This is a genomic window from Streptomyces sp. NPDC005752, from assembly GCF_040630715.1.
GTDB lineage: Bacteria > Actinomycetota > Actinomycetes > Streptomycetales > Streptomycetaceae > Streptomyces.
In genome coordinates this window covers 57,610-115,280 of record NZ_JBEXYB010000023.1, presented here as the reverse complement: position 1 = coordinate 115,280, position 57,671 = coordinate 57,610, and the positions used below count along the sequence as shown (strand labels likewise).

General features: G+C 71.6%; 46 protein-coding genes and 1 pseudogene (1 of these 47 running past the window's edge). 19 read left to right on the top strand and 28 right to left on the bottom strand.

The window, feature by feature from the left end; translation table 11 throughout:
• The 6 genes from ABZ441_RS20515 to ABZ441_RS20490 form a co-directional block, all read right to left on the bottom strand.
• Nucleotides 1–502, bottom strand: partial view of a Zn-dependent alcohol dehydrogenase gene (locus tag ABZ441_RS20515; protein WP_358975925.1) — the start only. 578 nt of this gene lie to the left of the window's left edge; the window shows 502 of its 1,080 coding nt (coding positions 1–502); it begins with the start codon at nucleotides 500–502; the stop codon falls past the left edge of the window.
• Nucleotides 503–533: 31 nt separating this feature from the next.
• Nucleotides 534–1,928 carry an aldehyde dehydrogenase family protein gene (locus ABZ441_RS20510; RefSeq protein WP_358975922.1) on the bottom strand — a complete coding sequence of 465 codons (1,395 nt, stop codon included), beginning with the start codon at nucleotides 1,926–1,928 and terminating at the stop codon, nucleotides 534–536.
• 230 nt (nucleotides 1,929–2,158) lie between these two features.
• Nucleotides 2,159–3,412 carry an MFS transporter gene (locus ABZ441_RS20505; protein ID WP_358975919.1) on the bottom strand — a complete coding sequence of 418 codons (1,254 nt, stop codon included), beginning with the start codon at nucleotides 3,410–3,412 and terminating at the stop codon, nucleotides 2,159–2,161.
• A complete protein-coding gene (locus ABZ441_RS20500; protein ID WP_358975916.1) occupies nucleotides 3,412–4,815 on the bottom strand; it encodes a CitMHS family transporter in 1,404 nt (467 codons plus the stop codon). Before ABZ441_RS20500 ends, ABZ441_RS20505 begins: the two co-directional genes overlap by 1 nt.
• Nucleotides 4,816–4,936: 121 nt before the next feature.
• Entirely contained in the window at nucleotides 4,937–7,117 is a 2,181-nt protein-coding gene (locus ABZ441_RS20495) for a molybdopterin oxidoreductase family protein (protein WP_358975913.1), read from the bottom strand.
• A 159-nt stretch (nucleotides 7,118–7,276) separates the two neighbouring features.
• Entirely contained in the window at nucleotides 7,277–7,906 is a 630-nt protein-coding gene (locus ABZ441_RS20490) for a TetR/AcrR family transcriptional regulator (protein ID WP_358975910.1), read from the bottom strand.
• 109 nt (nucleotides 7,907–8,015) lie between these two features.
• Between ABZ441_RS20490 and hmgA the strand changes: the two genes are divergently transcribed.
• From hmgA to ABZ441_RS20475, 3 genes are all read left to right on the top strand, one after another.
• Nucleotides 8,016–9,335 carry a homogentisate 1,2-dioxygenase gene (gene hmgA / locus ABZ441_RS20485; protein WP_358975907.1) on the top strand — a complete coding sequence of 440 codons (1,320 nt, stop codon included), beginning with the start codon at nucleotides 8,016–8,018 and terminating at the stop codon, nucleotides 9,333–9,335.
• Between the two features lie 58 nt (nucleotides 9,336–9,393).
• On the top strand, nucleotides 9,394–10,170 hold the full coding sequence (locus ABZ441_RS20480; protein ID WP_358975903.1) for a GntR family transcriptional regulator: 777 nt from the start codon (nucleotides 9,394–9,396) through the stop codon (nucleotides 10,168–10,170).
• Nucleotides 10,171–10,300: 130 nt separating this feature from the next.
• Complete coding sequence (locus ABZ441_RS20475) at nucleotides 10,301–11,539, top strand: type ISP restriction/modification enzyme (RefSeq protein ID WP_358975901.1); 1,239 nt, start codon at nucleotides 10,301–10,303, stop codon at nucleotides 11,537–11,539.
• Between the two features lie 232 nt (nucleotides 11,540–11,771).
• Here the strand turns inward: ABZ441_RS20475 and ABZ441_RS20470 are convergent, their stop codons facing one another.
• Entirely contained in the window at nucleotides 11,772–12,035 is a 264-nt protein-coding gene (locus ABZ441_RS20470) for a hypothetical protein (RefSeq protein WP_205023092.1), read from the bottom strand.
• 207 nt (nucleotides 12,036–12,242) lie between these two features.
• Between ABZ441_RS20470 and ABZ441_RS20465 the strand changes: the two genes are divergently transcribed.
• A complete protein-coding gene (locus ABZ441_RS20465) occupies nucleotides 12,243–13,412 on the top strand; it encodes a protein kinase (RefSeq protein ID WP_358975899.1) in 1,170 nt (389 codons plus the stop codon).
• 23 nt (nucleotides 13,413–13,435) lie between these two features.
• Here the strand turns inward: ABZ441_RS20465 and ABZ441_RS20460 are convergent, their stop codons facing one another.
• Nucleotides 13,436–14,245, bottom strand: coding sequence for an SGNH/GDSL hydrolase family protein (locus ABZ441_RS20460; protein ID WP_358975896.1), 810 nt, complete (start codon nucleotides 14,243–14,245; stop codon nucleotides 13,436–13,438).
• A gap of 370 nt (nucleotides 14,246–14,615) precedes the next feature.
• Here ABZ441_RS20460 and ABZ441_RS20455 point away from each other — a divergent pair, with 370 nt between their 5' ends.
• Entirely contained in the window at nucleotides 14,616–15,710 is a 1,095-nt protein-coding gene (locus ABZ441_RS20455; protein ID WP_358975893.1) for a DUF5925 domain-containing protein, read from the top strand.
• A 20-nt stretch (nucleotides 15,711–15,730) separates the two neighbouring features.
• Here the strand turns inward: ABZ441_RS20455 and ABZ441_RS20450 are convergent, their stop codons facing one another.
• Complete coding sequence (locus tag ABZ441_RS20450) at nucleotides 15,731–16,105, bottom strand: GntR family transcriptional regulator (RefSeq protein WP_358975891.1); 375 nt, start codon at nucleotides 16,103–16,105, stop codon at nucleotides 15,731–15,733.
• 142 nt (nucleotides 16,106–16,247) lie between these two features.
• Here ABZ441_RS20450 and ABZ441_RS20445 point away from each other — a divergent pair.
• Together ABZ441_RS20445 and ABZ441_RS20440 are read left to right on the top strand one after the other, a co-directional pair.
• A pseudogene (locus ABZ441_RS20445) lies at nucleotides 16,248–16,409 on the top strand (GNAT family N-acetyltransferase); the annotation flags it as partial.
• Nucleotides 16,390–16,887: a DUF402 domain-containing protein gene (locus tag ABZ441_RS20440; RefSeq protein WP_358975889.1), complete on the top strand. Its 498-nt coding sequence runs from the start codon at nucleotides 16,390–16,392 to the stop codon at nucleotides 16,885–16,887. The pseudogene ABZ441_RS20445 and the gene ABZ441_RS20440, both read left to right, overlap by 20 nt.
• A gap of 87 nt (nucleotides 16,888–16,974) precedes the next feature.
• On the opposite strand, the gene ABZ441_RS20435 is transcribed toward ABZ441_RS20440, so the two are convergent.
• From ABZ441_RS20435 to ABZ441_RS20420, 4 genes are read right to left on the bottom strand one after another with little or no spacing between them, the layout of a single operon-like run.
• Nucleotides 16,975–18,486, bottom strand: coding sequence for a trifunctional class I SAM-dependent methyltransferase/NUDIX hydrolase/VOC family protein (locus tag ABZ441_RS20435; protein WP_358975886.1), 1,512 nt, complete (start codon nucleotides 18,484–18,486; stop codon nucleotides 16,975–16,977).
• A 33-nt stretch (nucleotides 18,487–18,519) separates the two neighbouring features.
• On the bottom strand, nucleotides 18,520–20,007 hold the full coding sequence (locus ABZ441_RS20430; RefSeq protein ID WP_358975883.1) for a tripartite tricarboxylate transporter permease: 1,488 nt from the start codon (nucleotides 20,005–20,007) through the stop codon (nucleotides 18,520–18,522).
• 3 nt (nucleotides 20,008–20,010) lie between these two features.
• Entirely contained in the window at nucleotides 20,011–20,541 is a 531-nt protein-coding gene (locus ABZ441_RS20425; protein ID WP_358975880.1) for a tripartite tricarboxylate transporter TctB family protein, read from the bottom strand.
• Nucleotides 20,538–21,521: a tripartite tricarboxylate transporter substrate binding protein gene (locus ABZ441_RS20420; RefSeq protein WP_358975877.1), complete on the bottom strand. Its 984-nt coding sequence runs from the start codon at nucleotides 21,519–21,521 to the stop codon at nucleotides 20,538–20,540. The genes ABZ441_RS20425 and ABZ441_RS20420 overlap by 4 nt, the downstream gene beginning before the upstream one ends.
• Nucleotides 21,522–21,663: 142 nt before the next feature.
• Between ABZ441_RS20420 and ABZ441_RS20415 the strand changes: the two genes are divergently transcribed.
• Both ABZ441_RS20415 and ABZ441_RS20410 read left to right on the top strand, forming a co-directional pair.
• A complete protein-coding gene (locus tag ABZ441_RS20415; protein ID WP_358975874.1) occupies nucleotides 21,664–22,362 on the top strand; it encodes a response regulator in 699 nt (232 codons plus the stop codon).
• 126 nt (nucleotides 22,363–22,488) lie between these two features.
• The gene (locus ABZ441_RS20410; protein ID WP_358975871.1) at nucleotides 22,489–24,063 is read left to right on the top strand and encodes an alkaline phosphatase D family protein; all 1,575 of its coding nucleotides are present in this window, start codon (nucleotides 22,489–22,491) and stop codon (nucleotides 24,061–24,063) included.
• A gap of 94 nt (nucleotides 24,064–24,157) precedes the next feature.
• On the opposite strand, the gene ABZ441_RS20405 is transcribed toward ABZ441_RS20410, so the two are convergent.
• The 3 genes from ABZ441_RS20405 to ABZ441_RS20395 form a co-directional block, all read right to left on the bottom strand.
• Entirely contained in the window at nucleotides 24,158–25,048 is an 891-nt protein-coding gene (locus ABZ441_RS20405; RefSeq protein ID WP_358975868.1) for an alpha/beta fold hydrolase, read from the bottom strand.
• A 228-nt stretch (nucleotides 25,049–25,276) separates the two neighbouring features.
• Nucleotides 25,277–26,275, bottom strand: a complete 999-nt coding sequence (locus ABZ441_RS20400) for a hypothetical protein (protein ID WP_358975865.1) — start codon at nucleotides 26,273–26,275, stop codon at nucleotides 25,277–25,279.
• On the bottom strand, nucleotides 26,272–29,736 hold the full coding sequence (locus ABZ441_RS20395; RefSeq protein WP_358975862.1) for a DNA polymerase III subunit alpha: 3,465 nt from the start codon (nucleotides 29,734–29,736) through the stop codon (nucleotides 26,272–26,274). The genes ABZ441_RS20400 and ABZ441_RS20395 overlap by 4 nt, the downstream gene beginning before the upstream one ends.
• 153 nt (nucleotides 29,737–29,889) lie before the next feature.
• Here ABZ441_RS20395 and ABZ441_RS20390 point away from each other — a divergent pair, with 153 nt between their 5' ends.
• The gene (locus tag ABZ441_RS20390) at nucleotides 29,890–30,954 is read left to right on the top strand and encodes a DUF3533 domain-containing protein (protein ID WP_358975859.1); all 1,065 of its coding nucleotides are present in this window, start codon (nucleotides 29,890–29,892) and stop codon (nucleotides 30,952–30,954) included.
• 9 nt (nucleotides 30,955–30,963) lie between these two features.
• Here the strand turns inward: ABZ441_RS20390 and ABZ441_RS20385 are convergent, their stop codons facing one another.
• Nucleotides 30,964–32,139 (bottom strand): macrolide family glycosyltransferase, encoded by a 1,176-nt coding sequence (locus ABZ441_RS20385; protein ID WP_358975856.1) that lies wholly within the window; start codon nucleotides 32,137–32,139, stop codon nucleotides 30,964–30,966.
• A gap of 375 nt (nucleotides 32,140–32,514) precedes the next feature.
• On the opposite strand from ABZ441_RS20385, the gene ABZ441_RS20380 reads away from it, so the two are divergent.
• Entirely contained in the window at nucleotides 32,515–33,012 is a 498-nt protein-coding gene (locus ABZ441_RS20380) for a phospholipase (RefSeq protein WP_358975853.1), read from the top strand.
• A gap of 195 nt (nucleotides 33,013–33,207) precedes the next feature.
• Here the strand turns inward: ABZ441_RS20380 and ABZ441_RS20375 are convergent, their stop codons facing one another.
• On the bottom strand, nucleotides 33,208–33,816 hold the full coding sequence (locus ABZ441_RS20375; protein ID WP_358975850.1) for a hypothetical protein: 609 nt from the start codon (nucleotides 33,814–33,816) through the stop codon (nucleotides 33,208–33,210).
• A 236-nt stretch (nucleotides 33,817–34,052) separates the two neighbouring features.
• Between ABZ441_RS20375 and ABZ441_RS20370 the strand changes: the two genes are divergently transcribed.
• From ABZ441_RS20370 to ABZ441_RS20345, 6 genes are all read left to right on the top strand, one after another.
• Nucleotides 34,053–34,601, top strand: coding sequence for a YciI family protein (locus ABZ441_RS20370; RefSeq protein ID WP_358975847.1), 549 nt, complete (start codon nucleotides 34,053–34,055; stop codon nucleotides 34,599–34,601).
• A 58-nt stretch (nucleotides 34,602–34,659) separates the two neighbouring features.
• Nucleotides 34,660–35,811, top strand: coding sequence for a GDSL-type esterase/lipase family protein (locus ABZ441_RS20365; RefSeq protein WP_358975845.1), 1,152 nt, complete (start codon nucleotides 34,660–34,662; stop codon nucleotides 35,809–35,811).
• Nucleotides 35,812–35,914: 103 nt separating this feature from the next.
• Entirely contained in the window at nucleotides 35,915–36,451 is a 537-nt protein-coding gene (locus ABZ441_RS20360; protein WP_358975842.1) for a VOC family protein, read from the top strand.
• Nucleotides 36,444–37,073: a MerR family transcriptional regulator gene (locus ABZ441_RS20355; protein ID WP_358975839.1), complete on the top strand. Its 630-nt coding sequence runs from the start codon at nucleotides 36,444–36,446 to the stop codon at nucleotides 37,071–37,073. Before ABZ441_RS20360 ends, ABZ441_RS20355 begins: the two co-directional genes overlap by 8 nt.
• 94 nt (nucleotides 37,074–37,167) lie before the next feature.
• Entirely contained in the window at nucleotides 37,168–38,619 is a 1,452-nt protein-coding gene (locus ABZ441_RS20350) for a protein kinase (protein WP_358975836.1), read from the top strand.
• Between the two features lie 245 nt (nucleotides 38,620–38,864).
• Nucleotides 38,865–40,859: an N-6 DNA methylase gene (locus ABZ441_RS20345; protein ID WP_358975833.1), complete on the top strand. Its 1,995-nt coding sequence runs from the start codon at nucleotides 38,865–38,867 to the stop codon at nucleotides 40,857–40,859.
• 107 nt (nucleotides 40,860–40,966) lie between these two features.
• On the opposite strand, the gene ABZ441_RS20340 is transcribed toward ABZ441_RS20345, so the two are convergent.
• Nucleotides 40,967–42,052 carry a S1 family peptidase gene (locus ABZ441_RS20340; RefSeq protein ID WP_358975830.1) on the bottom strand — a complete coding sequence of 362 codons (1,086 nt, stop codon included), beginning with the start codon at nucleotides 42,050–42,052 and terminating at the stop codon, nucleotides 40,967–40,969.
• A 437-nt stretch (nucleotides 42,053–42,489) separates the two neighbouring features.
• Here ABZ441_RS20340 and ABZ441_RS20335 point away from each other — a divergent pair, with 437 nt between their 5' ends.
• Nucleotides 42,490–43,374 (top strand): alpha/beta hydrolase, encoded by an 885-nt coding sequence (locus ABZ441_RS20335; protein ID WP_358975827.1) that lies wholly within the window; start codon nucleotides 42,490–42,492, stop codon nucleotides 43,372–43,374.
• A 60-nt stretch (nucleotides 43,375–43,434) separates the two neighbouring features.
• Here the strand turns inward: ABZ441_RS20335 and fxsT are convergent, their stop codons facing one another.
• From fxsT to fxsA, 4 genes are all read right to left on the bottom strand, one after another.
• Entirely contained in the window at nucleotides 43,435–47,361 is a 3,927-nt protein-coding gene (gene fxsT / locus ABZ441_RS20330) for an FxSxx-COOH system tetratricopeptide repeat protein (RefSeq protein ID WP_358975824.1), read from the bottom strand.
• Nucleotides 47,358–48,659 carry an FxsC protein gene (fsxC, locus tag ABZ441_RS20325; protein WP_358975821.1) on the bottom strand — a complete coding sequence of 434 codons (1,302 nt, stop codon included), beginning with the start codon at nucleotides 48,657–48,659 and terminating at the stop codon, nucleotides 47,358–47,360. Before fsxC ends, fxsT begins: the two co-directional genes overlap by 4 nt.
• Before the next feature lie 150 nt (nucleotides 48,660–48,809).
• A complete protein-coding gene (gene fxsB, locus ABZ441_RS20320; RefSeq protein ID WP_358975819.1) occupies nucleotides 48,810–51,092 on the bottom strand; it encodes a radical SAM/SPASM protein FxsB, inactivated metallohydrolase extension form in 2,283 nt (760 codons plus the stop codon).
• 111 nt (nucleotides 51,093–51,203) lie between these two features.
• Nucleotides 51,204–51,368, bottom strand: coding sequence for an FxSxx-COOH cyclophane-containing RiPP peptide (fxsA, locus tag ABZ441_RS20315; protein ID WP_358975816.1), 165 nt, complete (start codon nucleotides 51,366–51,368; stop codon nucleotides 51,204–51,206).
• 211 nt (nucleotides 51,369–51,579) lie between these two features.
• On the opposite strand from fxsA, the gene ABZ441_RS20310 reads away from it, so the two are divergent.
• Entirely contained in the window at nucleotides 51,580–52,509 is a 930-nt protein-coding gene (locus ABZ441_RS20310) for a DUF4231 domain-containing protein (protein WP_358975814.1), read from the top strand.
• Nucleotides 52,510–52,521: 12 nt separating this feature from the next.
• Here the strand turns inward: ABZ441_RS20310 and ABZ441_RS20305 are convergent, their stop codons facing one another.
• The 5 genes from ABZ441_RS20305 to ABZ441_RS20285 form a co-directional block, all read right to left on the bottom strand.
• Nucleotides 52,522–53,001 (bottom strand): hypothetical protein, encoded by a 480-nt coding sequence (locus ABZ441_RS20305; protein ID WP_358975812.1) that lies wholly within the window; start codon nucleotides 52,999–53,001, stop codon nucleotides 52,522–52,524.
• Nucleotides 53,002–53,185: 184 nt separating this feature from the next.
• Nucleotides 53,186–54,088 (bottom strand): S1 family peptidase, encoded by a 903-nt coding sequence (locus ABZ441_RS20300; RefSeq protein WP_358975811.1) that lies wholly within the window; start codon nucleotides 54,086–54,088, stop codon nucleotides 53,186–53,188.
• A gap of 266 nt (nucleotides 54,089–54,354) precedes the next feature.
• On the bottom strand, nucleotides 54,355–55,161 hold the full coding sequence (locus ABZ441_RS20295) for a DUF1684 domain-containing protein (RefSeq protein WP_358975808.1): 807 nt from the start codon (nucleotides 55,159–55,161) through the stop codon (nucleotides 54,355–54,357).
• A 4-nt stretch (nucleotides 55,162–55,165) separates the two neighbouring features.
• Entirely contained in the window at nucleotides 55,166–56,455 is a 1,290-nt protein-coding gene (locus ABZ441_RS20290; protein ID WP_358975806.1) for an NtaA/DmoA family FMN-dependent monooxygenase, read from the bottom strand.
• Nucleotides 56,452–57,528 carry an LLM class flavin-dependent oxidoreductase gene (locus tag ABZ441_RS20285; RefSeq protein WP_358976007.1) on the bottom strand — a complete coding sequence of 359 codons (1,077 nt, stop codon included), beginning with the start codon at nucleotides 57,526–57,528 and terminating at the stop codon, nucleotides 56,452–56,454. Before ABZ441_RS20285 ends, ABZ441_RS20290 begins: the two co-directional genes overlap by 4 nt.
• Nucleotides 57,529–57,671 lie beyond the last annotated feature (143 nt).

Here is a 57,671-nt window from a genome sequence, read left to right as displayed (position 1 = left end):
CGTACCCGGTCAGGACCGCGCAGCCGAGCAGGGCGGCGTCGTCGAGCGGGATGCCGGACGGGGCGGGCAGCACGCAGTTCGCGGCGACGACGGTCTCCTGGGCGAAGGCGGCGACGTTGAGGCCGGGGTGGAGCTCGGTGCCGTCGGCGGTACGGGCGTGGACGTTCGCCGCGCCCTTCAGCGCGTCGGCGCACAGCCAGACCTCGCCGATCCCGCAGTGGAAGCACGCTCCGCAGGACGGCGCCCAGTTGAGGACGACCGCGTCACCCGAGGCGACGTGGGTGACGCCGTCGCCGACGGCGAGCACCGTGCCGGCGCCCTCGTGGCCGAGGACGGCCGGGACGGGCAGCCGCATGGTGCCGTCGGACAGGGACAGGTCGGAGTGGCAGACACCGGCGGCGGCGAGGCTGATGCTCACCTGGCCGGGGCCGGGCTCGGGAAGTTCGATGTCGGTGATCTCCAGGGGAGCTCCGACGGCGGGCAGTACGGCGGCGCGGACCACGAACAGACTCCTCGGTGGATCGTCGGGCGGATCAGAACTGGAGGGACTTGGTCTGGAGGTACTCGGAGAGGCCGTGCGGGCCGAGTTCGCGGCCCACCCCCGACTGCTTGTAACCACCGAAGGGTGCCAGGGGGTTGAAGCGTCCGCCGTTGATGTCGACCTGCCCGGTGTCCATGCGGCGGGCGAAGGCCACGGCCTCCTCGTCGTCCGCACCCCAGACGGCGCCGGCCAGCCCGTACACGGTGTCGTTGGCGAGGCGCAGGGCGTCGTCCACGTCCTCGTACTTCAGGATGGAGAGGACCGGGCCGAAGATCTCCTCCTGCGCGATGGTCATGTCCGGGGTGACGTCCGCGAAGACGGTGGGGCTGACGTAGTAGCCCCGGTCCTTCGGGGCCTCGGGGCCTCCCGCGACGAGGCGGGCACCCTCCTCGACGCCCTTCTCGATGTAACCCCGCACCCGCGCCTGCTGCTTGGCGTTGACGACGGGGCCGACGCGTTCCCCGGGGACGTACTTGGCGACGGCCGTGGCCGCGAGGCTCACGGCCTCCTCGTACCGCTCGGCGTCGACCAGCATCCGGGTCCAGGCGCTGCACGTCTGGCCGGAGTTGGACATCACGTTGGCGACGCCGACGTTGACGGCCTTGGCCAGGTCGGCGCCGGGCAGGATCACGTTGGCGGACTTGCCGCCCAGCTCCAGGGCGACGCGCTTGACCGCCGCTCCCGCGGTCGCGCCGATCCGCCTGCCGACGGCCGTGGACCCGGTGAACGAGACCAGGTCGACGCCCTCGTGCTCGGCGAGCGCCTGGCCGGCGACCGCCCCGATGCCGGTGACCAGGTTGAAGACGCCGGCGGGCAGGCCCGCCTCCTGGGTGGCCTCGGCGAAGAGCTGGGCGGTGAGCGGGGTGTCCTCGGCGGGCTTGAGGACGACGGTGCAGCCCGCGGCCAGCGCCGGGGCCACCTTGGCGACGATCTGGTGGAGCGGGTAGTTCCAGGGCGTGATCGCGCCGACGACGCCGACGGGCTCCAGCAGGACCGTGGAGTTGCCGAGCTTCTGCTCGAAGGAGTACGAGGCCGCCAGCTCGGCGTACGAGCCGGCCACCAGCACCGGTACGCCGGCGTGAACCGTCCGGGACAGCTGCAGGGGCGAGCCGAGCTCGGCGGTGACGGTCTCGGCGATCTCGTCCCCACGGGCGGCGAGCACGTCGCGCAGCGCAGCGATCCTCGCGGCGCGCTCGGCGGGCGGGGTCGCCGCCCAGCCGGGGAACGCGGCGCGTGCGGCGCGCACGGCGGCGTCGACGTCCTCGGCGGTGCCCGCCGGGACGTGGCCGATGACCTGCTCGTCCGCCGGATTCACGACCGCGATCGTGTCCTGGCCGGAGGCGGGCCGCCACTCCCCGCCGATGTACATCCCGTCATGCGCCTTCATGGCTGCCCCTCCCGGGCTCGCTGTGCCTGCCGCCGAAGCCGTACGTCGTACGGACGGATGCCGTCCGGCCCCAAACTAGCGCTGTTAGTTTTTCGGCGCCAGGGAACGGCTGGAGACACAGGTCACGCATGGCCGACGCCCACACTCGCACGCCGGCCGGGGAAAGTTGCCGGGCAGGACGGGGCCGGGCTCCGCGGGCACCCGTGGAGCGGGCCCGGCGGGGTGTCGCGTCAGGTGGGGTTCCGCCGGGCACGGGGCCGTTCGGCCCGGGGCCCGGGGGCAGGGCCGGGGGGCGGGTCGGCGGCCGCGGTCCCGCCGCCGCGCAGCCCGAGTCCCGCCGCCCCGACGAGCAGTGCGCCCAGCATGACGAACGGCGCGGCGGTGCCCGCGACTCCGGCGGTCAGTCCGGCCGCCGCGGGCGCCGCGACCTGACCGAGCCGGTTCCCGGTGAGCCGGAGGGCGAGCGCGGTGGAGCGGGCCGCCGCGGGTGCCGCCTGGACGACGGTGGTCATCGAGAGCGGCTGGCCGAAGCCCAGGCAGAAGCCCAGCACGGCGAGCATGACGGCGAGCCCCCACACCGGGACGGGAAGAGCGACGGCCGCACAGAGGAGGCCGCCGAGCAGGCAGGTCACGGAGAGCAGGGCGGCCCTGCCGACCAGGCGGAGCACCGGCGTCATGACGAGCCGGCAGGCGATGGTCGCGGCGGCCCGCAGGCTGAGCAGCAGGCCGACGGTGGCGGGCGCGATCCCGCGGTGTTCGCCGACCACCGGCAGGTAGGCGGTGAGGATGTCGGTGGCGCTGAGCACGGCGAGGCTGATGAAGATGCCGGCCGGGACCCCGCGGGTGCGCAGGATGCTGCCTACCGGCACCTTCGGGGCGGCCTTCCGGGCCGCTCCGGCGGCCCTGCGGTGCTCGATGCGCCACAGCGAGGTGAGGGAGACGGCGGCGACGGCCGCCGAGACGAGCAGCGCGAGGGCGCTCGTACGGGCCATCGCGCCGTCCCGCTCGGAGATGAGGTAGCCCGCGGCGATCGGTCCGACGAGCTGGCCCAGGGAGGCGCCGATGGTGAAGTGGCCGAAATTGCGGTCCTGTTCCGCGGGGGCGGACTGCCGGGCGACGAGCGACTGGGCGCCGATCACGAAGCACAGGTGACCGAGTCCCATGACCCCGCTCCAGGCGGCCAGCGCCGTGAGGGAGCCCGAGGTGCCGCTGAGCGCGCAGCCGCCGCCGATCAGGACGACCCCGACGGGCAGCAGCGGTGCGCAGCGGCCGTGGTCGGTCCGCCGGCCCAGCGGTACGGCGGCGAAGAGCGGCAGGAGCGCGTACACCCCCGCGATGACGCCGATGGCGCGCTCGTCGGCGCCCAGCGAGAGAGCCCGGTAGGAGACGGCGGGCCGCGCCATCGACACCGCACCCTGCGCGAAGGCGAAGGCGATGACGAGGCGCAGCAGCCAGCCCCTGCCGGGCCGTTGTTCCGGAGGCATCAGACGAGTCCGAAGAGGATGGCGGCGCCGAGCACCACCAGCGAGGTCAGCACGGCCCACTTGACGGTGAACCGGGTGTGGTCGCCGAATTCGACCTTGGCCATGCCGACCAGGACGTAGACGGCGGGGACGAGCGGGGAGGACATGTGCAGCGGCTGCCCGACGATGGAGGCCCGGGCGATCTCCAGGTGGGAGACGCCGTGGGCGGCGCCGGCCTCGGCAAGCACGGGCAGCACTCCGAAGTAGAAGCCGTCGTTGGACATGAAGTAGGTCAGAGGCAGGCTCAGCACGCCGGTGACGACGGCCATGTGCGGGCCCATGCCGTCGGGGATCGCCCCGACGAGCCAGTCCGCCATGTGTTCGACCATACCGGTGCCGGTGAGCACGCCGGTGAAGACGGCCGCGGCGAAGACCATGCCGGAGACGTTGAGCACGTTGTCGGCGTGGGCCGCGATCCTGGCCCGCTGGTCGGGCATGTGGGGGAAGTTGACGGTGAGGGCGAGGGCCGCGCCGATCAGGAAGAGCACGGGGATCGGCATGAGTTCCAGGATCATCGCGGCCAGCAGGGCCACGGTGAGGCCGGCGTTGAACCAGTAGAGCTTGGGCCGCAGCGTGGACCTGTTGGGGTCGAGCCCCTTGAACTCCTGCTCGTCGTCGTCTTCGGAGACGTCCGCGCTCCCCGTACCACCGGTGCCGGTGCCCTGCGGGGCCTTGGTGAGCCGGTCGCCGCCGCCCGCGCCGACGAGGACGGTCCCGGGCTCGGTCACCAGCGCCTCGTCGAGGGTGAGCATGCCGAGCCGCTTGCGCTCGCGGCGGCCCAGGACACAGGCGAGGAGGATGACGGCGAGGAGCCCGACGGCCAGAGCGGGGATCATCGGGACGAAGATGTCGGCCGCGTCCACCTTGAGCGCGGTGGCCGCCCGGGCGGTGGGGCCGCCCCAGGGCAGGGTGTTCATGACCCCGTTCGCGGTGGCGGCGACGCAGGTCATGACGACCAGGCTCATCTTCAGCCGCTTGTAGAGCGGGTACATGGCCGAGACCGTGATCATGAAGGTGGTGGAACCGTCGCCGTCCAGCGAGACGATCGCGGCGAGGAGCGCCGTGCCGATGACGATCCGCATCGGGTCGGCCTTGCAGAAGCGCAGGATGGCCCGGACGATCGGGTCGAAGAGGCCGACGTCGATCATCACGCCGAAGTAGACGATGGCGAACATCAGCATCGCCGCGGTCGGCGCGAGCGTGCCGACCCCTTCGATGACGTAGTCACCGAGCTTCGCGCCCTGTCCGACGGCCACACAGAACAGGGCGGGGATCAGGACCAGCGCCGCGATCGGCGACATCTTCTTCGTCATGATCAGGACCAGGAAGGTCGCGATCATGACGAAGCCGAGGATTGTCAACATATGGGATACCTAACGTTCACCTTTGAACTCTCACCGGTGCCGGCGGTGCGGATGACGTTAGGGGCCCTCGATCGGCGTTAACAAGATGTTGACGTGTGAGCAATACGAGCAAAACCCCAGGTCAACGGATTGGTGTTACGGAGACCGGGACGGCGTTGAGCACCGCGGTGCCGGACAGCGGATCCAGGAGGGTGCCGTCCAGGAGCTGGTTCACGTTGACGCCCGGATCCGCCCCGGCGACGGACATGCGGACGCCCGGGCGGCTGTGGCCCCAGCCGTGCGGAAGACTCACGACCCCGGTCCGCACCGAGTCGGTGATCTCGGTGGGCGCCTCGACCTCTCCGCCGGCCGCGGCGATCCGGGCGGTGTCGCCCTCGGCGAGGCCGATCCGGGCCGCGTCGTCGGGATGGATCTGGAGGGTGCAGACGTTCGATCCACCGCGCAGCGCGGCGACGTTGTGCATCCAGCTGTTGTTGGACCGCAGGTGGCGGCGGCCCACGAGGACGAGTCCGGCGGGCCGCGCGCCGAGCGACGCGCGGAGCCGGGGCAGGTCGGCGGCGATCGGCGCCGGGAACAGCTCGATGCGGCCGCTGCGGGTCCTGAGCACCTGCGGGACACGCGGCTCCAGCGGGCCGAGGTCGATTCCGTGCGGCTGGGCGAGGAGCTGCTCCAGCGTCAGCCCGTACGGACCGAGCCGCAGCATCAGGTCGAGACGGCGTTCCGCGCCGGTGCGGCCGGTCAGCTCGGCGGCGAGCGACTCGGGGGCACCCGCCCTGGTGAGCGCCGTGGTGAGGGCCAGGTCGTCGACGGCCTCCGGTGGCGCGCCGTGCATGCCACCCACGGCGAGGATCAGCCTGGCGAGGATTTCGCTCTCGTCCATCCGTCCGTCCTCCAGTGGGACGGCGGGGCGGCTGTAGCGGACCTGGTTGCGCACCGCGAAAGAGTTGAACGCGAAGTCGAAGTGGGCACTCTGCGAGGGCGGCGGCGGGGGCAGGACGACGTCGGCGTGCCGGGAGGTCTCGTTGAGGTACGGATCGACGCTGACCATGAAGTCCAGGCCGTCCGCAAGTGCCCGGTCGAGGCGGTCGCCGTCGGGTGCGGAGAGCACCGGGTTGCCGGCGATGACGATCAGGGCCCTGATGCGGCCCTCCCCCGGCGTCTCGATCTCCTCGGCGAGAGCGGCGGCGGGCAGTTCGCCCTTGGCCTCGGGATGCCCCGAGACCCTGCTCCTCCAGCGGCCGAGTGCGAATCCCCTGCCGGGGGCGGCGGGGCGGGGGGCGCGGGCGGTGGCGGAGAGCGGGAAGAGCGCGCCGCCGGGGCGGTCGAGGTTGCCGGTGAGGATGTTGAGTACGTCGACGAGCCAGCTGGCCAGGGTCCCGTGCTCGACGGTGCAGCTCCCGATGCGCCCGTAGACCGCTGCAGCGGGTGCCGCGGCCAGTTCGCGGGCGATCGCCCGGATGGTGTCCGCGTCCAGGTCGCAGGCCGCGGACACCGCCTCGGGGGTGAAGTCCCCCATGGCCTGCGCCAGTTCGTCGTAGCCGTCGAGGTGCTCGGCGAGCGCTCCCGGGTCGGCCAGCTTCTCCTCGACGACGACCTGGGTGAGCGCCGCGAGCAGCAGGGCGTCGGCGCCGGGCCTGATGGCGGCGTGCCGGTCGGCGAGGCGCGCTGTGCGGGTGCGGCGCGGGTCGATGACCGTGAGGGTGCCTCCCCGCCGCCGGAGCGCCTTGAGCTTGCCCGGGAAGTCGGGGGCGGTGCACAGACTGCCGTTGGACTCCAGCGGGTTGGCGCCGATCAGCAGCAGGTGGGTGGTGCGGTCGAGGTCCGGCACGGGGATGGCGTTGGCGTCACCGAAGAGCAGCCCGCTGGAGACGTGCTTGGGCATCTGGTCCAGGGTGCTGGCGGAGAAGACGTTGCGGGTGCCGAGGGCGGACAGCAGGAGCGGCGGATAGAGCCCGCCCGCCATGGTGTGGACATTGGGGTTGCCGAGGAAGACCCCGACGGCCTGCTTGCCGTGTTCCTGGACGAGGGCCGGGATCTTCGCGGCGACCACGTCGAACGCCTCGTCCCAGGTCGCCTCGCGCAGGACTCCGTCCGTGCGGACCATCGGGGCGCGCAGCCGGTCGGGGTCGGCGTCGAGACCGCCGAAGGAGGCACCCTTGGGGCAGATGAAGCCCCGGCTGAAGACGTCCTCGCGGTCACCGCGGGCACCGGTGACCGTGGCCCCCTCGATGGTGAGGGTGAGTCCGCAGGTGGCCTCGCAGAGCGGGCAGACACGCAGAGCGGTGCGGGATTCGTGGGACATGGGCCCTCCCCGGGGCGGCGGCAGCGGTGGCGCGCGAACTGATACAGCGTCCCGCGGCGCGCTCGGCGGGCGCGGGCTTCCGGCGGACCGAGCATACCGACCGGTACGGATGCTGGCGAGGTGCTGGAGCCACCCGTTGTGCCGCCGCTCAGGCGGCGGTCACTCGAGGACCCGTGCGAGATAGGCCTGGAGCAGGACCCGGGTCTCCGCTATCAGGCCGGGGTCACCCGCCGGGTCGGTGCGGAAGGCGAGCTGGAGGAGCGCGTCGGCTGCCTGCACGCAGACGAGGACCGTGCGGAGCAGACCGGCGTCGTCCGAGGCCCCGTCGCCCGCGCGGCCGAGGTGGCCGGAGAGCAGCTCCGCGAGGTGTCCCGCGACGCGCCGGTTCACCTCCTCGTCGAGCTGACCGGCGACGGGTACGGGCGGGCCGAAGTCGACGAGCGCGAAGCCGGCGACGGAGCGCTTCATCGCCAGGTACTCGTCGAGCACGGCGTCGATGGCCGCACGCCACTCCCGCTCCGGGATCACCTCCAGCCGGGCGACGACCCGGCCGGCGTAGACGGCGAGGTTACGCTCCGCCAGGGCGTCGACCAGCGCCCTCTTGTTCGGGAAGAAGCGGTAGACGGAGCCGATCGGCACGCCGGCCCGGTCGGCCACCGCCCGGGTGGAGAGCTGCTCGTATCCGGCCTCGTCGAGCAGCGCGGCACCGGCGTCGAGGATCCGGGCGAGGCGGTCGGCGCTGCGTTGCTGCACGGGGACGCGTCGGAGGTTCGAATGAGCGTGGGACACGGCTCCATGATGCCCGTATGCCGTTGACGGGCCACGTTTCGATTCCTACGGTGATCCATAGGATTCTTCGTCAGGGGATCCACGGAACCCCATCCACCGGGAGCGCATGATGAGCGGCAACGAACAGGCGAGGGAAACGGCGGAGAATCTCGCCCATATGCCCGGCTTCGGAAACGAACACAGCTCGGAGGCCGTCCCGGGCGCCCTGCCGCACGGCCGGAACTCGCCCCAGCGCGCCCCCCTCGGGCTGTACGCGGAGCAGCTCAGCGGCTCGGCCTTCACGGAACCCCGCGCCCGCAACCGCCGGTCCTGGCTCTACCGGATCCGCCCCTCCGCCGCTCATCCGGCCTTCGTCCGCATCGACAACGGCACCCTGCGCACCGCGCCGTTCACCGAGACGGTTCCCGACCCCAACCGGCTGCGCTGGGACCCGCTCCCCGACCCCGCGCCGGGCACGGACTTCCTGACCGGCCTGTGGACGCTGGGCGGCAACGGCGACGCCACGCAGCGCACCGGCATGGCCGTGCACCTGTACAGCGCGGACTCCTCGATGACCGACCGGGTGTTCAGCGACTCCGACGGTGAACTCCTGATCGTCCCCGAGCGCGGCGGCCTGCTGCTCCGCACCGAACTGGGCCTGCTGCGGGCCGAGCCCGGCCACGTGGCGCTGATCCCGCGTGGTGTCCGCTTCCGCGTCGAACTGCTGGACAGCACCGCACGCGGCTATGTCTGCGAGAACTACGGGCAGCCCTTCGTCCTGCCCGACCTGGGCCCGATCGGCGCCAACGGCCTGGCCAACGCACGTGACTTCCTGGCGCCCGTCGCGGCGTACGAGGACCGTGAGGGCCCGGTCGAGGTGGTCAACAAGTTCTGCGGGAACCTCTGGTCGGCGACGTACGGGCATTCGCCGCTCGACGTCGTCGCCTGGCACGGCAACCACACGCCGTACGTCTACGACCTGCGCCGCTTCAACGCGATGGGGACCATCAGCTACGACCACCCGGACCCGTCGATCTTCACCGTGCTGACCTCGCCGTCCGACACCCCGGGACTCGCGGGTGCCGACTTCGTCGTCTTCGCCCCGCGCTGGCTGGTCGGCGAGGACACCTTCCGTCCGCCGTACTTCCACCGCAACGTCATGAGCGAGTACATGGGCCTGATCGAGGGCGCGTACGACGCCAAGGCGGGCGGCTTCGTGCCGGGCGGCGGTTCGCTGCACAACATGATGTCGGCGCACGGTCCGGACCGTGAGACCTTCGACCGGGCGAGCGCGGCGGAACTGAGGCCGCAGAAGATCGACGACGGCCTTGCCTTCATGTTCGAGACGCGCTGGCCGGTCACGGCGACCGCGCAGGCAGCGGGCGCCGACCACCTGCAGCGCGGGTACGACGACGTGTGGCAGGGTCTGAGCGGCAACTTCCGGCCATGAGATCGCGCCGACGGCCGGGCGGCACGGCGCCTCACCGCAGAGAGACCAGGTGAACCTGATGGATCAGGTGAACGAGGCGGGCCGGACGCCCGGCTTCGCCCCCGACTCCCTGGTGCTGAACCGGAAGCTCCCCCTCTGGTACCAGGTCTCACAGTCCCTGCGGGCCTCCATACTGGGCCGCCCCCAGGACGCATCGACGCGGCTGCCCACCGAGGAACAGCTCGCCGCGCACTACGGCGTGAGTGTTCTCACCATGCGCCAGGCCCTGAAGGAACTGGAGAACGAGGGGCTGATCAGCCGGCACCGCCGGCGCGGCACGTTCATCGAGCCGCGCGCCCGGCGGGTGTCGCCGGTCCGGCTGCTGGGTTCGATCGACGCGATCGTCGCCCAGCAGTCGGGCGAGCGGACCACCGTGCTCGGCCATGGCCGGGCGTCCGTCCCCGGCGATCTCGCCGAGTTCTTCCCGGGCTGCCCCGAGGTGGTCAGCTACCGGCGGCTCCGCTTCGACGAGGGGACGGGCGAGCCCACCAACTGGGCGGAGAACGCGGTGCGCCCGGAGATCGCGGCACGGCTCGACGTGGCCGATCTGGAGCGGTGGCCGATGACCAAGGTGCTGCGCGACGCCGTCGGCGTACGGATCTCCCGGATCACCGACACCGTGGAGGCGCGCCTCGCCGACCCCGTCACGGCCGAGCTGCTCCAGGTCCCGCTGCTGAGCCCGATCCTGCACTACACCGGCGTGACGTACGACGAGGACGGCACGGTCGTGGACGTCGCCCGCATCCGCTACCGGGGCGACCGCTTCTCCTTCTCCGTGACCGTCGACGCGCACTGACGACATGAGCCGCGTGCGGCGGGCCGTCGTCGCGAACGGCCGTCGTCGCGTTCCGGGCCGTAGCCACGACGCAGGGCCCGGTCGTTACGATGCCGGGAGCGGCGGACCTGGCGACGGGGAGGACGACACGGTGGCAGCACGGGTGGCGGCCGGAGCGGGCGGGGGCGATGCGCTCCCGCTGCTGGACGACCTCATGCCGTGGTCGGTGCGGCCGCTGAGACCTGGGCGCGCCTGGGTGACAGCGCCCGACGCCGCCTCGCTCCGGGCCCGCTGGGACCTGCTGGCAGCGGCGGAAGGCGCCGAGCAGGAGCGCCTGTTCCGGCCCTCTCGCTCCCGTACGCCGCTGACCCCGGCCGCCTCTCTGCCGGGCCGGCCCACCGGCACGAGCGCGTTCGCCCGGGATCCCGGCCCGTACCCCGAACCGGTACGGATCCTGCACGGCGCCTTCGACGAGCAGTGGCTGATTCCCGACCACCGGTTGCTCGACGCGGCCCGCCCCGAGCTGTGGCGGGTCGCCGACGGACACCAACTCTTCGCCGTCGAGCACGGGTACGTCCCCCAGGACAACGGTCCCGCCCTCTCCGCGACCGCACTGCTGCCCGACGGTCGTTCCCCTGCCGGACGGCCCGGCCGCATACGGCCGCTCTACCGGCGGCCGGGCGGACGGGAACCCAATCTCGCACCGGGTCTGTCCGCACTGCTGGCCGCCCGGTACGGGGTGCCGGTCACGGCCGAGCACGTCCTGGCCTGGACCCTCGCCTCGGCCCTCCCCTCCCCCGCGGGCCCCCTCGTCCCGCTGCCCGCCGACGGCGGACCGTGGGCGGAGGGCGTGGAGCTCGGCCAGGAGTTGCTGCGTCTCCATCTGCGTGGGGCACGGGGCGGGGAACGCCCACGCATGCCCGGCGGCCGTCGCCCGTACGTGCGGGCCGCGATCCCGCCCCGGCCGACCGGCCCGCACTACGACGCCGCCGAGGAGGCGATCGTCCTCGGCGAGGGGCGCGTATCGCCCGTGGCCGCCGGCGCCTGGGACTTCCGGGTCAGCGGGGTACGGATACTGGAGCTCTGGCTCGGGCGCCGCACGGCGACGGCTGAAGGGCCGCCGGCAGACGGGCTGGAGGCGGTGGGACCGCGCGGCTGGCCGCAGGAACGGACCACGGAACTGCTGGAACTGGTCAGCGTCCTGGCGCTGCTCGCAGGGCTGCGGCCCCGGCAGCAGGCGCTGCGGGAACGGCTGGAGCGGGCGGACGTCCTGACCCGGGACGAGCTGCGTACCGCCGGGCTGCTTCCCGTGCCCGCGACGGCCCGGCTTCCGGCATCCGTGCTGGACCACCAGGAGGAGGGGCCGGAGGGGCAGTTCGCGCTGCTGTGAGATGCGCGTCCCGTCGCGGAGATCCCGCACGACTGCGGGGGGACGTCCCGTCGGCCGCGGGTGGGCCGGACGGGGAGAGCCGGCGCCGATGGGTAGCCTGCCGAGGCGGAGGAACACACCGACGCAACGCTGCCGGTCCCTGGGGATGACGGGCGGACAGCAGCACTGCGTCGGGACGGAGTGATGGCCGCGGCCCTGAGCGAAGGGCCGGACCGGTCGTGACAGCCGTCGGTCAGCGGCGGCTGCCGAAGAGCGAGCGCCGCAGTCGCCGCAGCGGGGCGAAGAGCGAGACACGCGCGCTCCTGCTCCTGCGGGTGTGCGCGGCATCGCGCGAGGTGAGCTCGAGCATCAGCAGCGTCGCTTCCGCCGACTCACGGCGCGGGACGGCGGGACCGCCCAGCACTGCGAGATGGCGGTCGAGACGCGAACTGGTCGCACCGCTCCCACATGTGATGGCAGGCACACGCGGCCTGCTGCGCACCGTTATCTGTTCCATGTCACTCCCCACCCGTACGAGGGCACCCGGCCCGGGCAGGTTAACCCTATCGTCCCGCGGTGACACTCGTGTATCCCGGCCGCAGGATTACATACCCGTGCACGGGTGTTGACGGGCCGTTGTCGGATCCTGTCGCTTCCGGTGCGGGTTGAGTTAGCTTGGAGGGGATTCGCCTTACCGCGCAACGCTGCTGACGGAGGGTCACCGATGAGCCAAGTCCCGGGCACCGGACGTGTGATCGCGGATCGGTACCGGCTCCTGGACCCCCTGGGCGAGGGCGGGGCGGGGATCGTGTGGCGGGCCCGCGACGAGGTACTGGGGCGCGAGGTGGCCGTGAAGGAGGTGCCGGCACCGGTGGACGGATCCGCCGACGGCGCCGAGCGGCCGCACTCCCGCCTGGAGCGCGAGGCCAGGACGGCGGCCCGTGTCTCGCACCGCAACGTGGTCGCCGTCCACGACGTGGTCGTCCAGGACTCCCGGCCCTGGATCGTCATGGACCTGGTCCGCGGGCTCTCCCTGTCCGACGTGCTGGACGCCGACGGTCCGCTGTCCCCGCGGCGCGCGGCCAGGATCGGCGCCGAGGTGCTCGCGGCGCTGCGCGGCGGACATGAGGCCGGTGTGCTGCACCGCGACGTGAGGCCGGGCAACGTCCTGCTGGCCAACGACGGCAGGGTGATGCTGAAGGACTTCGGCATCACCACGGCCCCCGAAGCGCCCGCACCCACCGCGACGGGAGGACGGACCGGCTCACCGGGGCACCTCGCGCCCGAGTGCGCGCTGGGGCGCGCGCCCGGGCCCGAATCCGACCTCTGGTCGCTCGGAGTGCTTCTGTACGCCGCCACCGAGGGGCAGTCACCGTTCGGCGGGGGCACCCCCGGGGACACCGCGGGCGACGACGGGCCGCCGCCGCTCCGGCGAGCGGGCGCGCTCGCCCCCGTCATCGAAGGACTGTTGCGCAGCGATCCGGCCGAGCGGCTCACCGCCGCCGAGGCGGAACGCCGGCTGCGGATCCTGGCCGCCGGCGGTACCGGCTCGCCCGGGGTCGGGGAGGCCGGTCCGCCGCCCGCGCCGACGGGCGGCGAGGACGCCGGGGCAGGGGGGTCCGAACTCGCCACGGGCACACCGGAACCGGCCGGGAGCACGAAGCGCACGGGCGTCCTGGTGGCCGTCGGGGTGGTCGTCTCGCTGCTCCTCGCAGGCGCCCTGGCCTGGGCGCTGACGGACGACGACGGCACGGACGAGAGAGGCGGCGGGAAAGCCGTGACGAGCACGTCGGCGAGTGGCGCACCGGCACCGGTGCCGATGTGCCAGAACCCCGCCGGGGCGCACGAGGAGGGGGCCCCGGAGGCCGGAGCCCCCTCCTCGGCGGACAGCTGAACCCGCGCGCACCGACGGGGCGGTCAGGCCTTGGAGCTGAGGACGGGCAGGTAGCCGCCCGACTGCCCGGCGGCGGTCGGGTGGTAGGACTCCCCGATGTTGAGCCAGTTCACACTGTGCAGCCAGGCGCTGCCCGAGCAGATCTCGTGCCCGGTGAAGGTCGAACTGACGTCACCCCAGGTGAAGCCGTGATCGGCCGCGCGCTTGGCTGTGGCGGCGTTGAGGTAGTCGGCGGCACCGTTGATGGCGGTGCGCTCCTTCTCGCTGAGACCGGCGACGCAGTTACCACCGATCCGGTAGAAGCGGGGGTAGCCGAGGACGACGACGTGGGCGGCGGGTGCCTTGGCGCTGATCGCCGAGTAGACGGAGTCCAGCTTGCCGGGGAGGGTCGAGTCGACGTAGGCGCGGGCGGTGGCGATCCGGCTCAGACAGGTCGCCTCGGACTGCAGCACGCAGGTGGTCATGACATCGGCGAACCCCGCGTCGTTGCCGCCGATGGAGATCGAGACGAGATCGGTGGCGGAGTTGAGGGGTCCGAGCTGACCGGCCGTGACATCGCCGGTCCTGGCTCCCGAACAAGCGGTGAACGCGAAGGAGGCGGGGTTGTTGGCCGCCTTCCAGAGGGCGGGATAAGCGCGGGTGCTGCGCTTGCAGTCACCGCTCGCACTGTCGTAGCTGCCGGCACCGACACCCGACGAGTACGAGTCCCCCAGGGCCACGTAGTCGACGGACCGCACGGATTCCTGGGCCTGGGCGACGCCCGCACCGGTCAGAGCGAGAACGGTGCCGAGCAGGAGAGAGGACGAGAACGCCACGAGTCTGGACATTTTCATGGAACCTCCTTGGGCAGGATCTCTGCCTACTCCGTGGTAGCAGTACGAGCCCGATTTCCGGAAGTGTCCATGCCAAAAAGCTTCGACAAGGTCCGACCGCACCACTCCTGGCGGCACGTCACATCGAAATCCGGCATCCGGCGCACCAGCGGCGAAATCGCCCGCACGGATCATCCGCGGCGAGACGGCGCACGGTTCGGGGGGCGTACCGGCACGCGCGGTGTCCTGGACCCGGCACGCACCGAGGAGTTCGCCTTCGTACGCGGCACGCGCCCGGCGCGCCGCGCACCCGGCCACTCGGGCCCGCCACCCGGGTGCGGCTGCTGAAACCCGGGTGCGCGGGGTGCCTCCGTGGCGGATCATTGCCGCCATGTCTGCCAACCCCGAGTCCGCTCTGCCGATCCGGATCAACGTCGATGACAGCGATTCGCCGTCCGACGTCGTGGACGCGCTGTTCCTGGGACGCTTCGCGACGGGCGAGCAGCCTCACTCGCACAGCACCTCCCTCGACCGGGTCAAATCGGAGGCCACCCTGCTGCCCGCGGCCGCCAAGGTGCTGAGGTCCGCCCGGGACGACGACCGCAGCGCGACCCTCGCCGAGGGTGACGGGTGGACGCTGCTGGTCTCGCGGTGGAACCGGGGCGCCGACGTCACGGTCACCGCCACCACACCCGAACTGGCCCGGAAGATCCTCTCCGAGGCGACCGACGAGGCCCGGGACGAGCCGGAGCCGCAGCCGGACAACGTGCCCATGGGCTTCTGGTACGTGTCACCGCGCCGCGGCCCGCACCGCACCACCCGGCAGATCGCCGCCGGCACCTGGGACGAGGTCCGGCCCAACTACACGGCTCCGGTGGCCGACGCCATGGACCGGCTGATGAAGGTCACCCCCGACGACATCTCCGGCCGGCTGCTCCTTCTGCACGGCCCTCCGGGCACCGGCAAGACCTCGGCGCTGCGCACCCTCGCCCGCTCCTGGCGGGACTGGTGCCAGGTCGACTGCGTCCTGGACCCGGAGCGGCTCTTCAACGACGTCGGCTATCTGATGGACATCGCCATCGGTGAGGACGACGGCTCGGCCAAGGGGCGGTGGCGGCTGTTGCTCCTGGAGGACTGCGACGAGCTGATCCGCGGCGAGGCGAAGCACACGGCGGGTCAGGCACTGTCGCGGCTGCTCAATCTGACGGACGGGCTGCTCGGCCAGGGCCGTAACGTGCTGGTGGGGCTGACCACCAATGAGGACCTGGAGCGGCTGCACCCCGCGGTGGTCAGGCCGGGCCGTTGTCTGGCACGCATCGAGGTGGGCTCGCTGACCCGGACGGAGTCGGTCTCCTGGCTGGGCACCGAGGAAGGGCTGGGCCGCGAGGGGGCGACACTCGCCGAGCTGTACGCCCTTCGGCGCGGCAGCGGACCGGCGTCCGTGCCGAAGCAGGACGTGAGGGCGGGCGCGGGGCTCTACCTGTGAGCGGCCGGCGTCCCCGCGCGCTACCGCGTGTAGGCCGCCCGTACCGCGTCCTCCGCCAAGGCCAGCGCGTCGGCCCGGGACACGCCGAGGCGCCGGGCCTGCTGGGCGTACTCCTGTGCCGCCGTGGCGGCGTGGCGGTCCGCAGCGTCCCCCGCGGCGGCGATGAACGTCCCGTTGCGGCCGCGGGTCTCGATCACCCCGTCGGCCTCCAGCGCGCGATATGCCTTGGCCACGGTGTTGGCGGCGAGGCCCAGTTCCCCGGCCAGGCCTCGTACGGTCGGGAGGCGGTAGCCGACGGGCAGGGCGCCTGAGCGGGCCTGTTCGGAGAGCTGCGCGCGCAGCTGCTCGTACGGGGCGGTGGCGGAGTCCGGGTCAACGGCGATCTTCAGGGTCACACGCCGATTCTGTCCCACCCGGCGGCCGTCCCGTCACCGGCCCGCTCGCCCGTCACCGGCCCGCCGCCGGAAAACCGGAGGCGTCCGGGTCGTGCCCCGCGTTACCTTCCGCCCATGACGGTGCTCGTGCGTGACTTCCTTGAAGCTCGCCAAGAACGCCTCGCTGCACCGGGCACGGGCGGCCAGGTACACGGACGCCTACACCGGTAACGACGCCGGCAACGGCCCGATGCCGGCGGTCAACCGCTGGTTCGGCTACGAGATCTGTGCCACGGAGGTGCGCCATGTCCACCGGATCGCCTGACCCCGCCCCGTTGACGGTGGCCCTGGTCAAGGCTGGCCGTACGAAGATCCGTTACCCGGCGGAGCCGGTCGCCGACGACGGGACCCGGATCACCGTCCGGGCGCCGTGGGCCGCGCCGGGGGTGCGGGACTTCGGCTTCGTACGGTTCGAGCCGGGCGACGTCTTCACCGAGCATTTCTGGCGCGACCGGTGGTACGCGGTGAAGGAGGTCCGCACCGGAGCCGGACAGCTGAAGGGCTGGTACTGCGACATCACCCGGCCCGCCGTGCTGCGGGGATCCGAACTCCTGGTGGAGGACCTGGACCTGGACCTGTGGGTGTCGGCGGACGGCTCGTCCGTACTGCGCCTGGACGAGGACGAGTTCGAGGAGAGCGGCCTCGCCGGCAGCGACCCCCTGGCGGCGGAGGCGGCCGTGCGGGCCCTGGACGAGCTGGAACACCTCGCCCGCACCGAGGGCCTGGCGGCACTGCTCCGCTGAGCGTCGCGACGCTGCCGGCCTGACCGGGCGGGCTGACCGCCGGGGCGGTTCTGCCGAGGCGTGCGCCCCCTGCCGGCGGGGCGGCCCTCAGGGGGCGACCAGCTCCACCTCGTGCCCCGCCGTGTCCGCCAGACGGGCCGTACGGCACCCGCTGCCGTCTGCTGCCGCCCGGCCGTCGGGCGGCAGCGGCCTCCAGCCGTGTGCCGGGGCGTCCGCCACCAGTGCGGCCAGCGCGGCACGGTCGCGTACGTGGAACCCCAGGCGGCCGGTGCCGGGGCGTGGCCCGTCGCCGCTCCCGTCGCCGCTGTCGTTCCCGCTGTCGTTCCCGCTGTCGGGCGGGACGGGTGCGTGCTCGACCGCCACATGGCTGTCGCCGTGCCGCCAGCTCCGGCCCTGCGCCCAGCGCTGGTACGGGACATGGCCGAGCCGGCCGAGCAGCCAGCCCCACTCCGCGACCGCCTCGGCCAGGTCGCGCACCGGCAGCCGCACGTGGTGGAGCCGGCCGGTGGGGGCCGCCGACACCGGCAGCGGGTCGGCTCGCCGTGTCCCCCGCGGTGCGTACGCGACGGTGTCGGCGTCCTCGTGCCAGTGGATCAGAAAGCGCTGCCCGGCGCGGTATCCGTCGAGGCCTTCGCGGCAGTACGCCACCATGTCGTCGGGGAGCGCGTCCAGGGGGTACCAGGCGAGCTCGGAGCACTTGTCGGGCTCCGCGTTGCGGGGCGGGCGTCCGGGATCGAGGTCGGCCTCGAAGAACCAGCCCATCCTGGGGTTTCCGCCCGGCCCCCGGTGCTGCATGACCAGGGCCACCCGGAGCTCGTCCGGGGCCAGCTCGACCCCGATCTCCTCGGCGGTCTCCCGGATCATCGCCGCCCGCACGTCCTCGCCGTCCTCCGCGTGACCGGAGGGGGCGTGGAGCAGCCCGTCCGCATACCCCGTGCCGGCCCGCCGGGCGAGCAGCACCTCGGAGCCCCTGCGCAGGATCAGGTGGACGTCGACGACCTCGGTGTGCCGGTGGGGCGGCTCGGCGCGGGCCACCAGTGCGTACCTCTCGTCGTCGACCTCCCTGCCCCAGAGCCCGGAGTCCCCGGAGAGCGGCTCGTGGTGGACGCGCTCCGTGTGCTCGGCGAGGAGTGCGGTGAGACGGGCGGCGGGGAGTCCGGTGCCGTTCCACACACCTTCGATGAGTACCAGCCTGCCGCCCGGCCGCAGCAGGGAGAACCAGAGCCGCAGGGCAGCCACGGGGTCGGGCAGCAGCCACACCGTGTGCCGGGCGAGGATCACGTCGAACCGCTGGGTGCCGACCGGGGGGTCCCCGGCGTCGCCGACGAGCACCTCGGTGCCGGTCCCGGCCAGCTTGGCCCGCGCCTGTTCCACCATGCGCGGCGACCGGTCGACGGCCGTCACGCGGTGCCCCTGGCAGGCGACGAGCAGAGCCAGACTGCCCGTTCCGCATCCGAGGTCGAGGACCGAGGAGCGCGCGCCGGGCAGCCAGGTCTCCATCCGCCGCGCCCAGGCGTCGCGGACCGCGGGGTCGCGCAGCCCGTGGTCGGGTTCCTCGTCGAAGGAGTCGGCGGCGGCATCCCAGTCGATGGTCGTCATGACCGAAGCCTCTCAGCCGCCGCTGACATTCCCTCATGCCCGGTTGCGTCCGAGCGTCTTCCTCACCAGCGGCCACGCCAGGATCAGCGCGACGATGACGTACACGGTCACCGAGAACGGGGTGTCGACCAGGCCCGTCACGCTGCCGTCGCTGATCTGGAGGGCGCGCCGCAGCTGCTGTTCGGCGGACGGTCCGAGGATGACCGCGATGATCGCGGGGAGCACGGGCAGTCCGTACCGCCGCATTCCGAAGCCGATCAGTCCGATCACCAGCAGGATCACCAGGTCGACGGCCTCCCCTCCGACCGCGTACGCGCCGACGGCGGCGAAGAACAGGATGCCCGCGTAGAGGTAGGGGCGCGGGATCCGCAGCAGCTTCGCCCAGAGCGGCGCGAGGGGCAGGTTCAGCGCGAGGAGCAGCACCATCCCCACGAAGAGCGACGCGATCAGGCCCCACACCAGCTCGGGTTCACGCTCGAACAGCAGCGGGCCGGGCTGGATGCCGTACTGCTGGAAGGCGGCCAGCATGACGGCGGCGACGGCCGTGGTGGGCAGGCCGAGCGTGAGCATGGAGACCAGGGTTCCGGCGGCGGAGGCGGAGGCCGCCGACTCCGGGCCGGCGACCCCCTCGATGGCGCCCTTCCCGAACTCGTCGCGGTGCTTGGAGAGCCGCTTCTCCGTGACGTACGAGAGGAAGGTGGGGATCTCCGCGCCGCCCGCCGGGATCGCGCCGAACGGGAAGCCGATGAGGGGCCCGCGCAGCCAGGACTTCCAGGTGCGCCGGACGTCGGCCCTGCCGAGCCAGGGGCGGCCGACGGGAATCGGCTTTCCCGTGGAGCGGCGCAGGTGTGCGGCGACCCAGAGGGCCTCCCCGATGGCGAACAGCCCGACCGCCACGATCACCACGTCGATTCCGTCGGCCAGTTGGAGCGAGCCGAAGGTGAGGCGCTGCTGTCCCGTCATCTGGTCCAGGCCGACGAGGCCGATGGTGAGACCGATGAGGAGCGAGGCGAGGCCGCGGATGCGCGAGGAGCCGAGGACGGAGGTGACGGCGATGAAGGCCAGCACCATGATGGCGAAGTAGTCGGGTGCGCCGATGTCGACCGCGAGCGAGGCGACGGTCGGGGCGAGCACGACCAGCAGGATCGTGCCGATCATGCCGCCGGCGAAGTGGCCGATCGCCGCGGCGGCCAGCGCCTGCGCACCGCGTCCGGCCTTCGCCATCGGGTTGCCCTCGATCGCGGCGACGACGGCCGCGCTCTCCCCTGGGGTGTTGAGGAGGATCGAGGTGGTGGAACCGCCGAACATCGCGCCGTAGTAGATCCCGGCGAACATGATGAAGGCGCCGGTCGGTTCGAGCCCGTACGTCACCGGGAGCAGCAGCGCCACGGCCATGGCGGGGCCGATGCCGGGGAGGACGCCGATCGCCGTGCCGAGCAGGACGCCGAGCGCGGCCCAGAGCAGGTTGACCGGCGTGAGCGCCGTGCCGAACCCGTCGATGAGGGAGTTGAGGGAATCCATCGGTCAGAGCACCCCCATCAGCGGGCCGCCCGGGAGGGGCACCCCGAGCAGGTTGTCGAAGACGAAGTAGGTCACCAGGGAGAGCCCGGCCGCGATGAGCGGATCACGGTCGTGGTGGCGGCTGCCCAGCGCGTAGGCCGAGCCCCAGAAGAGGAGGGCGCCGGAGATCGGGAAGCCGAGCGGGCCGATGAGGACGGCGAAGGCGAGGAAGACGCCGGTGAGCAGGGCGACGGTGCGCCGGTCGGCGGGTTCGTCGAGGTCGACGTCCTCACCGCCCTCCGCCTCGCCGCGACCGCCGCGCAGGACGTCGACGGCCAGCAGCACGGCGACGGCCAGCAGCCCGATGCCGACGACCACGGGGACGGTCCGGGGGCCGACGGGGCCGCGCTGGGTGATGTCCACGCTCATCGTCAGGGCGTCGGTCAGGACGAGGACGCCCAGCACGAGCAGCATGACGCAGACGCCGAGTTCGGAGTGCTCGCGGAGCCAGGAACGCGCGGTGACGGGCCGGGAGGGGGTGTTCTCGTCGCTCACAGTCCCAGCTCCTTGAGGACGGTGACGACCCGGCGGTCCTGGGCGTCCAGGAAGTCGCCGAAGTCGTCGCCCACGAGGAAGGCGTCGTCCCAGCCGTTCTTCTTCATGGACTCGCGCCACTGCTTCGAGTCGTGCAGTTCGCTCACCAGCCCGACGAGCTTGTCGCGTTCGGCGTCGGAGAGCCCGGGCGGGGCGACGATGCCGCGCCAGTTGGTGAAGTCGGTGTCGAGACCGGCCTCACGGAGGGTGGGTGCGTCGAGGCCAGGGACGCGCTTCGGGCCGGTGACGGCCAGCAGGCGCAGCTCACCGGCCTCGATCTGGTCGAGGTACTCACCGACGCCGGAGACGCCGAAGCCGACCTTGTTGCCGAGGATCGAGGCGAGCAGTTCGCCGCCGCCGTCGAAGGGGATGTAGTTGACCTGCTTCGGTGCGATCCCGGCTGCCTTCGCCATCAGCATGGGTGCCAGGTGGTCGGGACCGCCGGGCGAGGAACCGCCGCCGACCGGTATCTTCCCAGGGTCCTTCTTCCAGGCGGTGAGCAGCTGGTCGATCGTCCTGTACGGGGAGTCCTTGGCGACGACGACGATGTCCTGCTCCTCGGTGAGCCGGGCGATCGGAGTGGTGTCGGCGAGGGTCTTGGGCGACTTGTTGGTGTTCACCGCGCCCACGACCCCGAGGCCCATGGACATGGCGAGTTTGCCGTTGCCGTGCTCGGCGACCAGCCGGGTCACACCGACGGTGCCGCCCGCGCCGGGCAGGTTGAACACCTCGATGCCGTGGGTGAGCCCGGCGTCCTCCGCGTTCTTCGCCGCGGTGCGGGCCGTGATGTCGTAACCGCCGCCGGGTGTGTTGGGAACCATGAAGCGCAGTCCGGGGATCTGCGTGCCGGAGTCGGAACCGCTGCCGGTGGAGAGCAGCGGTGGCCCGACGGCCACCAGCAGCGCTGCCCCGAACAGGGCGAGTGGAGTGCGCAGTCGCACCGGGTGCCGCCTTTCGAGCCCTACGTGGAGGGGTGTGAACGGGTGTGAGGTGGCCCACATGTTGCCTGCGCGTTAACGAGCTGTCGCCGTTCCGGAATCAATGGACGTTGTGGTCGTTGTGGTCGCGCCCTAGCGTGTCGGCGTGACGAAAGTGCTGGTGGTGGACGACGACTTCATGGTCGCGAAGCTGCACAGCCGGTATGTGTCCGCTTTGGCCGGCTTTACGGTCGTCGGGGTGGCCCACACGGGCGCGGAGGCCCTGCGCGCGGCCCGCCGGCTCCGCCCCGACCTGGTCCTGCTCGACGTCTTCCTTCCCGACATGGACGGGATCCAGGTGCTGCGGGAGCTGCGCGCCGCGGAGGAGCGGGAGGGGGACACCCACAGCGCGGACGCGCTGTTCATCACGGCGGCGCGCGACGCCGGGGTGGTCAGGGCGGCCCTGCGGGCGGGCGCCCTGCACTACTTGATCAAACCGTTCCACCGCTCGGCCCTGCAGGAGCAGCTGCAGCACGTGGCCTCGCTGCGCAACCGCCTGGACGCACTGGACGAGGCCCACCGGGAAGCCCGGCAGGAGGACGTGGACCGCATTTTCGGTACCCGCCCCCCGGGCTCCCGGGAACTCCCCAAGGGTCTGGCGGCCCACACCGCTGATCTGGTCGAACGCGTCCTGCGCGAGCACCCGGCGGGGCTGTCGGCGTCCGAATGCGCCGAGGCCGGCGCACTGTCCCGGGTCAGCGCGCGCCGCTACCTGGAGTACTTCGCGGAGACGGGCCGGGCCGAGGTGTCCCTGCGGTACGGCGGGACCGGCCGGCCGGAGCGCCGCTACCGCGCGGTGTCCTGAGCTCTCCGGGCCGCACAGTCGCCTTGTTCACGTATCGCTCGGCCTCCGGCCATGAGTTGCGCGTGAGCATGACATCAATGCCCGGCAGCGTGTCCGAGGTTGACGCAGATCGACCGAGGAGGACCCGTGGTCTCGCATTCCGTGTCCCGCAGGCAGATGTTCGGATTCGGCGGAGGAGCGGCCGCCGCGCTGATGCTCGGGACGGGGGCGTGGGAGGCACAGTCCGCGTTCGCCGCGCCCGCCCTGAAGGGTGACCCGTTCACCCTGGGTGTCGCCTCGGGCGACCCGACGTCGGACGGTGTCGTGCTCTGGACGCGTCTGGCTCCCGACCCCTTCGCCCAGGACGGCCAGGGCGGCATGCCGGCGAAGCCCGTCCGGGTCCACTACGAGGTGGCGCTCGACGAGCGGTTCCGCCGGGTGGCACGCCGCGGCAGTGTCGTGGCGACTCCGGAACTCGCGCACTCCGTCCACCCCGAGGTGCACGGGCTCGCCCCCGACCGCACGTACTGGTTCCGCTTCAAGGCGGGTTCCGCCATCTCTCCCGTGGGACGTACGCGCACCACCCCGACGCCCCTGTCCTCTCCGCGCGAGCTGAAGTTCGCCTTCGCGTCCTGCCAGGCCTGGCAGGACGGCTACTTCACCGCGTACCACCACATGGCCCAGGAGGACCTGGACCTGGTGGTGCACCTCGGTGACTACCTGTACGAGTCCGGCGTCAGGACGAACAAGCGCGGCGTGAGCACCGACCCCAGGTTCCACACCGAGACCCTCGACCTCGCCCGCTACCGCCTCCAGTACGGCCTCTACAAGTCCGAGGCCCCGCTGCGCGAGGCGCACGCCAACTTCCCGTGGATCATGACGTTCGACGACCACGAGGTGGAGAACAACTGGGCGGACGAGACCTCCGAGAACGACGAGGACCCGAAGACCTTCCTGCTGCGCCGCGCCGCCGCCTTCCAGGCCCTGTACGAGCACGCGCCACTGCGCCGCACCCAGGTGCCGAAGGGCCCCGACGTACAGATGTACCGCAGGCTCCCCTACGGCCGGCTCGCCGACTTCACGATGCTCGACACCCGCCAGTACCGCGACGACCAGGCGTGCGGCGACGGCGCCTCCGCCGACTGCGCCGACCGCTTCGACGCGGACCGCTCCCTGCTCGGGTCCCGCCAGCGGGACTGGGTCCTCAAGGGCTTCAGCCGCTCGCGGTCCCGCTGGCAGATCCTCGGCAACCAGGCCCCGATGGGCCAGACCGACCAGGACCCGGGTCCGGCCACGAAGGTCTGGACGGACCCGTGGGACGGCTACGTCGCCGAACGCAACCGGCTGCTCGCCGAGGCGGACACCCGCGGGGTGCGCAATCTGGTCGTCATCACGGGCGACCGCCACCAGAACTACGCCTGGGACCTCAAGCGCGACTACACCGACCCTGAATCGGCGACCGTCGGCTCGGAGTTCGTGGGCACCTCGATCACGAGCGGCGGCGACGGCGCCGACATGACGGCCCAGGGCGAAACGTTCCTCGCGGCGAACCCCCACATGAAGTTCTTCAACAACCAGCGCGGCTACGTGCGCGTCACGGTGGACCGCGACCGCTGGACGAGCGACTTCCGCGTCCTGCCGTTCGTCACGAAGCCGGGCGCCACGATCAGCACCCGCGCGAGCGTGGTCGTGGAGGACGGTACTCCCGGCGTCCAGATCTGACGGATCCGGTCGGTGGGACCGTACGGACAGACATCCGGCCATCATGCCCGGATTGTCTGTCCGTAACTTCCCACCGACCCGTTTCCCGGTCCTGTCAGCCGACGGCCGAGGCGCAGGTGGTCGGGGTGGCGTGCGCCGGGTCGAGGGAGTTCGCCACCTCGTGGAAGGCGATCCTGTCGATGGTCCCGATCGCGACGTGCTCGGACAGGTCGACCGGGCACAGGTCCTGGAGCAGGACGTTGCGTACGTTCGGCCCGTCCAGGTACTGCGTGCGGTACGGGGTCACGACCTCGTCGTACTTGGTCGCGATCACCGTGTAGCGGACGCCGGGCACGGTGTCGCCGCCGGCGTTGAGCTTGGTGATGAAGGCGGACCCGGCGATCTGGTCGGCCAGGCCCGGGGTGTTCGTCGTGAGGAGGTCCTCGATGCCGGGGAAGTACGGCAGCAGCCGGGTGAGGCCCAGGAGCGTGGTGCCGTGGTTGTCGGGGGCGATCCCGACGAGGGCGTTCACCTTGTCGGCTCCGCCGAGGAACTTCAGGTAGTAGTTGGGCATCATGCCGCCCTGTGAGTGGCCGACGAGGTCGGCCTTCGGGGCGCCGGTGGCGTCGAGCACCTTGTCGACGAACACGGCGAGCTGCCCTGCCGACTTGTCGATCGGGCCCAGTCCGTTGAAGACCGGCACTCCGGGGAGCTGGCCGTAGTCGAGCGAGAAGACGCAGTAGCCCCGGTTGACGAGGTACGGCGCGAGGACCAGCCAGTTGTCGATCGAGTTGCCGAAGGTCCCGTGGACGAGGACGACGGGGCGGGGGTGGGCTGCGGAGGGCCTGCAGGAGTAGTCGTTCCAGCCGCGGGAGGAGGCGGCCTGCGTGGTGGCCGCGTTGGCGGTCGCCGTGGGGGCGGCGACCAGTGCGGTGACGGCGAGGAGGAGTGCGACGAGCGTTCGGCGTGCGCGTGGGGTGCGCGGGGCGCGGGTCCAGGGCAGCATCGGGTGGTCTCCTTGCGGCTCAAGGGAGTTGCGATGGCGGTGCGCCCTGCGGTCCGGACCACAGCGGGTTTTTTAACGTGCTCATGCCAAGTTACGCATGGGTAAGGTCACGGGGGAAGTTACGCGTCGGTAAAAGATTCCTGCGCTCCGGACGGCCGGCGCCCTTGCTTTCGATGACCGCGCCCTGGACGGCCGGTCCCCCCTGACCGGCGCCCCCGGCGGCCCGCGTCAGGCCGCGAGCCGCCCCGGCTTCACGGCCTGCGGGCCGAAGCGGGCCCGCAGCCGGTCGGACACCGCCTCGATGCGCCGTGCCCGTTCGTCCACCGGGTCGAAGGTGAGCTGGTGGGCGGCCCGTTCCGCCTCGTGGAGCCCCTCCGCCCGCAGCCCGATCCCCCGCACCCGCGCCCGCTGCAGGGCGAACGAGTCCTGGATCCGGTACGCGAGCGAGGTGAGCGCCGCCGAGTGGGCGGTGGGCTCCGGAAGCGTACGGCTGCGGGTCAGCGTGGCGTAGCCGGTCCGGTCGGCGTAGCGCACGGAGACCGCGAGCGAGCGGCACACCTGTCCGTCGACGCGCAGCCTGGCCCCCAGCTCCTCGGTGAGCGAGAGGAGCGCGCGGCGGTGCTGCTCCGGGTCCAGTTCGTCGCGGGGGAAGGAGCGTTCGGCGGCGATCGACCGGGCGGCGGCGTTCGGCACGACCCGCGTACGGTCGATGCCGTTGGCCCGCTCCCACAGCTCCCGCCCGGTCCGCACCCCGGTGATCCGCTGCAGGGTGGCGAGCGGTGCGGCGGCTATCCGGCCGATGGAGTCGAGCCCGTACCCGCACAGGGTGCGCGCGGTCGCCGCCCCGACGCCGTCGAGCGCGGCGGCGGGCTTGGACGCGAGGAAGCCGGCGTGCTCACCGGGGGACACCACGAAGGTGGTTCCGGCCGTCGCCTGCCGTGCGGCCATCCTGGCCAGCATGGGGTTGGAGGCCGCCCCGATCGCGCAGTCCACGCCGTGCAGGGCGAGGGCGCGCACCCGGATCACGGAGGCCAGGCCGGCCGCGTCCTGCCCGAAGTAGCGCAGTGCGCCGCTGACATCGGCCAGCGCGGCGCCGGGCGGGGCCGCCTCGACGACCGGGGTGAACGCCCCGAGGAGGGCGAGCAGCCCTTCGTAACCCACGCTGTCCGGAAGCCCGCCGCCGATCCGGCGGAACCGCAGGCACAGGACGGCCGGCTGCTCGTTCATCCCGCACTCCCCTGGCTCTGGTGCCACAGCTTCCTCCCGGTGGGCGTCCCCTCGCCGGCCGGCTGGAGATCGGACCAGGGGTTCATCTCGTAGCCGGTCGGCAGCTGGATACGGCGGCCGTCGTCGGGCGTCTCCCCCTCCTCGTCGGCGGGCACCTCCGCCAGCCGTGCCGCGACCGCGTCGAGGCCGCCGGTGCGCCGGAGTTCGGCCAGTTCCGCCAGGTTCCAGGCCGCCGCGCCGACCACGCTCATGCTGCGTGCGCCCCGCCGCTGGACCGTCCCGCGCACGAGCAGCAGCCACGAGTGGAAGACGGTGTGCGCGCAGGCGGCGTGGCTGTCGTCGAAGAAGGCGAGGTCGACCAGTCCCGTCCCGTCGTCCAGGGTGGTGAAGACGACCCGGCGCCCGGAGCGGATCGGCGGGGTCTGGGTGGCCACCTTCGCGCCCGCGACCAGCACCGTCTCCCCGTGTCCGGCCTCCCTCAGCCGCTTGGCGGAGACCGCGCCCAGCTCCTTCAGGAAGGCGTGGTGATCACCCATCAGGTGGCGTGACACGTCCATGCTGAGCACACCGAGCTCGGCACTGAGGCGTTCGGCGTCGTTGAGGTCGGGCAGGCCGATGGTGCCGGTCCGGTGCCCGTCGCCGAGCGGGAGCTGGGCGCCGTTCCCCCTGGCCCCGGAACCCCGCTGGGCGCGGTGGAGTTCGGACAGGTGCAGCAGCAGGTCCCGGCGGTTGGCTCCGAAGGCGTCCAGCGCGCCGACCTGGGCCAGCCGTTCGGCGGCGGGCTTTCCGGGCCTGGCCCGCTGCCAGAAGTCCAGCAGCGAGGTGTAGGGCCGACCGGCCTCGATCCGGGAGACCTCGGCCTCACTGATGCCGTGGACGTCCGAGAGGGCCAGCCGCAATCCCCATTTATCACCGTTGTCGCCAGACACCAGTTCGATCTGGTGGGCGGCCGCCGACCGGTTCACGTCCAGCGGCAGCACCGGCACACCGCGCCGGCGCGCGTCCGCGAGCAGCAGCCGCTTCGGATACATCCCGGGGTCGTGCGTGAGCAGTCCCGCGTAGAAGGCCGCCGGGTGGTGCGCCTTGAGCCAGGCCGACTGGTACGTCGGCACGGCGAAGGCGACCGCGTGCGCCTTGCAGAAGCCGTAGCTCCCGAACGCCTCGATGATCTCCCAGGCGCGGGCGATCACCTCGGCGCCGTACTTCCTCCGCGCCGCCTGCTCTGCGAACCAGACCCTGATCCGGGCCTGCGACTCGGGGTCGGAGAGCCCGCGCCGCACCCGGTCGGCCTCACCGCGTCCGCAGCCGGTCATGATGTTCACCATCTCGATGATCTGCTCGTGGAAGACGACCACCCCGTAGGTGTCGCGCAGCGCTCCTTCCAGGTCGGGGTGCGGATAGCGCACGGGCGCGCGGCCGTGCCTGGCCTCGATGAACGGCCGCACCATGTCGGCGGCGACCGGGCCCGGCCGGAACAGCGAGATGTCGACCACCAGGTCGTGGAAGGTGGCGGGCTGGAGCCTGCCGACCAGGTCGCGCTGCCCCGGCGACTCGATCTGGAAGCAGCCGAGCGTCTCGGCACTCCTGATCAGCCGGTACGTCTCCGGGTCGCCCTGCGGCACGGCGTCCAGGTCGATCTCCCGCCCCGAGGCCCGTTTCACCTCGGTCACCGCGTGCGCCATCGCCGACTGCATCCGCACGCCGAGCACGTCGAGCTTGAGCAGCCCGAGGTGCTCCACGTCGTCCTTGTCGAACTGGGACATGGGGAAACCCTCGCCGCTGGTGGGCATGACCGGGGTGCGCCGCAGCAGCGAGTCGTCCGAGAGGAGCACCCCGCACGGGTGCATGGCGATGCCGCGCGGCAGGGCGTCCAGCGACTCCACCAGGTCCCAGAGCCGGCCGTACTTCTCCTTCCGCCCTGCCACGGCGCGCAGTTCGGGGAGCTCCTCCATCGCCGCGCGGGCGTCCCTGGCCCGGATGTGCGGGAAGGCCTTCGCCAGCCGGTCGGTCTCGGCCGGGTCCATGGAGAGGGCTGCGCCGACATCGCGGATGGCGTGGCGCACCCGGTAGGTCTCGGGCATGGAGACGGTCGCGACCCGCTGGGCGCCGAAGCGCCCGATGATCGCGCGGTAGACGTCCAGGCGGCGGGCCGACTCGACGTCGATGTCGATGTCGGGCAGTACGAAACGCCGCTCGGACAGGAAGCGCTCCATGAGCAGCCCGTGTTCGACCGGGTCGGCGTGGGCGATCCCGAGCAGGTGGTTGACCAGGGAGCCGGCCCCGGAGCCACGCGCGGCGACCCGTATGCCCATGCCCTTCACGTCGTCGACGACCTGGGCGACCGTCAGGAAGTAGGAGGCGAAGCCGTGGTGGGAGATGATGTCCAGCTCGCGGTGCATCCGCTCCCAGTAGTCGCGTCTGCGGTCGTAGCCGTGCCGCACCATGCCCGCCGCGGCGCGGGAGGCCAGCACCCGCTGGGCGGTGCGCCGCCCGGCCCCGACGAGGTGCGGCTCGGGGAAGTGGACACTGCCGAGGCCCAGGTCGTCCGCCGGGTCGACGCGGCAGGCGTCGGCGGTGCGCCGGGTCTCCGCGAGCAGCCGCTCCCCCGCATCCTTGCCGAGCCCGGCGGCGGAGGCGATCCGCCCGGCGGTCTCCCGCATGGCACGGGCGTCCTTGAGCCAGCGCTCCCCGGTGTCGAGAGGGGAACGGCGCGGGTCGACGGGGACGAGCCGGCGGGCCGAGTCGAGTACGTCGGCGACGGGACCCTGCCCGGGGTCGGCGTACCGGACGGCGTTGGTGAGCACGGCCCGCACCCCTTGTTCGGCGGCGAAGCCGACGGTGCGGGCGGCGAGCCGCAGCGATCCGGGGCCGGTGCCCTCGCGGCCGTGGTGGACGGCTTCGAGGCGCAGGGCGTCGCCGTAGATCTCCCGCCAGGGGGCGAGCAGCACGGCGGCCCGGTCGGGCCGCCCCGCGGCGAGCGCGGCGCCCACCTCGGAGGCGGGGCCGAGCAGCACGGTGAGCCCTTCCGCGGGCAGCGCGGACCGGGCGAGCAGGGGCTGTCCGGTGTCCTGGGCGTCCGGAGCGTGGGCGGCGGTGACCAGACGGCACAGTTCGGCCCAGCCAGGGGCGCCGTCCCGGGCGAGGAAGGTGACCCGGGGTGCAGATTCATCGACAAAGGCACCACCGCGGACCGGCGTGCGCGGCCTGTGCGTACGCCCCTCGCCCGCCGCCCCTCCCGGCTCCTGCCGCGCCACCGCGAGCTCCGCCCCGAAGAGCGGCCGTATCCCGGCCTTCTCGCAGGCCCTGGCGAAGCGGACCGCACCCGCGAGGCTGTCGCGGTCGGTCAGCGCGAGGGCGCCCATCCCCCGCTCGACGGCACGCTCGGCCAGCCGCTCCGGGTGCGACGCCCCGTACCGCAGGGAGAACCCGGAGAAGGTATGCAGATGCGTGAACCCTGACATCCGCACCTCCTGGACCGATCCGTACTCACCCCCTCGCTCTCCACCATAGACCAAGTTTCGAACGTTCGTACGATAACTGAGGGTGCGGCCACCCCTCCGCCATTCGGCCCGCCCCCGCCTGCGCGAACAGCGCCCTGCCCGGACCGTGGGGGCATGACTTTCGCTGACGAGGTGAAGAACGCCGTCACCGCACGCGCCGCCCTGCTGGTCATCGGCGTACTGGGACTGCAGCTGCTGTTCATCGCCTCCTACGTCGGCGCGCTGCACAGGCCGGACCCGACGGACGTCCCCTTCGGGGTCGTCGCCCCGCAGCAGGTGTCGGGGCAGCTCGTCACCCAGCTGGGGAACCTGCCCGGCGGCCCGCTCGACCCGCGCGCGGTCTCCGGCGAGGCCGAGGCACGCCGGCAGATCGAGAACCGCGACATCGACGGCGCCCTGGTGGTCAGCCCCTCAGGGTCGACGGACACCGTGCTCGTCGCCTCCGGCGGCGGCACCGTGCTGGCCACCTCGCTGACAAAGATCGTCGAGGAAGCGGAGGGGCCCCGGCGGCGCACGGTACGGACCGTGGACGTGGCCCCCGCCTCCCCGGACGACTTCGACGGCCTCTCGTCCTTCTACCTGGTCGTGGGCTGGTGCGTCGGCGGCTACCTCTGCGCCTCGATCCTGGCGATCAGCGCGGGCACCAAGCCCGCCAACCGGCAGCGCGCGGTGATCCGCACCGGGGTCATGGCGCTGTACTCGATCGCGGGCGGCATCGGCGGCGCGGTCATCATCGGCCCGGTCCTCGGCGCGCTGCCGGGCAGTGTGTGGGCACTGGCCGGGCTGGGCGCCCTGGTCGTGTTCTCGGTCGGAATGATCACACTCGCCCTGGAGGCACTCACCGGCATCGTCGGCATCGGCCTGGCCGTCCTCATCATCGTGATCGCGGGCAACCCGAGCGCGGGCGGCGCCTTCCCGCTGCCGATGCTGCCGGACTTCTGGCGGGCCATCGGCCCCGCCCTGCCACCCGGCGCGGGCACCTGGACGGCCCGCTCGATCGCGTACTTCAAGGGCAACGCGGTGACCGGCCCCCTGCTGGTGCTCTCCGCCTGGGCGGTCGTCGGCACGGCCCTGACCCTGCTCCTGTCGATGCGCCGCCGGGAAACGGACGGAACACGGCAGGCTGCCGTTCCCGGGGGGACGGCGGCCTCCCCCGGGAACGGCTCGAGCCTCGCCTGAGGCCGGGGGTCAGCCCAGCATCTCCTCGACGAGATCAGCGGCCCGGGCGGTACCGCCGTCCGCCCGGACGTCGGCACGGAGCCGCGCCGAACGCCGGGCGACTCCGGGGTCGGTGACGAGCTCGGTGAGCGCGGTGCGCAGCGCCACGGCGGTGGCGTCCGCCGTGTCGATGCGGCGGGCCACGCCCAGCTCCACCAGCCGGTCCGCGTTCATGAACTGCTCGGCGCCCTGCGGGACGGCGATCATGGGCACACCGGCGTACAGCCCCTCACCGCTGCCGCCCATCCCCGCGTGCGTGACGAACGCGTCGGCCTGCTCCAGGATCGCCAACTGGGGCACCCAGGAGTGCACCTCGACGTTGCCCGGGATGTCGCCCAGCTCGTCCGGGTCGATGTACTTCCCGATCTGGAGCACGACGTGCCAGCCCGCCAGGTCGCCGTACGCCTCCAGGCACCGGCGGTAGAACTCCGGCTGCTTCGTGTACGCCGAGCCCAGGGAGATCAGCAGCACTTTCCCGGCACCGGCCGGCCGGGTCCAGGTGTCCCGGTCCGCGCGTGCGCCGAAGCACGGGCCGACGAACGTCACCACGTCGGCGTCGACCCGGTCCGCGTGCGGCTGCATGGCCCTCGGGATCGTCGCCATGGCCCTCGACGGCCGGCCGGAGAAGGCGTCGACGTCCGTGGTGGTCGCCCCCGAGACGGCGAGCCACCGCGCGAACTTCGCCCGGTACGCGTCGGCGCCGGGCAGCTCCCACAGGGCCGCCGCCATGTCCTCGGCGTAGCCGTCCCAGGCCACGAAGGTCGGGGAGAGCTGCAGGACCGGCCTGCCCTGCGACTCCGCCAGGGCGCGTGCGGCGTAGGCGCCGATGTCGTACAGGTAGAGGTCCGCCCTGTCCTGGTCATAGGCGGCGCGCAGGTGCGGCAGGGCCTGGACGGCTTCGTCGAGGAAGACGTCCATCGCGGCGATCGGGTCAAAGGGCCAGTCGTTGTCGGCGAACGGCAGGACGGATCCGTACGGGACGAACTCGGCACCGGTGGCCGTGATCAGGTCCGCCACAGCGGGGTCGTTGGCATACGTCACCCGGTGGCCGCGGGCCACGAGCTCACGCAGGATCTCGAGGCTCGGCAGGACGTGGCTGACGATCGGGATGCCGATCATCGCGATGTGGGTACGGCGACGGGACATGGAGGATCACTCGATTCAGGTCTACGGCGAGAAGGACACACCGGACAGGCGCGCAACCGCCCGGGGCACAGCCTGCCGGGGAGCGCGCACGGGGTGCGCGGCAAGGGAACGGGGACGACGCCCCGTCCGGTGTCAGCCGTAGATCTGATGGAAGTGCATGCGCGGCATCCTAGGGAAGCCCGGCTCATTACGCACGGGTTTTTCGGGACGGCCCACGGACCGGCGAACTCCTGGCGGCCAACTGGCGATCAGCTGACGATCAACTGGCCAAGACGCTAGTCATGGCAGGTACATGACGTCATTCTATGAGCAGCCCCGCGCGATCCGCGAGGAGCGTTTTCGGCACAACCCCCTTTTATCCCCCGGAGGTTGCTCATGCGTCGCAGATTCACCATGCCGCTCACGGCAGTTGCCATGTCACTCCCGCTCGCCCTGGTACCGGCGGTCTCCGCTTCGGCCGCCCCCTCGGACAAGCCGCAGGTCCTCAGCTCCTGGACCCAGACGAGCGCCTCCAGTTACAACGCGTGGAACGCCGCCCGCAACAACCAGGGCGCCTGGTCCGCGTACGGATTCAACTGGTCGACGGACTACTGCAGCACCTCCCCCGACAACCCGTTCGGCTTCCCCTTCCAGACGGCCTGCGCGCGCCACGACTTCGGCTACCGCAACTACAAGGCCGCCGGCACGTTCCCCGCGAACAAGTCCCGCATCGACTCCGCGTTCTACTCGGACCTCAAACGCGTGTGCGCCGCCTACTCCGGCGCAAAACTGACCTCGTGCAACAGCACGGCATGGACGTATTACCACGCGGTGGACATCTTCGGCGTCGCACCGGCCAAGACGGCCCCCGAGGAGCTGGCTCCGGCGGCCTGACCGTCGCGCCCCGGGCCGGACGGCGGGGCCCTCCTGAGGGTCACGCCGTCGCCCGGCGTGTACGCCAGGGGCTGGAACCCCTGGCGCACGCGGACCTCCGGTCACCGAGCAGGCGATGCGGGAGGAATCTCCCGGCGCCCCGAACCACCGGGGGCCCGCGGGGCCGGCCCGCAGTCCGCCGCCCGCCCGGTCGGCTCAGTAAGCGCCGACCGACCAGAAGACGCCGACCTCGTCATCGTTCACCGCGATCAGCCCCAGGTCGTCGAACAGGTCGAGGCCGTTGATGTACTCCCCCGTGAGGAAGAGACGGGATTCGGTCCCCTGCAGGCCCGCCGCGACGAAGTCCCGGGCCGGGTCCGAGGCTGCGGCAGTCGCGTTGGTCCAGTAGCTCGCGGTGGGTCCGTACCGGTCGAGCAGAATCCGCGCGTCCGCCAGGACGGCATCCCGGTCCGGGCGGGAGCGGACCGGGGAGTACTCCGCCTGCCACTCCTCGGTCATGACGGCGAGCGCGGTGACCGCCGCCTCCGCCTCCAGGGGATACAGACATCTGGCGAACTCCGAAGCAGCCGGCGGATCGAAGGGGTAGCCGGGCACCTCGTGACGGGCGGTGTTCTCACGGTCCCGGTCGAGCCTGGCCCAACCGCGGGGGTCGGGGACCGAGCGGTGCAGCACGGCGAGGACGTCGTACGCCCAGTCCTCGTGGAGCCGGGGTCCGGTGGCCACGAAGTTGTAGGAGTCGTCGAGCAGCCGCAGCGCTGCGGCCTCCCACGAACTACGGGAGCTGGAGGGCACGTTCAGCACCACAGCGGCCTCCAATCGGGCGTCGGGCCGATTGACCGGCCGGTCGGACAGGCATTCGTGCATTCTTCCCGGAACGCGGAGGTACGCCGCACTCCCCTGTTTCCGCGCCTGCTGTCCCGTCGACACCTCCGCCCTCCCGCACCCCGGGTATGACCCGCGCAGCACCTCCTGGAGCAACGGGCTCACCGTCACCGGAACCCGGTTGAGGTGGGGCCCCTGATACGGAAGAGTCCGGGGACATGGAGTTCTTCTGCTTCCACCGCGATCGGCCCGGCTCCCTCTCCCTGCGCGAGGAGTTGCTGGAGAAACACTGGTCCTACATGGACCGGTACGCGAAGGAGCTGATCGCCCGCGGCCCGACCTTCGCCGACGACGGTGAAACACCCACCGGCAGCGTGCACATCGTCGACCTGCCCGATCCCGCCGCCGCCCGCGCGTTCGCCTTCGGCGAGCCCAACTACCAGGCCGGCGCGTACCGGGACGTGATGCTGCGCCGGTGGCGCAACGTGCTGGGGCGCACCATGTGGGATTTCCCAGGTGGCCTGGCCGGTGGCAACCGGTACCTGGTGCTCGGCCTCGGCGAGGGCCCGGCCACCGACCTCTCCCTGCCGCTCGACCGGGACGAACTGGTCGCGTACGGGCCGCTGCTGTCCGACGACGGCGACACCTGGCTGGGTACGGCGGTACTGCTCAGGGCCCCCGACGCGGACACCGCGCGAGCCGTCCTGACTCCGGACCGGTACGCGGACATCGAGGTCCACGACTGGGAGTTCGGCGGGCGTCGATGAGCCACGGAGGCACTGGGCCGGCGTCATCTCCGGAACACGTGGGCCTGGGACGGGAGCGGTGACGGCGGCGCTTCGGGCGGTTCCTCTGACGGGCGGGCCGGTGGAGTTCCGGGGAGCGCTGGACCTGGAGACCGCACAGGCAGGGGTGATGCCGCGCCGGCTGCCCTCGTGGACCAAGGAGCAGTACCAGAACCCGTCGGTCTACGGGGTGACCGTGATGCCCTCGGGGGTGCGGCTGGTGTTCCGCACCGATGCGCGCGAATTGGAGTTCGAGGTTCTGACCTCCACCGGTCAGCTTGACTCCGACTCCCGTCCTCGCCCGACCGGGATGCTGGAGTTGCTGGTGGACGGTGCCGTCGCCGGGCGACAGCAGGCGCCGGTGGGAAACGTGCTGCGGATGGCGGGCCCCGGGGCCGTACCGCGGCTCGTCCCCGGCGAGCCGGGGACCGTACGGTTCGCCGGGCTGCCGGCCGGGATGAAGGACGTCGAGTTGTGGCTGCCACAACAGACCCCGACGGAACTGGTGGCGCTGCGCGCCGACGGCGACGTGCTGGCTCCGCTGCCGGACGGGCGGCGGCATTGGGTGCACCACGGCAGTTCCATCAGCCACTGCATCGAGGCTGACGGCCCCACCGGGACCTGGCCGGTGGTGGCGGCAGCACTCGGAGGGGTGGAGGTGATCAACCTCAGCCTGGCGGGCAACGCGCTGCTGGATCCCTATGTCGCCCGGACGATCCGGGACATGCCCGCCGACCTGATCAGCCTCAAGGTGGGCATCAACATCGTGAGCCTGGCCGCCTTCCGGCTGCGCACGTTCGGCCCGGCGGTACACGGGTTCCTCGACACGATCCGGGACGGACACCCGGACGTCCCGCTGCTGTTGATCTCTCCGGTGAGCTGTCCGGCCCTGGAGGAGACCCCCGGCCCCACCGCGACCGGCCCGGACGGGAAGCTCTCCGCGCTGGGCGACCCGGCCGATGTGGCCGGCGGGGCGTTGTCACTGGCGGTGGTCCGTGCCGAGCTGGCACGGATAGCCGCGGCACGACAGGCGTCTGATCCCCGTCTTCACTATCTCGACGGACGCGCGCTGCTCGGCCCGGACGAGGCGGACGACCTGGCCGACGGCCTTCACCCCACCGCCGCCGCGTACCGCCGCATGGGCAAGCGCTTTGCGGCCCACGCTTTTACGGCCGCGGGCCCCTTCCTCTGAGCGAGCCGGAGGTCGGGGAAGGCGGCCGGGCGACGGGTCCGAGCTCGGCCATACCGGCCAGGCATTTGACCCTCACGCCGCGTGAGGCTGAAAGCTGGGACGCATGAGCGACTACTACAACGCGTTCGAGACAAGTCCCGTGCCCGCTCCCGGCCCGGATGCGGTTCCGCCGGAGCTGTTCCGTGGCATCTACGGAATGCCCGCGTTCGTGACGATCCCCACGAACGACATGGAGGCATCGGTGGACTTCTGGACGCGCGGCCTCGGGTTCTTCGACCTGTTCAGCATCCCCGGCAGGCTCGTACATCTGCGCCGGTGGGCGTTCCAGGACGTACTTCTCGTCCAGGCGGCGAACGTTCCGGAGCAGGCGCCGGCGATGAGCGTCAGTTTCTCGTGCGTGCTCAGCCAGGTCGATTCCCTTGTCGAGGCCTGTCGTGCGTTGCGCCCGGATTCGGTCGACGGTCCGCGGGACACTCCCTGGAACACCCGCGACGTGGAGGTGATCACCCCGGAGAACGCACGGGTCGTTCTCACTGCGGCCAAGCCCTTCGACCCGGCCAGTCAGGAGGCGCGGAACCTCGAAGCCATCGGGATCACCGCACCGGCCGTCGGCCCCGGCGACAATGGGAAACATGCCTGACACCACTGACGCCGAAGGCCTGACCGTCGGCCAGGTCTCGGCGCGTCTGGGCGTGACGGTCCGCGCGCTGCACCACTGGGACGAGATCGGCCTGGCGCGTCCGTCGGTGCGCACGACTGCCGGATACCGGCTCTACACGGCTGGTGATCTGGAACGGCTGCAGCGCATCGTCGTCTACCGCGAGCTCGGTCTCGGCCTGGACAGGATTCGGGCCGTCCTGGACGATCCGGCCGTGGACGTGCCCGGGGCTCCCGCACGCCTGCGGAGACGCGATGACGATCCGGAGCAAGCCGTTGCCGGACTTCGGGTACAGGGACCGCACGCTGAGCGGCGCACCGCCGAGCGGGCTCCCGGCGCCTCAGCGTCTGGTCGCGCCCCCGAGCAGCTACGACGCAGCCTCGCCGCCCGCTTCGCGCCGGTGCCGCCCGGAGTTCCGGTCGCGCCCAGACAGGTGGTGCAGCGCGTCGACCGGGGTGCTCGCCGCTCTCCCGCGCGGATCGAGACCGCGGTGGGCCGGGTCGAGCGGACCGCCGGAATCCAGCAGCGCCTGTCATGCCACGTCATGGTCACCGCGGTGGACGTGTCCGACCGGGTACGGCCGGCCGTACCTGCGGACGCATGAGGCTAATCCGGTTCCTCGTGGGTACCCGCGTCGGGGATGCGCGTCGTCCCGGACTCGCCAAGGGTGCGAGCCCTTCGATGCAGAGGGAGTGGGAATGAGGCTGCGCGACTTCGCTCAGGCGACAGCTTCCCGGTGTTCAGCAGAGGTGCTGAACGGCCGGTACCGGTTGGACGGCCCCGTCGGCTCGGGCGGCGCTGCCGACGTGTACCGCGGGTTCGACCTGCGGCTGAGGCGACCGGTCGCGGTCAAGATCTTCCGGCCCGACGCCTGCGCCGGCGGGGAGGAAAGCCTGGCCGGCGAAGGGCTGATCCTGGCCGGGCTCCACCACCCCGGACTCGTTACCGTCTTCGACGCAGGGCAGCACGACGGACGTACCTTTCTGGTCATGCAACTGGTCGAAGGGACCACGCTGAAGGAACGCATCGCCGAGGGCCCGCTGCCAACCGACGTCACTGCCACACTCGGTGCGGGCCTCGCCCAGGCGCTGGGTCACGCACACGAGGCGGGAATCGTCCATCGCGACGTCAAACCCTCCAACATCCTCATGGATCATGCGGACCGGCCTTACCTGGCTGACTTCGGTATCTCGCGGCGTCTGGACACAACCACCCGCACCGCCACCGGCACGCTCATCGGCACACCCGCCTACCTTTCTCCCGAGCAGGTCCTCGGTCAACCCGTCGGTCGGCCTGCCGACATCTACGCCCTCGGCCTGGTACTCCTCGAATGCCTCACGGGAAGGATCGAGTACGACGGCGGCCCTCTCGAGGCCGCGATCGCACGGCTGCATCGTCGCCCGGAACTGCCCCATGAGCTGCCCGAACAACTGAGCCTCCTGTTGCGGAACATGACGGCCCTGGACGAGCAGGACCGGCCACCGGCCCGCGACTGCGCCCACGCACTGAGCACAGCGGCGGACACAGCCCCCATTCCGCTCGCCCCATCGACGCCCACCACGAGTCTCGTCGCTGCCCGGCAGCCGTCGCGGACGGCCGGCCACACTCAGGCGAATCCGATGCTCGCCGCGGCGCACGACAATCCCCCACGCCCGCCCGCCCGGAGGCGTCTCCTCGTAGTCGGCACGGCCACCGCACTCACCATTGCCGTGGCGACCGCGGTCGTCGTCACCGGCACCTCCGCACCGCAGGACGACGGCCGTGTCACATCCAGGGTCACCGGCACCCCCAGCCGCACGATGGACGCAGCCGGCAGCACAGAACGGACGACGGCGCCGGCAACGTCTCCAGTAGCACCGTCCTCCGGCCACAGCACCTCTGCAGACACACGTCCCGGCGGCGTACCCCATCAAGGCACCCCCTCCACGTCCCACAGTTCGAATGGTGCACCCGCTGACAGCGCGGGCGCCCGAGGGCCGGCCGGCCGGGCGACACAGACCGCGCCGCAGGACAAAGGCACCTCGGGAAAGCCACCGGGAAACAACCGCGCGACCCAGCCCCCTGCTCAACCGCCCGGTCAGGCAGACAAGAAGAATCCCTCCAAGAAGAAGGCCCGCAAGGAGGCCGAATCGGCGGCCCGGGAACACTGACGCCCGCCCGACGCCGACATGGAGGAACTTCTCGACGAGCCGGCCCTGGGAAAGCCGAGCCGGTACCGGTCACGCAGCACTACCGCCGGAGCGAATGCGCTCAGATTCCCAAATCTATACATTCCCCACACGGCGACATCAAGGGTTTGACCTGTGAACAAAGTCAATGAGCGTAGTAGCCTGCCATGACTGCGGCCGCCGGGACGCCGACCCGCCCGGCCCGCCAAGGACCCGGAGACCCTCGAATGCACAGAACCGACGCCGTACCGGTCAGTCTCGCCGAGATCGCCCGGATCGCGGGTGTGGGGCGTGCGGCGGTCAGCAACTGGCGCCGCCGTCACGACTCGTTCCCGTCCCGCATCGGCGGCACGGACGTGAGCCCCCAGTTCTCGCTGTCCGAGGTGGAGCGGTGGCTGCGGGACAACGGCAAGCTGCGCGACGTCGCCGGCCGCGAATTCCTGTGGCCGCGGTTCGAAGCACTGGGCAGCAGAGACACCTCGGGGCTCGCCATCGCCGAGGCGGCCCGCAGGATGCGCTCCCCGCGAGCCCGCTCCACCCTGGCGGACCTCTCCGAGGAGGCGCGCGACCTGGCCGGCGAGGCCGCCCGGCTGGGTCGGAGCGACGGGCCGCGCGACACGTTCGAGTTCCTGTTGCAGCGGTGGCTGGACACCCATGTACGCCAGCTCAGCACCACACCCGCTCCGCTGGCGTCGCTCATGGCCCGGATCGCGCTCGGCGCCCGGCTCGGTGAGGGCTCCGGTGGCCTGACGGTCTTCGATCCGGCGTGCGGCACAGGGCATCTGCCGGTGGCGGCGGCGGAGGAGTACACCGGCCCGGAGCCGGCTCTGGTCGGATGCGAACGCGATCCGGCGCTTGCCGCCCTCGCCACCGCCCGCCTCGGCTTCGCGACGGAGGGCCGGGCGGACGTGCGAACGGAGATCGTGACGGCCGACGCGCTGCGAGCCGATCCGTTCGCCGGGCTGCGGGCCGACATCGCCCTGTGCAACCCGCCGTTCAACGAACGCGACTGGGGCTACGAGGAGCTGGCCACCGACCAGCGCTGGACCCACGGGCTCCCGCCGCGCACCGAACCCGAGCTGGCCTGGGTCCAGCACCTGCTGGCGCACCTGAGACCCGGCGGCACCGCCGTCGTCGTCCTGCCTCCGGCCGTCGCGTCCCGCAAGGCGGGCCGCCGCATCCGGGGGTCGCTGCTGCGTACGGGGATCCTGCGGGCGGTCGTCGCCCTGCCGCCGGGCTGCGCACAGCCGCACAGCGTCTCGCTCCAGTTGTGGGTCCTGCGCGCGGCCCCGGACACCCACGGCCCGGCGGGCCCGGCCGCCCAGGACGCCCTCCTGGTCGACGCGACGCGGCTCGCCAAGTCCGGCGGGCGCGAGCAGGGACCCGACTGGGGCACACTGACCGACTTCGTCCTGTCCGCCGTCTCGCAGCTCGACGCACCGGAGGGCGCACTCCCGGACGGCGCCGTCCGGATCCCTCTGCTCGACCTGCTGGACGACGAGGTGGACGTCACTCCGGGGCGCTACACCTCTGCGGGCGGCGACCCGTCGGGCGTCGAACTGGCGGCCTCCTGGGCCGAACTGGGCGACTCCCTGGGCCAACTCACTGATCTGACACAGCAGTTGTCGAAACTCGGACTCTCCGAGGGAGACTCCCGTACGACAGCCACGGTCGGCGACCTCGTGAAGGCCGGCGCCCTCACCCTGCGCGCCGGGCAGCAGCCGGCGGACACCACGGCGCCTTCCCACCATGACGCACGCCTGCCCCTCCTCACCGTCGCCGATCTGCTGATGGATGGAACTCCGGGCACCGAGGCCGACCCCGGCGCCGACACGACCGTGGCCGAGGAGGGCGATGTCGTGGTCGCCGGTGTCGTCCGCGCGTTCAGGGCGTGGGTGCACGAAGGACCGCCGATCGCCCTGGGACCCCAGCTGTACGTCCTGCGGGTGGAGCCCGCGAAGCTGAACGCCCATTTCCTGGCCGGCTGCCTGCGCGCCCCGTCCAACGGCCGCCAGGCCGGCACGCACGCCTCGAGCTCGTCCCGCGTCGACATCAGGCGCCTGCACGTCCTTCAGCTGCCGCTGGAGGAACAGGGCTCCTACGCAGAGGTGTTCCGCCGCCTCACCGCCTTCAGGAGGCTGCTGAACAGGGCGGACGCGCTCGGCGAACAGCTCGCGGACGACATCGGCGACCGACTCTCGGCGGGCGGACTGACGGGCTGACGGGCTGACGGGCGGCTGACGGGCCGGGAAGCCCACGGAAAGACGGAAAGCCCGCCCCTCACGCAGAGGGGCGGGCCGGCCGGCTCGTCAGGAGCCGGATCCGTGGGTCAGCCGATCTCGGCGCCGTACGCCGCCAGCGCCTCGGGCACCGGCTGGAAGAACGTCTCGCCGCCGGCGGAGCAGTCACCGCTGCCGCCCGAGGTCAGGCCGATCGCGGTGTCGCCCGAGAAGAGCGAGCCGCCGCTGTCGCCGGGCTCGGCGCAGACCGTGGTCTGGATGAGGCCGTTGACGATGTCGCCGTTGCCGTAGTTGACGGTGGCGTCCAGGGCGGTGACCTCACCGTCGTGGACCTGGGTGGTGGAGCCACTGCGGGTCACCGTCATGCCGACGGTCGCGTCGCCCGCCTTGGTGATCGCCTGTGTGGAGCCGTCGTAGAGGTCCACCTCGCTCGGGTGCGCCACGTCGGACGTGTACTTGACCAGGCCGTAGTCGTTGTCCGGGAAGCTGGAGCCCTCGTTGGCGCCGATCTCCGAGCCGCCCTGCGTGTCGGACCAGCTGCTGATCCCCTCGGTGCAGTGCCCGGCGGTCAGGAAGTACGGCTCGCCGTCCTTGACCACGTTGAAGCCGAGCGAGCAGCGTCCGGTGCCGCCCCAGATTGCCTCGCCGCCCGCGATGAGGGGCTTGAACTCCCCGTCCGACTTCTTCAGCTCGGCCTTGGAGCCGAGGCCCTCGACCACCTTGCTGAGCTTGTCCCAGGCGGCGCCGTCGACCGTACGGTCCGCAGTGACGACCATCTTGTTGCTGACCGGGTCGACGGCCCAGGAGGTGCCCGGGATGGTCGCCTTGTCGGAGAGGGTCTGGCGGGCGTCCTTCAGCTCGGCGAGCGTGTTCTGTACCAGTCTGGCCTTGCCACCGGCCTGGCGGACCTGCTCGGCCGCCGCCTCGTCGACGACGTTGACGACGAGGTTCTTGGCCTTGGCGTCGTAGTACGCGCCCGCCGCGTCGCCGCCCAGCTTCTTGTCCAGGCCGGCAGCGAGAGTTCCGGCCGAGTGGGCGTTGACGGTCCGTGCCTCGAACTGCGGTACGGCGTCACTGGCGTTCGCAGTCTGGAACGTCACTCCTGCCGCGACCAGAGCGAGGACGGCCGATCCGGCCATCGCCACGCGCTTGCTGGATATGCGTCGGTGCTTCAACTTCGACCTCCTGTGGGGCCGTGCACGGACAAGTGGGGTGTCCGGAAACACGGAGGATGGGGCGCCCACTATTCCGATGCGGGCGGTAGCACACAAGGTCGACTTCAGGACGCGCACACGACGACGACCGTTCACCCGCGAGGTGTTCACAACCCGGGCGTCGTGCCACGTCGATTCCGATTGCGAACACCCGGTGCGATGACCCGTCGGCAGCGGGTGAGGACTAGTCCTGTCCTGTAGTAGCCCCTGGAGTCCGGATGTCGTGGAGAGCACTCCTGAAGCCGAACGCCACCGAATGCCCCCGGACGTCCCGGACACCACCGGCGCACCCCCACGGGGAGTGCCGGTATCGCTTCTGATGAGTCATCATCGAACAGGCAGTACACGCCGGGTAGTTGATGCCCGGACCGGGCGGGGTGACCGAGCGGAGGAGCGGCGTGCGAAGTCGGGTGCGCGTGGCGGACGGACGGCATCTGATGGTCGAGCGTCAGGGGGATCCGCGGGGCAGACCCGTGTTCCTCCTGCACGGGATGCCGGGCAGCCGGCTGGGTCCCGCTCCACGAGGGATGGTCCTGTACCAGCGGAAGACGCAACTGATCGCCTACGACCGGCCGGGATACGGCGGCTCCGACCGACTGCCGGGACGCCGGGTGAAGGATGTCGCCGAGGACGTGCGGGCGATCGCCGACTCCCTCGGCCTGGAGCGCTTCGCCGTGGTCGGCCGCTCGGGCGGCGCTCCGCACGCCCTGGCCTGCGCCGCGCTGATGCCCGACCGGGTCACCCGTGCCGCGGCCCTGGTCAGCCTGGCCCCCAGGGACGCCGTGGGACTCGACTGGTTCGAGGGGATGGCCGAGTCGAACGTGCTCGCGTACTCCACGGCGGCGGCGGATCCGGACGGGCTGGCGCAGTCCTTCATCAGCCGCTCGGCTGAGATCCGGCAGAACCCGGTCCGGCTCCTGGACGACCTGCGCCGGGAACTGACCGACTCCGACCGGACCGTGGTCAACGACGCAGGCATCCGCACCATGCTGCTCGCCAACTTCCGTGAGGGACTGCGCACGTCGGCGTACGGCTGGATCGACGACGTCATGGCGTTCTGCACCCCGTGGGGATTCGACCCGGCGGACATCACGTGCCCGGTGATGCTGTGGCACGGCGTGAAGGACGTGTTCTCCCCCGTGGGCCACTCCCGCTGGCTGGCCGGGCAGATCCCGGGTGCCACCGCCGTACTGGAACCGGCGGCAGCACACTTCGACGCGCTGTCCGTGCTCCCCGACGTGCTCAACTGGCTGCTGGACGACGGGGAGGCCGTGGCCTGCTGACCGAGGCGGGGCTCCGGTGCCGGACACGTCACGACACGTCCGGCACCGGGCCCATCGGGCTCACACCGCCATGGGCTCCAGCTCACGGCGGAACCTTCGCTCGGTCCTCGCTATCCGGGTCAGCGGATGCTCGTCACCGAGCTGCCGCGCCAACTCGTCGCCGGTCTCCGCCCGCAGCCTCAGCGCGTCGTCCTCGCGTCCCATCGCGTCGAGCGTGACCGCGATGTTCGAGGTCATGGCCAAGGTCTCCGGGTGGTGTGCGCCGAGGACCTCCCGCAACTGGCCGGCCACCGTGCGCTCCGTCTCCAGCACGATCTCGAGCCCGCCCCGGTCGGCCGTGGCGTTGGCCAGGTTCATCACGGAGAACAGCGTGTTCGGGTGCTCCTGCCCGAACACCTCGCGCATCGAGGCGACCACCCGGGTGAGCAGCGCCTCCGCTTCCAGGGGCGCACCGGTTCCCGAGAGGTAGATGCCGAGGTTGTTCTGCGCGGCCAGGGTGTACGGGTGCTGCTCCCCCGGCACCTTCATGTACTCGTCCACCACCTCCTGCGCGGTGTCCCTGGCCTCCACGGCCTCCCCTGCGGCGAACAGGTCGGCCGCCATGTTGAGGTCGCAGGCCAGGGACTCGGGGTTGGCCGAGGTGTACTTGGCCCGGTACCTGGCCCGGGTGGCCACCGTCAGCCTCCGCGCGTCCTCGAGCTGCCCCGCCCTGCGCAGCGAGACCGCCAGGCTCTTGGCGGCGCTCAGTGTCGTCGGATAGGTCCGGCCGAGTGTGGCCTTGAAGCTGTCGTACGTACGGCTGAGCAGACCCACCGAGTCCTCGTACCGTCCGACCTCGCGCAGGTCACGAGCCAGGCACATCGCGGAGGACAGGCTGTACGGATGCTCCGGACCCAGGACCTCGGACCGCAGGTCGTAGACGTCCTGGTCGATCTCCCTGGCGCGTGCGTACTGCCCGACGCTCCGCAGGTTCAGCGCCAGGTTGTTGGCCGCGGCAAGCGTGCGGGGGTGCCTGTCGTGGAAGATCTGGCTGAACCCCTCGTGCGCCGCGGTCGCCAGCTCGATCGCCCTGCCGTAGTCACCGAGCAGCCCCAGGTCGATGGCCAGGCTGCTGGTGGTCATGTACGTGTGCGGGTGCTCCGGCCCCAGTACCTCCCGCTGCCGGCCGAGGGTCACCTCGTCCAGCTCCTTGGCCTCCACGAACCGGCCCCGGGTACGCATGATGTTGGAGAGGTGGAAGCAGAGGTAGAGGTACTGCAGGTCCCGGTTGCCGAGCATGTCCCGCCACGTGTCACGGAGCTCGTCCCCGAGTCGGCCCGCCGTCCGGACGTCTCCACGCTTCCACAGGTAGCGCACCCGGTCGATGAGCAGCCTGCGTGTCTCCGGGTCCTTGCAGTTGCGCGCGTCCGACGGGCCGAGGTGCGGCCAGATCGTGGCGAAGCGCGGCCAGGTCCCGGGGTTGTCGATCGGCTCGTCGTCATCGGGGCGGGCGCCCGCCAGGATGCGGTGGACGACATGCCTGGCCTCGCGCTGCTCCTCCTCGCTGAGCTGCGCCCTGATCACCGCCTGGACCAGGCGGTGCACCTGGATGGAGTTCGACACCTGGTCGACCTTGGCCAGGGCGAACCGGCCGATCTCCCGGATGACCCGGCCGAGTACCAGTTTCTCCTGGAGCGAGGCGTCGTACGGCTTGAGTGCCTCGATCATCTCCTTGCTGTAGAGGAGGTTGGCGGAGATCGGTTCGGGCGCGAAGAACGCGCAGAGCTGGAGCAGCCGCACCGCGGCCGGCGAACGCTCCTTGAGGCGTTCGATGGAGATGTTCCAGGTGGCGGCGACGGGTTCCGGGTAGCCGGCCGGCTGGTTCAGGGCGAGGACCTGGGGCGCCTGGCGGGCCAGTTGCTCCAGGTAGCTGTCGATGGGGGTGGCGGTCTCCGCGATCCACGCCGCCGCCTGTTCGACCGCGAGCGGCAGGTCCCCGACGGCGGTGGCGACCTGGGCGGCGTCCTCGTCGCTCAGGCCCGGCGCACGGCGCTGCAGGTGCTCGATCGACTCCTCCCGCAGGAACACGTCGACGGGCAGCGCGTCACCGTGCTGGGACCACGTCTGGTTCCTGGACGTGACGAGGATGTGGCCCGATCCGCCTTGCGGGAAGTAGCGGCTGAGCCGCTCGGGGTCGTCGGCGTTGTCGAACACCAGCAGCCAGCGTTCCGAGGGCACGCCCCGCCGCAGCAGGTCCACGGCTTCCTTCGAGGCCGCCGCCATGTCGTCGCCGCCCTGGGCGCCGAGCCGTACGGCGAGTTCGGCGAGGCTCGCCACCACGTCGTCGATCTGCTCGGACGATATCCACCACACCAGGTCGTAGTCGGCCATGAAGCGGTGTACGTACTCCAGGGCCACCTGGGTCTTGCCCACACCACCGAGCCCGTACAGCGCCTGCGGCTGCGGCAGCACCACGGCCATGCCGCCACCGAGCTGGTCACGCATCCGCTCCAGGACCAGGGAGCGGCCCGTGAAGCCGGGGTTGCGGGGTGGCGCGTTCCAGATCCTGGGGACGGTCCCGGGGAAGCGGGGTCCCGGCGACATCCCGTCGCCGAGCTGCACCGGCCGGTCCAGCGCGCGCATCAGGGCCGTCGTGGCGTGGACCTCGTCCAGCCGGAACAGGTCGACCGGATTCCGGTCGATGTACGGCGCGGAGAGCCGGACGTCGCTGACCCTGAGGGGCAGCAGCTGACGCCGTCCGCCCCCGGGGTCCTCGGAGACCGCCCTGTCCCACAGGGCAACGGCCCGCTGCGACTTGAGATAGGCGCTGGAGAGCAGGACGACGGTGCGGGTCGCGGACTCGGCCGCGTGCGTGACGTCCCCGGTACCCGCGGAGACGTCGCGCGGGACCACCCGGAACCCCGCCCGGGTGAGGACCGATTCGACCCAGTCGGCCCACATGCGGTTCTCCGCCACGTAGCTGAGGAAGAGGTCGGCGGGCAGCGCGGGCCTGCGACGGGTGAACGCGTCACGGATGCGTAGCCGGACCTCCTCCCCCACCGGGGGCATGGAGGTGATCTCCTGCTGTGTGACGACCGCGGTGAGCCGCTCGAAGGCGGACAGGAGCGAGTTGCTGAGCCCGGCCTCGTCGCCGAAGGTGGCGAGGGTCTCCTCGTACGCGTAGTAGGGGCGGTAGGGGATCTCCACCGCACCCCAGTAGGCGGTGAGCTCGTCGCCCGAGAGATCACGGGGCAGCCGGTCGAACTTCAGCCTGGCCAGCGCCCTGCCCGCGTCGGCCTTCTCCTTCTCGCCCTCGTCGATCCGCATCGGGACGGGGAAGATCGAGATGGGCCGGCCGGTGTAGCGCTCGGCGATCTGCCGGGCGACCGAGGCCGCGCCGTCGATGGACTGGTCGCTGAGGGTGAAGCAGTCGACGAGTACGTCCGGGAGGTGGACGGTGCAGATGTCGGCGATGTCGCTGAGGCCCGTGCGGCTGTCGATGAGGACGTAGTCGTAGTTGGCCTTCATGTCGTCCCGCAGCGCGTCGAAGAAGTGGCCGCCGCCGAGCCGGTCGTAGAAGTTGTCCCAGTCGAAGGTGGAGACGGTCGCGGAGTACTCACGGTTCTGGCGCCCGGCGGAGACGAAGTCGAGCGTGCCGCCCCGGGGGAACTCCCAGCCGAGCGTCTCGGGGGTGAGCGAGACCGCGTGCGGCTGGATGCGGGCGTAGTCGCGGTGCCAGTCGTCCGCCCGCTGGGCGGGGTTGGTCGCGGCCCAGGCGTACTCGGTGATCAGATCGATCACGCCGGTGGTGGCCCCGAGCGTCGAGGGGTCGAGGAAGGGGTGGAAGAACCGGTGGAGCCCCGGGGCTTCCAGGTCCCAGTCGACGGCCAGCACCCGCTTGCCGTTGGCGGCGAGGATCCAGGCGGTGTTGGCGAGGGCCATGGTGCGCCCCGTGCCGCCCTTGTACGAGTAGAAAGTGACGATGCGCCCGTCACGACCGGCTGTCATACGTCCTCCGCATCCGTCGCAGGGTCGTGCATGTCGGGTATGAACTGGGTGCTTCCCATGGGCCCCGTCAGCCGGGTCCGCTCACTGGGCCTCCCACCGGCCGGTGGATAGACCGTGGCGTGCCTGAGGTACTGCTGGGCAGCCACCTCGACCACTTGGGGAAGGATCTGGCCGAACGCCTCCATACTGGGCACCCCCTTGGCCGCGACACGGCAGAAGGCCCGCCCCTGCCGCATCTTGACCGGCATCGTCCGCTCGAGTCTCTCGGTCAGTTCGGCCTCGGCCGCTCTGCTCTGGCCGTCGTCCCTGCACCAGGGGACGACCATGGTCACCCACGGCCGGTTCTCCTTGTCGAAGGCGGCGAGCCGCCGCCGCAGGTCCTCGTCCCGCAGGGCCCAGCGGTCGACCAGGAGGATCTCCGGGGTGCTGGGTGGCTGCTTGCCCTCCCGCTGCCCGGGCTCCTCGTCGAACGTGGTGATGACGGCCTGGTAGTTGAGGGAGCGCACCAGTTCCTCGGCCATGTAGGCCAGTGGTCTGGCCGCGGCCGGATGGTAGGGGTTCCACTCCTGCGGATTGTCGCCGTAGTAGTCCGGGTTCCGGCCCTCCGGCAGATCGTGGCGGGTGGGCGCGGCGATGGTGATCCGCATGGGCCTGGGGACGCCGACTCCGCTGCCCGGTGCGCCGAAGGCGCTGGGGACGAGGCGGAAGTCGAGGGGTCTGCCCGAGCCGATCCGTACGGTGTCGGCGACGTGGACGATGCGCTTCGCCAGGTGGTAGACGGCCTGTTCGTAGTCCTGCGCGAACAGTGTGAGCTTGATCAGCCCGTAGAGTCCGTCGCTGACGTAGCGGTCCCCGAAGTCCCGGTGATTGAACTGTAACCGCTCGGCCGGTCCCGGCAGTTGGCTCGGCTGCACCGGAACCCACAGCGCGGGGACGATCGCCTCCGCCGGCTGGTTCGACCGGGCCCGGTGATGGATGGCGCGCTGTTCGAAGGCGTACCACTCCTTTCCGCACATCTCGCTGGCGAAGTAGCGCGGCGAGAACAGCGGTACGAATACGCGGCAGTTGGCCAGGACGTTGCCGAGCCGTTCGGACCAGCCCTCGCCGGAGCGGATCTCCCGGTCCATGAAACCGGCCGGCGATCCCGCGGGCAGATTGGTCATGGCCATCACATGACCGCAGAGATCTTGGAAAAGCCGTTCGACCCACATATCAGGGTCCGATCCACCGCCGTACCCCGGTGTATGCGCGTAGCTCAGAAAAAAGTACGGCCGATGGTCCGCTCGCTGTTGCGTCATGCGTGCACACGACCCCCGTCCTGTGTGAGCACCCGCATCCCAGGACTGTGGAGAGGGTGCGAGCGAATTCATCATTCCGGAGCGGACAGTGCTCCACCCCCATGGCGTTCGGTCATTCAACGCCGCTTTTCAGTCATCCCTACCCAGGTTTCATCGAACAAGGTCGTGAGCGGCGGCATTCATGAGGGCGTTCATCCCACTTGTCCCATGTACACCTCCCACCTCGTCACGGAGTGACCTCAGCAGCCGCATTCCACCGACGGTCGGCTCGGCGGCCCCGTCCATCATGTCGAGCGCCTCGGGCACGCCGTCCAGGAATTCGGGAGCGAGAAAGGAAAGTCCCACACGTTCGTACGTCTCGGCCAGTAGGCCGGAGAAAGGGACTTTCGCATTCCGCCTCCAGGGCGGCCGGTGCTCCCAGGCTCCGTCCAGCGCGTAGAGATCCGTGACGTCCAGCAGCGCCCGCAGCCCGGCCCGCCGCAGTCCGCGCAGCAGTGCGAGGGCGAGCTCGAGGGGGTCCTCCGCCTCCGCCATCACCAGTCCGACGGTTCCGTAGCCGTGCGGCCGTCCCGCGTTCCGGCCCGCGAGAAGCGGGGTCAGTGTGGTCAGCGTCGTAGCGGCGTCAGCCGCCTGCCGGGGCGCGGCCTGTTCGAGCAGCTCCCACGCCCGGCCGACGGCCCCGGCCCAGGCCTCCGCGTCCGTCCGGCCCAGCCGGGGCGCCGCGGGCGAATCGAAGCAGTCCCGGTACGGGTCCAGGTCGTCGAGGGCGAACGCCGGCGCGCCACCCGCGGCGAAGTGCCGCACCGGGAACCAGTCGGGACCGTCGGCCCCGCCGGGAACGGTCCGCGCACCGCCGCCCTCCCGCCGGACCGAGAAGCCGTCTCCGGCGGCGCGCACCCCGACGCGGCCGGCCTCACCGGGCCCCGCCAGGCGCAGTTCCCCGACCGTGGGGAGGAAGAGCCTGCCGTCCCGGTAGTCCGCGGCCACCTCCACGTCGAGGCCGGACCGCACCGCTGCGGCCGCCACGTACGACGGCAGCCGCAGCGCCTGGCCTACGGCTTCGGGCCGTTCGGCGTGCAGCCCCTCCAGGACGTCCAGCAGCCAGGTACGCGTGTACGGGTGCGCCAGGACGCGGTCGAGCGCGACGGCGCCCTCGTCACAGGACTCCAGAACACCCGCGATTCCCCACGCCTCGTCCCACCGCGCGCCCCCGCGGCCGTCCAGCGCGTCGTGGAGCCCGGCGAGGAGCGTGCGGGTCAGATCGTGCTGCTCGGCGACCAGTTCGTCCCGGTCGGTCACCGCGGGGGAGACACCGGCCGCGCTCGTGCGCGCCTGGATCCCCCGCACCAGCGCCTCCAGGTCGGCGCAGTAGACGGACGGATTGTCGAAGCCGTTCTCCGGGCGGTACCGGTGCGTGTAGAGCCCGCCGCCGCAGGACCGTACGACGGGGCACCGCCGGCAGGTCTCGCTGACGCCTGCCAGGCCGAGCTGCCGCGCCCGGACCCCGGGATGGGCGGCGACGTCGTCGAAGGAGTGCGAGAACACGTCGAAGCCGGTGGCTGCCGCGCCCTCGTAGGCGCTCTTGAGGGAGTCGACCTGCTCCAGCTGACCGTCCGTCTCGACGACCACGAGGTCGGTGGGGGCGAGTCCGAGGGACTCCGTGAGGCTGGGGCCGCCGCCCAGCGTGGAGAGCACCGAGGAGAACAGGCGCACCGGCACCGGGCGGCCCTCCTCCTGCCAGCGGTCGAAGACCGCGAGGAGCCACTCGGCGTAGGCGGTGGGAGACCCGTCGGGGCGGGGGGGCGGCTCGTCCCAAGTGGCGTGCGGGAGGAGGAAGTCGATGAGCGGGGGGTCGAGCGCCACCAGGGCGTCCAGCACCGCGTGCGGGTCGTTGGCGATGTCGACGGTGCACAGGAGCCCGAGATCGAGATGGCGGTAGCGGTCCTGCCGGAGCAGCTCGACCGCCTTCAGCACGAGGGGGTGGCTGCTGCGCCCGTCGGCGAACCGGCGGTGCCGGTCGTTGGCCGTGCGGTCGCCGTCCAGGGAGATCCCGACCCTGACGTCGAACTCGTCGAAGAGGTCGAGGTAACGGGGGCTGAGCTGGAGGCCGTTGGTGTGGATCCTGAGGTCGAGGGCGGCTACACCCGACAGGGCGGCGCCGAACTCCTCGCAGACGCGCCGCAGACGCGAGGGGCCTGCCAGCAGAGGCTCCCCTCCGTGCAGGATCACTGACACGGAGGGCAGTGCGTGTGTCTTCGCGTGCTCGGCCAGGCGCTGGGCCGTCCTGGCGATGACGTGATCAGAAATCGTCTTGGGCCGGGTTCTCCAGCTCTGATCAGCGTGTTCATAGACATAGCAATGATCGCAGGCGAGGTCACACCTGCTGTGAACCTTCAGAACGATTTCGCGGAACGGGACCGCGGGGCCTGTCATTCCACCACTCTAGTCCAGCAACAGCCGTCAATCCGGCCCCCGGCTGCGGTAGCCGATCGACCGAACGGGTGAAATGTTTTCAGCTCTACGGAACCGTCGGTTCTGCCGTTCCTACAGCGAGGAGTTGAATGTCGAGATCTGTGTCGGACGGCTGCCTGCCGTCGCGAGCACGCGGCCCATCCTCCTGGCTGCTGCACTGCCGGATGTGTCGATCTTCGCAAGCGGCACACGACGCTTCGCGACAGCGAAGCTCGGGGTGGATTCGTAGGTCTTCACGGCCGTCCTTGATGGGCTCGTTCCGGACACGGAAACAGCACCGGCACCTGCACCATTGCAGTGTCCGGCGGCACGACTTTACTCTCATGGCCCCGGCGTGCAACTCGCCTCCCACAGCCGTAACCCGAGCGATTCGGGAAATACTCCGAATGGGCCGGAACCCATTCGCGCAAGGACCGGGATGACCACTACACCGAATACAGGAGTGATCATGGCAGCGATTCCCGGGCCACTGCGGAGCATGGTCTTCAGGAGCGCTGATCTGCCCGCGCTCTTCCACCACACCGACGCTGTCGCCGTCGCACGCCGGCGTGAGGCGGTCAACACCACCCGCGGCCAGCTGATCCTGCTCGTCGTGGGCACCGCGCCCGCCGCCCTGCCCTGGCACGCCGTGGTCGGCTCCCACATCCAACTCCTCGATGGTATCGCGGTGTTGGCCTACCTCGGTGTCCTGATCACGACCTATCTCGCCACTCGGCGCAAAGCAAAGTCGCATTGGCAACTCAACCGCTCCGCCGCAGAGTTCATCAAGTCCAACTGCTGGCGCTACGCGGTCCACGGCTCCCCGTTCGACTCCGGCGTCCAGTATCCCGAGGCCGTGTTCGCCAGCCGGCTCGAGGAAGGGCTCCAGGAGCTGCGCAAGGTCGGATGGGACGACCCCCGGGAGGAGCTGGCGGACTCGGGCGGTGCGCTCATCACCGCGTCCATGAGGGAGCTGCGGGACAAGGCGTTCACCGTACGGAAGGAGACGTATGTCCGTGACCGGCTGATCGAACAGCGTCGCTGGTACCGCAGGCGCAGGCTGGTGTCCCGGCGCGGTGCGCTCGTCTGGTCCAGCACGATTGCCGCCCTGACGCTTCCGGCGCTGGTCCTCGCCGTGCTGCAGACCTTCGGCGGCGGGGGCTCGTTCGCGCTCACGGGGACGTTCTCCGCCGCCGCCGCGGCCTGTCTCGCCTGGAACGAGATGCGCCGCCATCACCCTCTGGTGACCGCGCACTCCCTGGTCGAGGAGGACCTGGAGAACATGCAGGCCGCCATGGAGACCACCCTCACCGAGCGGCAGTGGGCGGCCGCCGTCTTCGAGACCGAGCGGATCGTGTCGCCCGAGCACACGGACTGGCTGGTCAGGCACCGGATGTGACGGAGTGCGGGCTCAGCCGCGCTCCACGCCGTCCCGCCAGATGACGGTGACCGGCAGCCCGAGACCGCGGGCGTACGTCACGATGTCGCCGGTGCCGCCCAGTCCTCTTGCGGGCCGTCCGTCCCACACCGCCACCAGCCTGTCGCAGTGGTCGGCGATGTAGGTTCCCGCCGCGTAGTAGGCCTCGTCGGTGGAGTGCGGGAAGTCGAGGCGGATCTCGCGGGCGGCGCGGGCCTTGAGCGTCCGGTAGCGCCGGAGGTCCGCCTCGTCTGCGAAGCCGGCCTCGTAGTCGCCGCTGGGGACGACCACGGTCAGCTCCGCGCCCTGGGCCAGTGCGAGAGCGGCGAAGAGCTGGTCGGCTCCGACCGCCAGGCTGGAGAGCGCCTCCAGGGAACCCTCGTGTCCGCACAGCGCCGCCCTCAGCTCGTCCAGCACGTGCGCGTGGATCTCCTGGGGGATGGAGCGGTGACCGGTCACTCCGATGCGTTTCACGGACGTGGAACCCCCTGGTGTCTGCGGGGGCTCCCGGAGGCATCCCTCCGGAGACGCGTCGTCCGCCCCCCGTGGTGCCTCTGCGACCGGCCGTCCTGCCATGCTCTCAAAAGCCGCGGGCCGAAGGGGAGCCCCCGCCGGAAATCGGCGGGGGCTCACGGGAGCGCGGCGGCGCCGTGCCGGGTCAGAACACGCTGACGCCGTACGCGCTCAGTGCTTCGGTGACCGGCTGGAAGAAGGTCGTCCCTCCGGAGGTGCAGTCGCCGCTGCCGCCCGAGGTGAGGCCGATCGCCCGGGTGCCCGAGTGGAGGGGGCCGCCGGAGTCGCCGGGTTCGGCGCACACGTTGGTGCGGATCATGCCGTATACGACGTCCCCGCCGCCGTAGTTGACCGTGGCGTTGAGGCCGGTGACGGAGCCGCTGTGGGTGCCGGTGGTGGAGCCCCTGCGGGTGACGGACATGCCGACGGTGGCGTTGGCCGCGCTGGTGATGTCCTGGCTGCCGACCGTGCCGGACTTGGTGACCGAGGTGTTGGTGTAGCGGACGATGCCGTAGTCGTTGACGGGGAAGCTGGATCCCTCGGTGGTGCCGAGGACCGTGGTGTGGGCCGCGTCGGACCACCAGGTGTCGGCGCCCTCGGTGCAGTGACCTGCCGTCAGGAAGTAGTAGGTGTTGCCGCTGCGGACGTTGAAGCCGAGGGAGCAGCGCCAGCCGGAGGCGTAGACGGGGTCGCCGCCCGAGATCAGTTTGGTGAACTTTCCGGGGGTGCGTTCGATCCGCAGGGCGCCCGCGTCGGCTCCGGCGGCCTTCTTGATCTTGTTGATCTCCGCCTGCGACACGGTGCTGTCGACGGTGACGAGGAGGCGTCCGGTCGCCGGGGCGACGTTCCAGGCGGTGCCGGCGACATCGGCCCGGAGCACGGCCGATCCCGCGGCACTGAGCCGGCTCGCGCTGTAGGTCTCGGACTGATCGGCGTTGGCCGCGGGAACGGCGAGCGCGGCGACGGCCACGAAGCCTGCGGCGACGGCTGTGATCCGGCTGCGTCTCGCGATGCCGCCGGTGCGGGGGGTGCTGCGCTTGATCCTCACTTCTCGTTCCTCCCGAGGGGAATCGGGGGCCCGCGTGTGGGGGCCGGGCCCGTGAGGCGCGGTCATGAGACACGACAACGTTCCGAAAGCGTTCGATTTTCGGAGGAGTCGTGCCCCTGACGGGCGCTGCTCGGGAGTATCGGGGGGCGCCGACGTGCCGCACAAGGATGCGTTTTCGGCCGATTCGGCACACTCGGATGCCGGCCCCGGCAGCCCCGGGGCTGCTGGGGCCGGTGTGCCGGCCCTCTCGTCGCGGGTGGGACGGATCAGCCGTCGATACGGTTCCGCTCCCCTGCCGGGACAGCCACCGTGAGCGTGTTGCCCGGCGGCGGGAAGGGGCAGATGAAGTGGTCGGCGAAGGCGCACGGCGGCAGCAGGGTGCGGTTGAAGTCGACCCGCACCCCGCCGTCGGCGTCGGGCGCCGGGGGCCGCAGGAAGCGGAAACGGTAACTGGTGTCCCCGCTGGTGGTGTCGGCGAAGACGGCCCAGAGCGAACCGTCGGGTTCGACCGCCACCTGGAGGGTGTGCTCGGCGCCGTCCACCGTGAAGGCGATCTCGCCCGAGAGCCCCAGCCCCCTCTCGCGCCCGTCGGCGTTCTCCACGCGGACGGTCCGGTCGGAGCCGTAGGGCCGGAAGACACCGTCCAGCGACCACGTCGGGTCGTACGGGGTGGCGTCGATGGTCCGGAACGCCTGGCGGACCGGGGACTGCGGGTCGAAGTCCCTCACCGCCCACAGGCCCTCACGGCTCAGCACGACCAGCCGGCGCTCGCCCTGCGCCACCCTGGACGCGTCGATGGGGCCCCGGTCGGCGCCCAGGCGGACCTCTCCGGCCAGTGGTTTCGCGTCGACGGTCAGCCCGTCCTCGGGGGTGGCGGCGAGCACCACGTCGTCGCCCTCCTCGCGCCACAGCCCGGGTACGGCCGGAATTCGCCCCTCCGGGTGGTCGGCGAGCCAGTGGGTGCCGGTGAGGGAGAGCGGTCCGTGGGGCGCGGCCACGGCGACGATGCGCCCCTCGTGCCAGCGCTGCCAGGCGTGGAACTCCTCGCTGTCCTGCTGTGCGTCCGTGCTCATGCGGTCAACCTTTCCACACCGGCTCGGCCAGGCCGAGGTGCGACCTCAGCGTGGAGCCGGTGTATTCGGAGCGGAAGGCTCCACGTTCCTGGAGGAGCGGGACGACCCGGTCGACGAAGCCGTCGAGGCCGCCGGGGGTGAGATGCGGTACGAGGATGAAACCGTCGGCCGCGTCGGCGGCGACGAACTTCTCCAGTTCCGCGGCGACCGTCTCCGGGGACCCGACGAAGGACTGCCGCGCTGTCGTCTCGATGACCGTCTGACGGATGGACAGTCCCTCGGCCCGGGAGAGCTCCCGCCATTTCGCGGCCACGGCCAAGGGGTCCGCGACCCTGACCCTGCCCTGGACCAGGCTCGATCCGGGGTCGGGATCGATGTCGGGGAGGGGGCCGTCGGGGTCGTACGTGGAGAGGTCGCGTCCCCAGACCTGTTCGAGGGCGAGGATCGCGTTCTGCGGGGAGACCTGCTGCCGGCGGATCGCGGCGGCGTTGTCCTGGGCCTCCGTGTCCGTGTCACCCAGGACGACGGTGACCCCGGGCATGATCTTCAGGTCAGCCGGCTGCCTGCCGTACTTCTCGAGGCGTGCCTTGACGTCGGCGTAGAAGATCCGCCCGGCTTCCAGGGTGCCGTGCCGGGTGAAGATGACGTCGGCCGCGGACGCCGCGAACTCACGGCCCTCGTCGGAGTCCCCTGCCTGGATGACGACGGGGTGGCCCTGAGGTGAGCGGGGGACGGTGAACTCCCCGGAGATCCCGAAGTGCTGCCCGGAGTGCGCGAACGGACGGGAGGTGCCGTCCGGCGTCCAGGAGTCCCACAGCTCACGTGCGGTGGAGACGAACTCGGCCGCGCGGGTGTATCTGTCGGCACGGTCGAGGTAGCCGCCGCGGCGGAAGTTCTCGCCGGTGAAGGCGTCCGACGAGGTCACCACGTTCCACGCGGCGCGGCCCGCGCTGAGATGGTCGAGCGTGGCGAGACGGCGGGCGAGCTCGTACGGCTCGTTGAAGGTCGCGTTGACCGTGGCGGCGAGCCCGAGACGTTCGGTGACGGCTGCCAGGGCGTTGAGGACGGTGAGGGATTCGGGGCGGCCGACCACGTCGAGGTCGTGGATGCGGCCGTTGTGCTCGCGCAGCCGCAGCCCCTCCGCGAGGAAGAAGAAGTCGAACTTCCCCCGCTCTGCCGTCCTGGCCAGGTGTTCGAAGGAGGTGAAGTCGATCTGGCTCCGTGAGCGGGGATCGGCCCACACGGTGGTGCTGTTGACGCCCGGGAAGTGGGCGGCGAGGTGCATCTGCTTCATGACGTCGCCCCTGAGGTGCTCGCGCGCGTGTAGCGGTTGGCGGGGCGGCCGAGGCCGAGGTGCTCGCGGAGTGTGCCGCCCGGGTAGAAGGTGCGGAACAGACTGCGGTGCTGCAGCAGGGCCACGGTCCCGTTGACGATCCGCTCCAGGTCGCGCTCCGGTGTGATGGGGATGAGGTGGAAGCCGTCCACGGCCCCGCCCCGGTGCCACCGGGTGATGAGCTCGGCGAGGTCCACCGGGCCGCCCCGGAAGTAGGTCCCCCGCCCGGCGTGTTGCGGGCCCCTCCCGAGTCCGGGCTCGGGGGTGGTCTCGGCGTCCCCCAGGTCGACGGTGAGTGCGGCGAGAACCCTGAGGCTGTCGGGGTCGCGGCCGTGGGCCGCGGCGGCACGGCGCAGCTCCTCGCGGAGCGCGGCGGCCTGTTCGGGTGAGGCGGCGCGTACGTAGGCGACGTCGGCGTGCCGTGCGGCGGGCTCGCGGGCCGGGCCGCTCGTGGCGTCGACGACGGTGACGGGCCGGCCCTGCGGCGGCCGCGGCACGATGGCCGGGCCGCGGACGGAGAAGGTGCTGCCCTCGAAGTCGACGTAGTGCAGCTTGTCGCGGTCGACGAAGCGGCCGGTGGCCACGTCCCGGATCTGCGCGTCGTCCTCCCAGCTGTCCCACAGCCGCGCTCCGGCGTCTGCGGCCTCCCCCGCCTCCTGCCACAGCGCGGTGGCGGGTGCGGCGGGGCGCCGGCCGAACAGCCGGGCCTCGGCCTCGGTCGTCGACACGTCGACGTGCCAGCCGGCCCGGCCCTTGCTCACCCAGTCGAGGGTGGCGACGGCGGAGGAGACGTGGAAGGGCTCGGTGTGGGTGGTGGTGACGGTCGGCACGAGGCCGATCCGGGTGGTGGCGGGGGCGACGCGGGCCAGCACGGCGAGCGCGTCGGGGCCGGGGCGTGCGAAGGAGTCGTTCAGCGTGACGAAGTCGAGCGCTCCTCCTTCGGCGAGGCGGGCCAGCGCGACGTGGGAGCCGGCGTCGTAGCGTGGCGGGCCGCCGATCTCGGCGGCGAGGTGGAGTGGCCTGGTGGCGGACATGCGGGACCTCTCGGTCTTGGGGAGGCCGGGCGGGTCGATCTCCGACTTCTCGACGGCCTCGTTGGAACGGCCCCAGCGCGTGGGCACCTCGGCGTACGAGCCGTCCTGGATGATGTGGTCGATCGCGGCGGGGGCGTTCTCGC

Coding starts and splice junctions, on each gene's coding strand:
- ABZ441_RS20510 (WP_358975922.1), bottom strand. CDS start 1,928: ATGAAGGCGCATGACGGGATGTACATCGGCGGGGAGTGGCGGCCCGCC.
- ABZ441_RS20505 (WP_358975919.1), bottom strand. CDS start 3,412: ATGCCTCCGGAACAACGGCCCGGCAGGGGCTGGCTGCTGCGCCTCGTC.
- ABZ441_RS20500 (WP_358975916.1), bottom strand. CDS start 4,815: ATGTTGACAATCCTCGGCTTCGTCATGATCGCGACCTTCCTGGTCCTG.
- ABZ441_RS20495 (WP_358975913.1), bottom strand. CDS start 7,117: ATGTCCCACGAATCCCGCACCGCTCTGCGTGTCTGCCCGCTCTGCGAG.
- hmgA (WP_358975907.1), top strand. CDS start 8,016: ATGAGCGGCAACGAACAGGCGAGGGAAACGGCGGAGAATCTCGCCCAT.
- ABZ441_RS20480 (WP_358975903.1), top strand. CDS start 9,394: ATGGATCAGGTGAACGAGGCGGGCCGGACGCCCGGCTTCGCCCCCGAC.
- ABZ441_RS20470 (WP_205023092.1), bottom strand. CDS start 12,035: ATGGAACAGATAACGGTGCGCAGCAGGCCGCGTGTGCCTGCCATCACA.
- ABZ441_RS20465 (WP_358975899.1), top strand. CDS start 12,243: ATGAGCCAAGTCCCGGGCACCGGACGTGTGATCGCGGATCGGTACCGG.
- ABZ441_RS20460 (WP_358975896.1), bottom strand. CDS start 14,245: ATGAAAATGTCCAGACTCGTGGCGTTCTCGTCCTCTCTCCTGCTCGGC.
- ABZ441_RS20455 (WP_358975893.1), top strand. CDS start 14,616: ATGTCTGCCAACCCCGAGTCCGCTCTGCCGATCCGGATCAACGTCGAT.
- ABZ441_RS20440 (WP_358975889.1), top strand. CDS start 16,390: ATGTCCACCGGATCGCCTGACCCCGCCCCGTTGACGGTGGCCCTGGTC.
- ABZ441_RS20435 (WP_358975886.1), bottom strand. CDS start 18,486: ATGACGACCATCGACTGGGATGCCGCCGCCGACTCCTTCGACGAGGAA.
- ABZ441_RS20430 (WP_358975883.1), bottom strand. CDS start 20,007: ATGGATTCCCTCAACTCCCTCATCGACGGGTTCGGCACGGCGCTCACG.
- ABZ441_RS20405 (WP_358975868.1), bottom strand. CDS start 25,048: ATGCTGCCCTGGACCCGCGCCCCGCGCACCCCACGCGCACGCCGAACG.
- ABZ441_RS20400 (WP_358975865.1), bottom strand. CDS start 26,275: ATGAACGAGCAGCCGGCCGTCCTGTGCCTGCGGTTCCGCCGGATCGGC.
- ABZ441_RS20395 (WP_358975862.1), bottom strand. CDS start 29,736: ATGTCAGGGTTCACGCATCTGCATACCTTCTCCGGGTTCTCCCTGCGG.
- ABZ441_RS20390 (WP_358975859.1), top strand. CDS start 29,890: ATGACTTTCGCTGACGAGGTGAAGAACGCCGTCACCGCACGCGCCGCC.
- ABZ441_RS20385 (WP_358975856.1), bottom strand. CDS start 32,139: ATGTCCCGTCGCCGTACCCACATCGCGATGATCGGCATCCCGATCGTC.
- ABZ441_RS20380 (WP_358975853.1), top strand. CDS start 32,515: ATGCGTCGCAGATTCACCATGCCGCTCACGGCAGTTGCCATGTCACTC.
- ABZ441_RS20370 (WP_358975847.1), top strand. CDS start 34,053: ATGGAGTTCTTCTGCTTCCACCGCGATCGGCCCGGCTCCCTCTCCCTG.
- ABZ441_RS20360 (WP_358975842.1), top strand. CDS start 35,915: ATGAGCGACTACTACAACGCGTTCGAGACAAGTCCCGTGCCCGCTCCC.
- ABZ441_RS20355 (WP_358975839.1), top strand. CDS start 36,444: ATGCCTGACACCACTGACGCCGAAGGCCTGACCGTCGGCCAGGTCTCG.
- ABZ441_RS20350 (WP_358975836.1), top strand. CDS start 37,168: ATGAGGCTGCGCGACTTCGCTCAGGCGACAGCTTCCCGGTGTTCAGCA.
- ABZ441_RS20345 (WP_358975833.1), top strand. CDS start 38,865: ATGCACAGAACCGACGCCGTACCGGTCAGTCTCGCCGAGATCGCCCGG.
- fxsT (WP_358975824.1), bottom strand. CDS start 47,361: ATGACAGCCGGTCGTGACGGGCGCATCGTCACTTTCTACTCGTACAAG.
- fsxC (WP_358975821.1), bottom strand. CDS start 48,659: ATGACGCAACAGCGAGCGGACCATCGGCCGTACTTTTTTCTGAGCTAC.
- fxsB (WP_358975819.1), bottom strand. CDS start 51,092: ATGACAGGCCCCGCGGTCCCGTTCCGCGAAATCGTTCTGAAGGTTCAC.
- ABZ441_RS20310 (WP_358975814.1), top strand. CDS start 51,580: ATGGCAGCGATTCCCGGGCCACTGCGGAGCATGGTCTTCAGGAGCGCT.
- ABZ441_RS20295 (WP_358975808.1), bottom strand. CDS start 55,161: ATGAGCACGGACGCACAGCAGGACAGCGAGGAGTTCCACGCCTGGCAG.
- ABZ441_RS20290 (WP_358975806.1), bottom strand. CDS start 56,455: ATGAAGCAGATGCACCTCGCCGCCCACTTCCCGGGCGTCAACAGCACC.
- ABZ441_RS20285 (WP_358976007.1), bottom strand. CDS start 57,528: ATGTCCGCCACCAGGCCACTCCACCTCGCCGCCGAGATCGGCGGCCCG.